Raw genomic sequence first — 57,671 nt, 5'->3', positions numbered from 1 at the left:
CGCAAGACCAGGAGGGTGAATCCTCCGAAGAGCAGGTGCTCGACGCCATCGTCGTCACCGGTTCGCGCATCCAGAGCCAGACCGTCACCTCTTCGGCTCCGGTGACCGAGATCCAGCGCGAGGAATTCGCGATCAACGGCGCGTCGCGCGTCGACGACCTCGTCAACCAGTACCCGCAGCTGACCCCGGCCTTCGACTCGCAGTCGAACAACCCGTCGACCGGCTACGCCACCGTCTCGCTGCGCAACCTGGGCGCCGAGCGCACCCTGACGCTCGTCAACGGCCGTCGCCTGCCGCCGGGCCCGACCGGTGAGCTGCGCGACATCAGCATCATCCCGGCCGCGCTGATCAACCGCGTCGACATCCTGACCGGCGGCGCCTCGGCCGTGTACGGTTCGGACGCCGTCGCCGGCGTCGTGAACTTCATGCTCGACACCGAGTTCGAAGGCTTCAGCGTGTCGGCGGGCTACTCGGCCTACCAGCACAACAACGACAACGCGTACATGCAGGAACTGCAGCGTCGTCGTGGCTTCTCGTTCGAGGACGGCAACTCGGGCTTCGACGGCGCCGCGCGCAACGTCGACCTCGCCTGGGGCGGCCGCTTCGCCGAGGGCATGGGCCACGCCATGGCGTGGGTCACCTACCGCGAGAACGATCCGCTGTTCCACGGCCAGCGCGACTATTCGTCCTGCGCCCTGAACGCCGCCGGCACCGCCTGCGGTGGCTCGGCCACCAATGCCACCGGCAACTTCTACTTCTACCAGGCCGGTCGCGGCGTCTCGGCGAGCTTCAACAGCGCCGGCCGTTGGCAGAACTCGTACGGCGCGCCGTACAACTACGCCCCGCCGAACTACTACCAGCGCCCGGATGAGCGCTTCACCTCGGGCGCCTCGGTGAGCTACGAAGTGAACGAGTACTTCGCTCCGTACTTCGAAGCGATGATGGTCAACCGCAAGGACAGCTCGCAGATCGCCGAGTCGGGCGCCTTCTTCACCCCGCTCCTGGGCGTCAGCTGCGCCAACCCGATCCTCGGCACGGCCTGTTCGGAGCTCGGCTTCAACCCGGCCGGCACCGTCGACGTGTACGTCGCCCGCCGTAACGTCGAAGGCGGCCCGCGCCGCAGCGACACCTCGGACCTGTCGTACCGCTTCGTGGTCGGCACCAAGGGCGCGCTGGCCGGTTCGTGGAACTACGACGCGTCGTTCCTGTTCGCTCGCACTCAGAACGACACGCAGGGTTTCAACGACTTCCTGACCTCGCGCATCCAGAACGCGCTGCTGAACTGCCCGACCGGTTCGTTCGCCGGCTGCCAGTTCTACAACGTGTGGCGTCCGGGTGGCGTCACCGCCGCCGCCGCCAACTCGCTGGCGGGCGTGAGCTTCAACAAGACCGACACCGAGATGCGCGTGTTCAACGCGTACGCCACGGGTGATGCCGGCTTCGCCTTCCCGACCGCCAGCGACAACATCTGGGCCGTCGTGGGCGTCGAGTCGCGCTACGAGGGCTACGCGACCGTCTCCGACAGCAACAGCGCCGCGGGCAACTTCGCCGGTGCCGGCGCTGCCGCGCCGCCGGTCGACGGCTTCACGAAGGTCAGCGAGCTGTTCGCCGAAGCTGCGATCCCGCTGTTCGCGGGTGACGGCCTGTTCAAGTCGCTGGACGCCGACATCGGCTACCGCTACTCGGACTACGAGCGTTCGGGCGGCGCGAGCACCTACAAGATCGGCCTGACCGGCGAGATCGGCATGGTGCGTCCGCGCTTCAGCTACAACCGCGCCATCCGCGCCCCGGGCATCAACGACCTGTTCGCGCAGCAGCGCGTGACCCTGTTCGGCGGCGCGGATCCCTGCGCCGGCGCCACGCCGACCTTCACCCAGGCCCAGTGTGCCAACACCGGCGTCTCGGCCGCGCAGTACGGCCGCGTCCCGAGCAACCCGGCGCAGCAGAACAACCAGTTCTCGGGCGGCAACCCGAACCTGGTGCCGGAAGAAGCCGACACCTACACCATCGGCTTCGCGATCCAGCCGATCGAGAACCTCTCGGTCGCCGTCGACTACTACGACATCAAGATCGACGACACCATCGCAGCGATCGGTGCCAGCACGATCCTGAACTTCTGCGCCACCACCGGCGACCCGTTCCTCTGCAGCCGCATCCAGCGCAACCCGGTCTCGGGTGACATCTGGCGCGGTGAGGGCCAGTTCGTCCGCAACACGCTGGACAACTTCGGTGAGCTGCGCGCGCGTGGTATCGACCTGCAGTCGAGCTACACGTTCGAAGCCCTGGGCGGCCGCTTCTTCACGAACTTCGTGGGTAACTTCATCCTCGAGGAAACGTCCAACCCGCTGCCGGGCGTGAACGACGCTGCCAAGTTCGACTGCGCCGGCCGCATCAACCCGAGCTGCTCCACGCCGGAATGGCGCCACATCGCCAGCCTCCGCTACAGCCGCGACGCTTGGTCGGTCAACCTGCGCTGGCGCCACTTCGGCGAGCTCGACTACATCGGCACCAACGGCGCCCGCCTGACCGCCGACACGCTGGTTGCTGCCCGTGGCGGTATCGATGCGCAGAACTACATCGACCTCTCGGGCTCGTACGCGATCGCCGACAACATCGAGCTGAACTTCGGTGTGAACAACATCGCGGACAAGGAACCGCCGCTGGTGGGCGTGAACAACGCGCTGAACGCCAACGCTCCGGGTGGTTACGACCAGACGGGCCGCTACATCTTCTCGAGCATCAACGTGAAGTTCTAAGCGGTACGCGTAACGGCTGAAACGACACGGCGGGCGAAAGCCCGCCGTGTTTTTTTGTGCCTCGCGTTACGGAAGTGCGTGCCGGGGTCGCACGGCCCCGGAGACTCAGCGACCGTTGCCGTCCGCGTCGATCCAGCCGGCCTCGAAGAGCCGCGCGCGCAGCGGGGCCAGGCCCTCGGCCACCGAGCGCCAGCGCCCGACGGAGGCGGCGTGCACCGGCTGCCGCACCTGGGCCGCGCTGGCCGTGGTGGACGGGCGGGCGTTGTCCTCGGGGCGAAGCACGGCGTCGTCCCAAGGCAGGCCGCAGAAGTCGAGCACGCGCCGGGCTTGCGCTTCGGTGTCGCTGACGAGGTCTTCGTAGCGCACGTCGAGGATCGCGCCGGGCGCCACCGCCTGCCAATGCGCCATCAGGCGACGGTAGCGGTCGTAGTAGGCGGCCAGCTCGCCCTGGTCGTACGAGAAGAAATAGGCCTGCGCGAACAGCGTCTTGAACACCGCGTGGCAGGCGTCCATCGGTTCGCGGCGCAGGTGGAGGATGCGCGCCTTCGGCAGGGCCGCGTGGATCAGCCCGCAGTAGAGGAAGTTCACCGGCATCTTGTCGATGAAGACCGGGCTGCCGCCAGCTGCCTCGCGGGCACCGCGCAGGTAATCGCGACCCAGCGCCGCCGCATCGATCGCCAGCGAGGCCTCGATCGGCGACAGGCCGGGGCGTTCGCGCTGCACGGCCGCGACGGCCGCGCCCAGCGCCTGCTTGAAATCCATCAGTTCGCCGGCCGAACGCACGCCGGGCACGCGATCGAGCATGCGTTCCAGCAGCGTGGTGCCGGTGCGCGGCAGGCCGACGATGAAGATCGGCCCGGGCTCGTCGTGGCCCGCGCCGAGACGGGCGAGCGCTGGGGCGTCGAAGGCCTCGCGCAGCGCATCGATGCTGGCGAGTTCGGCGGCCGGGTCGTAGCGAAGGGTGCGACGCCACAGCGCAGCGCCTTCAGCCAGTGCCGCGAAGGCTCCCGGGGCGTCGCCGAGGTCCTCCCGCTCCTTGCCCAGCGCGTAGAGCACCGAGGCCCGATAGGACGGATCGGTGGCGGGCTCGGCCACTCGTGCTTCGAGGTCGGCGAGATGGTTGGCAGCGGCGGTCTGGCGACGCAGGGTCGAGCGCAGGTGTACCGCCTCGCCGACGCGCGGCGCCTGCTGCAGCACGCGCGCCAGCGTGGTCTCGGCCGCGTCGAACTCGCCGGCGAAGAACTGCGTGGCGGCGAGGTTCAGACGCAGGCCCGGATGGTCGAAGCCGGCCGAGAGGGCGCGCTCGAACAGCGGCCGCGCCGAACGCGGGTCGTCGTTGCCGGTGTGCGCGCGGCCGATCTCCCACAGGGCTTGCGGGTCGTTGCCAGCGAGGCGCGCGGCTTCGTCGGCGGCGGCACGGAAGTCGTCGCGGCGGCGCAGCGCGAGGAGCAGCCTCGCCTTCTTCAGCACCAACGGCCACTGGCCCGGGGCAAGCGCGATGGCCGCCTCGATGTGGGCCAGGGCGTCCTCGAGCTCGCCGGTGAAGGCGCCCACCTCGGCGGCGTAGAAGCGCACCTCCGCGTCGTCGCGGTGGGTGGCGAGCCACTGGTCGCGCAGCGCGGCGGCGGTGTCGAGGCGGTTCTCGCGGAGTGCGGCGAAGCCCTCGGCGAGCCGGGGGCGCGGCGCACCGGCAATGGGCGGATTCTGGTTCAAGCGATTACTCCTGAAGGTGGAAGTCGCGCGTGGCGGCGCTGATCGCGCGCACCATTTCGCGCTCGTCGGGCGAGAGCAGCGGGTTCCAGACGTCGAAGATCAGCACCACGCGCAGTTCGTCGCTGTCGTTGCGTGCTTCGTGCTCGATGCTGTCGTCGAAGATCAACAGTTCGCCCACCGTCCATGGCGTGGTGTCGGCACCGACGCGATAGCGACAGTTCGGCGGAACGATCAGCGGCAGGTGCACCACCAAGCGGGCGTTGGTCTCGCCGTGGTGCGGCGGGATGTGCGTGTGCGGGGCCAGTGCCGAGAACATCGCGTTCGGGCACAGGCCGGCGATCTCGGCCATCTCGACTTCGGCCAGCGCGGCGGTGGTCGCCGGGCAGTCGCGCTGGTGCTCGGCCATCGGCGCGCCGTTCCGCCAGAGGAAATAGCTGCTCCAGCGCCGCGAGTGGTTCAAGGCTTCCCACTGGTTGACCGGGGTGCCGGGCGCGTACTGCACATAGGGGCGGAACTCGGCGTTGTCGCGGGCGTGGACGGCGCGGAACTCCTCGGTGATCGCCGGCGTCGCCGCCTCGATGGCGCGGGCCCACGGGAAACGCGCGCGGTCGAAGAACGTCAGCGCCGCGAGGCGCGGCACCTGCAGGCGGTTCGCCACCGACGGATAGGGCTTGGCACGCCCGGCCACCAGCGCGCCGGCCTCGTGCCAGCGCGCGGCCTCCTCGGGCTTGAGCCTCGATGCAGGCATCGACAGGCGGTCCTCGAGGAAGGTCTGCATCGCCTCGGCATAGCGGGCGACGACGCCCTTGCCGTGCGCGAGCGCGCCCTGCAGACCTGGCGGCCACTGCGGCTCGGGCGGGGCGGCCGCAATGGCGTTGCGATACAGCGGCGCCGACGCGCGCCACCCGGCGTTCCGCTCGGCGATCGCGGCCTTGGCCAGCAGTGCCGGCAGGAAGTACGGATCGATGGCCAGCGCCGCTTCGATGGCGCGCCCCTCGCCTTCCCTGTCGCCGGTCTCGCGTAGGGCATGGGCCACGCGCATCAGGATGCCGGGGTCGCGCGGTGCGGCACGGTGGGCCTGCTGCAGCAGGGCCAGCGCCTCGGACCAACGGCCCTGGCTGGCGGCGGCGTTCGCGGCCTGCAGGAGGGAATTCAGAGGCGGATTCACGCGGGTTCCGACGAGGGAAAACAGGGCGGGAAGCATAGCCTGCGCGGGCCGGGGCGCCTCGGCGGAGGAGCGCGCCTTTATACTCGCGCGTCGATCTTCGGAGCCTTTCGCCTTGAGCCTGGAACAGTGGGAAACCTATTACCGCGGTGGTGCCATCGCGACCGGCCCGGCCGGCCCTGACGGCCTCTACGACCAGGACGTCCGGCGCGCCTGGGTGGGTTTCTTCTCGACCTTGCCGATGGACGCCCGCCTGCTCGACATCGCGACGGGCAATGGCGTGGTGCCGCTGATCGCGCTCGATGTCGCGCGCTCGCGCGGCGCGCAGTGGGCCATCGAGGCCACCGACCTGGCCCGCATCGACCCGGTGCACCAGGTGCCGAACGGCGCCGAGCGATTCGCCGGCATCCGCTTCCACCCCGGCGTGGCGACCGAGAAACTGCCCTTCGAGGACGCCCGCTTCGACGCCGTCACCGGCCACTACGCCCTCGAATACAGCGACACCGCCGCCGCGCTCGCGCAGATCCACCGCGTGCTGAAGCCGGGCGGCGACGCGCAGTTCATCCTCCACCACGCGTCGTCGGAGTTGCTGCTCACCGCGCGCCGCTCGCTCGCCGACTGCGACCTCGTGCTGAAGCAGGTGCGCCTGTACCGCCGCGTGCATCGCCTCATCACGATGGAGAACGTCCCGGAAGCCCAGCTCAAGGCCGCCAGCGACGACCTCGTGGCAGGCATCCGCACCGTGCGCGAAGCCCACGCGACGGCGGAAACGCGGCAGCCGGGATCCGGGCGAGTGTTCGCGGTCGCCATCGACGCGGCGCAGAAGCTGCTGGCCTCGCGACGCACCCAGAAGCCGGCGCTGGTCGGGCTCGAGGTGGATCGCGCCGAAGAGGAACTGCGCGCCTCGTGGCGCCGCCTCAACGACCTCGTGGAACACGCGCTCGACGAAGCGGCGATCGCCCGCCTCGAACAGCAGGCGGCGACGCTGGGCTTCACCCTGATCGAGCGCCATCCGCTGCACCACGCCGGCAACCATCTCGTCGGCTGGCAGCTGGCGATGCATCGCCCGTGACGAACGGCGCGCCGGATCCGGGCGCCCTGCTGGCGCAGGCCGGCGCGGAACACCGGGCCGGACGCCGCAGCGCCGCGCGCGCCCTGATCGAGCAAGCCCTCGCCGTCGCACCGCGCTTCGGCGAGGCCTGGCGCGCGCTGGCCACGGTGCATGCCGAGGACGGCCGGCCTGAGGCGGCGGCGGCGGCCCTCGGCACCGCCCTCTCTTGCGGCGTCGCCCGCCCGCACGAGGCGCACCTGCAGCGCGCGGTGTGGTTCGCCGACGACCTCCGCCGCGACGGCGAGGCGCAGGCCGAACTCGAGGCGGCGCTGGCCTTGAAGCCGGACTACCTGCCGGCCCTGATGAACCTCGGCAACCTGCACGAGCAGCGCGGCGAGCGCGACGCCGCCCTCGCCTGCTATGCCCGGGCGCTGGACGATCCGCGCTTCGCCACGGTGCCGGAGGCCGCGCTGCGCCACGTGGCGCTGGCGCGCACCGCGGTGATGCGCCCGCCCACCACGCCCGACGACCCGCTGCTCGCGGCGCTGCGCACCGCCATCGAGACGACCGCACCGGATGCGCTCGAACGCGTGCACCTGCAATTCGCGCTGGGCCACGGCCTCGACCGGCTCGGCGAGGTCGACGCCGCCTTCGACGCCTTCGCCCGCGGCAACCGCAGCCTGCTGCGGCGCGAAGGCCGACGCTACGAGCCGCGGCGCGAGGCCGCGATGGTGGACGCGGTGGTCGCGGCCTTTCCGAAACCGACCGCGACGCCAGACGATGGCAGCGACGACAGCCGCCCCGTGCCGGTCTTCATCTGCGGCATGTTCCGCTCCGGCTCGACGTTGCTCGAGCAGGTGCTGTCCGGGCATCCCGACGTGGTGGCCGGCGGCGAGATCGACTGGCTGCCGCGGCTCGCTTTCGAACGGCTGGCGCCCTTCCCCGTCCGTGCGATCGGCCTCGACGAAGCGGACCTGCAGCGCCTCGCCGCGGAGTACCGCGCGCACGTGGAGGCGCTGTTCCCCGCTTCGCGCGGCGCGAGCGTGCTCACCGACAAGCGCCCCGACAACCACCTGCTGGTCGGGTTGATCAAGCGCCTGTTCCCGCGCGCGAAGATCCTGCACACCGTCCGCCATCCGATGGACAACGGCCTGTCGGTGTACATGCAGCACATGAACCTCGAGGTGACGCCGTATGCGAACGACCTCGGCGACATCGGGCACTACTACGGCCAGTACCGCCGGCTGATGGCGCACTGGGAGGCCTGCTTCCCCGGCGACCTGCTCGCGGTGCCCTACGAGGCGCTGGTGCGCGATGCCGAGACGACGGTGCGCGGCGTGCTGGGCTTCCTGGGCTTGGAATGGGACGCGCGCTGCCTCGCGTTCCACGAACGCCGCAACACGGTGAAGACCGCCAGCTACTGGCAGGTGCGGCGCCCGCTCTACGGCGACGCCGCGGGGCGTTGGCGCCGCTACCGGAAGCACCTCGGCGCGCTGGAGGCGGCGCTGCGCCAGGCCGGCGTGGACCTGCCCGACGAAGCCTGAGCCGCCTCGCCCCGATCAGGCCTTCGGCAGCATGTCGAAGGCAACCGTGATCCGCGGCGCCACGTCGTCAAACGGCACGGTGCCGTGCCACAGGTAGGACGGGAACAGCGCGAGATGACCCTCGCGCGGGTGGATGATGCGCCGCGGTGGCAGGTCGAGGCCGAGTTCCACCGGCGGCTGCCCCAGTTGCAGGGCGCCGGCGTCGCCGCCCGCCGCGACCGACGGCGGTAGCGCGACGTAGAAGGCCGAACTCATCCAGCCCTCGCTGTGGAAGTGGTTGGCATGCCGCCCCGACTGCCAGAGCTTCACCGACCACGAGCCGGTGTAGCGCACGCTGCGCGCGGCGCGCCGCAGGTACGGGTGCGTGTCGTCCTTCGGCAGCCGCGCGATGAAGCGCTCGATGGTCGCGGTGAGCGCGGCTTCCAAAGCGACGATGCGCGCGTCGGCGCGGCCGAACAGGCGACCGGGCGTCTGCGAGCCGCCACGCACGCTTTGCCGGACAGGCTCGTTGCGCGCCTGGTGCAGCACATCAAGGGCCTCGCGCAGCTCGGCGATGAAGGCCGGCATCGAAGCGAAGCCGCGCGGCACGTCCACCGGCATCAGCTCGACGAAGCGGTCGAAGCCGCACAGCCAGTCCTCGCGGGGGTCCTGCGTCAGCCGCCATGCCGTGGCGAGGTAGGCCCAGGTTTCCTGATGCTCCGGAGCGACCGCCAGCGCGGCCTCGGCGCGGCGAGCGGCCGCGGCCCATTCGCCGGCCGTGAGCAGGTGGCGCACGTAGGCGTTGGCGAAGTGCACATCGGTGCCGCCCAGCGCACGATCCGCTTCGGCATAAGCGCTCGCCGCCTCGTCGTATCGTCCGAGGGCCTGCAGTGCATTCGCCTGCATCGCCACCAGGGTGGGGTCGTCGGCCTCGCGGCGCAGGCGCTGGAGGCGCTCCAGGGCCTCGCCAGGCTGGCGGGTCTCGAGCAGCAGGCTGACCAGCGACAGCGCCAGTTCGCGCGTCTCGGGGCGTCGCGCGACGGCCTCGCGAAAGGGCGCCAAGGCGGAATCACGGCCGGCGTCCGGCCCGTACTCCCAGCGCAGCTCGGCGAGCGTGGTGTGGCCGCCGAAATGCTCGGGGTGATCGGCCACCAGCGATTCGGCGCGCTCGAAGGCGAGATCGAAGCGCAGCGCATCGATCAGGGCGCCCACTTCGGCCTCTCGCACGATGGGATCATTGGCACCGCAGGCCCGCGCCTGGGCATAGGCCTCGATCGCCGCGTCACTTCGTCCGCGCAGGCGCAGCACCCCGCCGAGATTGGCCCACAGCGCCGCGTTGCCCGGATCCAGCGCGATGGCATGGTGGAAAACCTCGTCGGCCTCGGCCAAGGCATCGGCCTCGCGCAGCGCATTGCCCAGCGCATGCCAAGCCCGAACGCTTTGCGGCGCGAGGCGCGTGGCCTCACGCAGGTGCGCGACGGCGGCGGTGGCATCGCCGGCCTCGAGCACGGCGAGCCCGGCTTCGAGACGCGCCGTGGCGTCACCGGGCAGCGCCCTTGCCATCCGTCGCCACACCGCGCCGGCCTCGGCGCGGCGACCGTATCGGCGGAGGCCGCGCCCGTAGTTGGCGAAGATGGCGGGCTGCGCGGGCGCCAAGGCCAGTGCCGCCTCGAAGGCCACGACCGCGGCGTCGATCTCGCCCGTGGCCAGCAAGGCCAAGGCGAGAAGGTGCTGAGCATCGGGAGTGTCCGCGGCGACACCGACCAGCGAACGGGCGATGCCGAGGGCGGCGACCGGCCGCCCTTCCGAGAGATGTTGGAAAGCGATGGTGGCCTGCTGCGCTTGCGCGCGGTCCAGCGCCCTCATCCGGCGATCAGCGGCCGCAGCGGCTCACGCCGTCCTGGCCGGGAATGCACATGTTGCGCTGGACTTCGCCGGCCATGCGGCTCGCCGCGCGGGCGCGGGATTCGCGCTCGGCGACGGTCAGGCACTCCACCGCGGCCACGCGCGAGCCGGTGACGGCCACGCGCTTGCAGATCTTCCGGTTCTTGTCATCGCTGCCGACGATGGCGGTGATCTTCTGCTGGGCGTTGAACAGCTCGATGCGATCCTCGTTCTCGAGGTCTTCCGGAGCGTCGTGGCCTTCCAGCAGGCGATGCATCGTGGCGTGCGCCGCCTCCAGCTCGCGGAGGTCGCGGCGCTTGATCGAACCGTATTCACCGCGACGGGCGAGCTGCAGCGAGAGATCGGCTTCTTCGAGGATCTCGCCGGCGCGCGTGGCGGGGGTTGCCGCAGCGTCCGACGCCAGCACGGGCGAGGACAGGAACACGGGGATCAGAAGCGCGGCCAGGGAGAGGGGGAGCAGACGCATGGGGGAGGTTCCGAGGAAAATCGAGCGTGGAGTGCAGCAGGTGTGAAGGCTCCGGGCAAGTGCCTCGAACCATTGCCGCGTGCGCTGCGTTGCCGCCACTCTTCACGGATGGATGCCCAGACCCAACGACAGCGCCATGAGGCGCGCCAGCTCAGCGATGCGGGGCGACTTGCCGAAGCCATCGCCGCCTTTCGCCATCTGCTGGCCCGCACGCCGCAGTGGCCGGAGGGCTGGTACGAGCTGGGTTGGCTGCTGCGGCGGCAGGGCGCGGCGGACGAGGCCCTCGCGGCCTACGCCGAGGCGCTGGCACAGGGTGTCGAGGCCCCGGAGGAAGTGCACCTCAACCGCGCGGTCATCCAGACCGACCTGCTGCACGACCATGCCGCGGCCGAAGCCTCGCTGCGGCAGGCCTTGGCGCTGGCGCCCGGCTACGCGCCGGCACGCCTCAATCTCGGGAACCTGCTCGAGGACCTCGGCCGAAATGACGAGGCCGAAGCGCAGTACCGGGCGCTGCTCGCACCGCCCGTCGCCAGCGGCGCTGCGGCGGACGCGCGGACGGAGGCCCTGGCCCGGCTGCTGACCCTGCCCGCGCTTCGCGCCACCGACGAGGCCCTGCTGGGCGAAGCCGCGGCGGCCGCGCGCTCAGGCGCGCCCATCGGACCGCTGACGCGGGCCAACCTGTGGTTCGCGATCGGCCGCGCGAAGGAAGCACGGCGCCACTACGACGACGCCTTCGAGGCCTTCGCCGAGGCCAACCGATTCGCCGCGGCCTCCGGGCCACCCTATTCGCCGGAAGGCATGGCGCGCGCGGTGGATGCGCTGGTCGCCAGCCTCGAGGCCCGGCCATCGTCCCAAGCCCCCGCACCGGCTGGGCCGCTGGAGCCGCTCTTCATCTGCGGCATGTTCCGCTCCGGCTCGACCCTCATCGAGCAGGTGCTGGCGGCGCATCCGCAGGTCGTGGCCGGCGGCGAGCGGCCGTTCTTCCCGCAGTTGGCCTCGCGACTGCCGGGGATGTACCCAGCGGCGTTGGCGGCGCTCGACCCCACCACGCTGCAGGCACTGGCCGCCGATTACCGGGCCCACGTCGCCCGGCTGGTGCCAGCATCGCGTGCGCAGGCCCGGTGGTTCACGGACAAGCGTCCCGACAACGTGCTGTTGCTCGACCTCGTGACGCGCGTGTTCCCCGGAGCGCGCATCGTGTTGACGCGCCGCAATCCGATCGATAACGGCCTCTCGGTGTTCCAGCAGCATCTCGACCAGCGGCAGGCGCCCTACGGCAGCGACCTGCGCGCCATTGGCCACTACAGCGCGCAGCTGCGGCGCTGGGAACACCATCTCGAAGCTGCCTTGGGCGACCGCCTGCGCGTGTTCGACTACGACGCCTTCGTGAACGACCCGGAGGGCGTGCTTCGACCGCTGCTCGCTTGGCTCGGTCTCGACTGGGAGCCGCGCTGCCTCGCTTTCCACGCGCAGCCTTCAAGCGTGAAGACGGCGAGCGTGCACCAGGTGCGCCGTCCGCTGTACGCCGACGCCTCCGGGCGCTGGCGGCCCTACGCGGCGCACCTGCGGCCTTTGATCGATGCGCTGCGCGAGGCCGGGATGGTCGATGCCAGCGGCCTCCCGTCGTCCTGACGAGGCCTAGGCGCCGAGGACGGCGCGCTCAGCCTCGCCGAGCATCCGCCATTCGCCCTCGGCGAGGCCCAGTGCGTCGAGCGTGAGCCCGCCGATCGCCTCGCGATGCAAGGTGGCCACGGCATTGCCGGTGGCCGCGAACATCCGCCGCACCTGGTGGTAGCGGCCCTCGTGCAGCGTGAGCCGCGCCTCGCGCGGGCCCAGCACTTCGAACTCCGCCGGCAGCAGCGGCTTGTGTTCGCCCTCCAGCATCAGGGTGCCAGCAGCGAACAGCGCGGCCTCGTTGCCGCGCAGGTCTTCGGCCAATGTGGCGCGATACACCTTGGGCTGGTGGTACTTCGGGCTGGTGAGGCGATGCAGCAACTGGCCGTCGTCGGTGAACAGCAGCAGTCCCGAGGTGTCCTTGTCGAGCCGGCCGACCGGCGAAACGATCGGATCGCGCGCCTTCCAGCGCGGCGGCAACAGGTCGTAGACGAGGCGGCCGGGGTCCTTCGTCGAACAGGTGACACCGACCGGCTTGTGCAGCACGGCGAGAAGGCCCGGCGGTGCATCCAGCGCGTCGCCATCGAAGCGGATGGCCGCGTGCGGCAGCCGATGCCCGCCGCGCGACGGCGCGCCTTCGCCGACTTCGTCATCCACGTACAGCGTTTCGCCTTCCGCACCGGTGACGCGACCTTCGGCGATCAGCGCTTCCACCTCGCGGCGCGTGCCGTAGCCGAGCGACTGCAGGTACTGCCGCAGCTTCACCGCCTTGCCGCTCACGGCTTGGGCTCCCACGCGCGGTAGACCTTGAAGCCGCCCTGTTCCGCAAGCAGCTCGCCGCGGCCGAACAGCGCGCGCAGCTCGTCCTCATAGGGCAGGTGGCGATTGGCGACCATAAGGAACTGGCCGTCGCGCTTCAGCGCGCGGGCGGCGGCGGCAATGAAGGCGCGGCCAAGCGCCGGCACGCTGCGTGCGCCGACGTGGAAGGGCGGATTGCTCACCACGGCGTCGAAGCGGCCGGGCACGCCCGCTGCCACGTCGTGCCAGTGGAAGTGCACCGGAACGCGCGCCTCGGCCAGATTCCGGCGAGCGAGTTCGAGCGCGCGGTCTTCGGCTTCGAACAAGTCGATCGACTGAACGCCTGGGCAGTGATCCAGCACCGCCATCGACAGCAGGCCAGTACCCGCGCCGAGGTCAGCCACGGCGCCGCGAAGCGTCGGCGGCAGGTGGTCGATGAGCAGCGCGGAGCCGCCATCGAGCCGCCCTTCGTTGAACACGCCCGGCCGCTGCCAGAGGCCCGTCGTGGCATCGCGACGCGGCGCATCGGCCGTCAGCCAGCGCTCGATGAACCCCTGCGTCGCTTCGGGCAGCACGGCCGGGCGCGGCACCGTCCAAAACGCCCGCCCATGCGCCTTGCTGATCTGCCCGGCCAGGGGCAGCAGCGTGGCAAGGTCCTTTTCGGCGCTGCGTGCACCTTCGTCATTGAGCGCGGCACCGGCGACCACGCCACCCACCGCCACGTCGCGCAGGGCGCGCGCCAGCAGGGCGCGGCCCTCCTCGCGCGAGCGCGGCAGCAGCACGATCACGGCCTCCGGTGGCGATGAGCCCTCCGGCGCTGTGTCCAAGCCTTCGGCCTGCAGCGCGGCACGTAGGGGCTGGAAGCTCTGTTCGACCCGCCAATGCAAGGTCGACGCGGTGCCCTGCGCCACGCCGGGAAGCGCACGCAGCACGTCGATACGCGCGGTGGGAGCGCAGGCCGCGAGCAGGCGCGGCAGGGCCGCGCGGAGCACGGCAAGAGGAGTCGATTCGGCCATAACGCCAGTGTAGCGGCGGGCTCAGGCCAGCACCGCGCGGCCCGCCTCGCTGTCCTTCGCGTGATAGAGGGCCGCTTCCGCCAAGCTGAAAAGCGTCCCGGGATCGGCATCGGAACGACCGAACGCGACGCCGACGTTCACGACGACCGCACGATCCGGCAAACGCGCCGCATCCGCCACGATGCGCTGGCCGGCCGCCTCAGCCCAACGAAGGGCTTCGTCACGGTCCCCGCAGGGCATCAGCACCGCCAACTCGCTGCCACCGATGCACGCCACGACGCTACCGGGAGGGGCTAGGCGGGCAAGGCTTTCAGCCATCTCGTGCAGCGCGATGTCGACGCCGGCGGACCGCGAGGCCCCTCGCGCGCCGAGCACGTCATCGAGGCCAACAAGGGCAAGCGCCACAGTCGTCGCCGAGCCTCGGGAGGCCGTGGCCGCCTCCATGAGCCGCCGCTGGAATTCTTGGCGATTGGGCAGGCCGGTCAGGGGGTCGTGCGTCGAGGCGTCGTTGATCCGCTGCCTCACACGACTCGCCGCGAGAAGGATCAGGCCCACGGTCATCAGCGTCAGCCCGGAGAGCAATCCAGCCTGGAATACCCAAATCACCGGAGCGGCGCCGTCGCCAGCCATGAACAGCAGGCCCGTGCCCTCCAGCAGCCCTTCCAAGGCCCGATAGCCGGTAGCCAGGAGTCCGAGCAACGCGCCGACACCGACGAACACCGGCCCAAGGACCCGCTCGGCGGCCGGCCGGTGGCGGACGGAAAGCGCGGTCGAGGCGAAGCAGGCGGCGGCGAACAGCGAGAGAAGGGCGATCCTCGCGGCATCGAAGCGCGGTGAGCCCACCAAGGCGAGCGAGCCCAGGTACACCCCGACGGCGGCCACTACGAAGGCTACGGGCAGCGTGCGCCCCTTTCCGAAGCGCGAGAACGCCGCGGCCATCGCGAGCATGAAGCCGACCCAGAAGAGGTTCTGCAGGGCGAAGCCCACGGCCGCGCCTTCCCAAGCGATGCGCGCAGAGGCAAGCGCCACGCAGGCCATGGCCAGCGACCACAGGCCGAAGCCCCGCGCGTCCTCGCCGAAGCCGCGGCGCAAAGCGATCGCCACCAGCGCGAGCAGCCCCGGCATCACCACCATGACTACGAAGAGGGTACGTTCGTCGAGCATCCCGGCCTCAAGCCAACACGACGCGATTCTTGCCGGAATCCTTGGCGTGGTAGAGCGCGGCATCGGCGAGGCGATACAGCGATTCGAGCGGAGTGCCCGCAGGGACCGCCGCCACGCCGATGCTGGCCGTCACCGCGATTCCGTCGGCCGCACGCAGTTCGGCTTCGATCACGGCGCGGAGTTGCTCCGCCCAAGCCTTCGCGCCCCCGGCGCCGGTCGCCGGCAAGAGCACCACGAACTCTTCGCCGCCGAGCCGGGCAACGACGTCGTTGGCTCGGGCTTGCCCCCCGATCAACCGGGCCAGCTGCACCAGGGCCTCGTCACCGGTTGCATGACCCAGCCGATCATTGAGGCGCTTGAAGGCATCGAGGTCGAGGAGCGCGAGCGCATGCGCCTCCGACTCCCCCGCCGGCAGCGCGAGCAGGTCGGGCGCACGCTCCTGGAAACCGCGGCGGTTCAGCACGCCGGTCAAGGCATCGGTGCTCGCCAGGCGGCCGAGCCGCACCCTGACGCGATCCGCGGCACCCATGATCAGGCCCAGCGAAACCAGCGTCAGGCAAATGAGCATGCCGAGCAGGAAGATCGAGGCGATGCTCGTCCCGTCCATGAGGAAGGCGGACTGCACGTCGAGGATGGGCATGGCGATCGCCCGGAAGAGCGAGACCAGGATTCCAAGCGCAAAGCCGAGCGCGATGAGCGGGGTCCCACGAGGCCGCGCCGGCGCCGGGAGCCTGGCCAGCGCGCGGATGCCGCCGGCCGCACAAGCGATGAAGAGAGCGCTCACCAGCAGGATGCGCCAGACGTCCGCCCGTGGGCTGCCCTGCAGGGTGATGGCGACGAGGAACACCGGAGCTGCAGCCGCCAGCCAGAGCCAGGATCGCGAGCCTGCCGAGGCGAAGTGACGAACAGCCATCGTCATGATCGCCATCGATGCGAACCAGCACGCAAGACCGAAAGCGACGGACCACACCTGCCCGAAAATCGAGACGACGGCAGACGCGATCGCGAGCAGGGCGAGGGACAGCGCCTGGTGTCCGAGGCCCCGGGCGTCCTCGCCGAGTCCCGTGCGAAGGCTTCCGCAGACCAGCGCGAGCAGCCCCGGGATCAAGGCGAGCACGAAGAAGAGGGTCCGTTCGTCGAGCAAACCAATCTCCGGATCAGGGACGCGACCAAAGTGCCAAGGTATCGCTTCCGCCGACGCATGCCATGCTGCGCCGCATCGATTCAGCAGGAAACGCAGTTCTTGCCGCTGGCCTTCGCCCGGTAGAGCGCTTCATCGGCACGACGGTAAAGCGCGGGGAATTCGGCCGGACCGCGCGCGACCACCAAACCGATGCTCGCCGTCAGTCCGCTTGGCGCGGAGGCGAGACCGGCCAGCTCGGCCGCGATGGCGAGACGCAGGCGTTCGGCGAACCGCCTCGCCCCATCGGCGTCGGTGAGTGGCATCAGCACCACGAGTTCTTCGCCGCCGAAACGGGCCACCACGTCCTCGGCCCGCGACTCCGCGAGCAGACGGGCCCCGACCCGGGCGATGGCGTGGTCGCCCAAGGTGTGTCCGCCTTCGTCGTTGAGCCGGCGGAAGTCATCGAGGTCGATCACGGCCAGCGCGACCGGGGCGTCGCGCCGCGCCGACAGCGCAAGCAGCGGGTCGGCGAGTTCGTGGAAGCCGCGACGGTTCAGCAGCCCGCTGAGCGGATCGCGCGAGGCCATGCTGTGGAGGTCGCGACGCACTCGCTCGGTGGAAAGCAGGATGAAGGCGACGGTGATGCACGTCAGCGCCAGCATGGTGGAGACCAGAAGCACCGGTACGACCAGCCCGCCGACGAGGAAGCGCACGGCGTCTGCCCCTTCGAACAGCACGGTCGCCGCGCGCCAGCTCTGCACCAGGGCGAGCATCGCCAGTCCCACCGCCATCAGCAGGGGGCCAAGACCGGCCAAGCGCGGATGCGCCCGCAACAAGGCGTGCAGGCCCACGACCAAGCAGGCCACGTGCAACGACGCGAGGACCACCAGCCGAAACTCCGCCCATCCGGCCAGCACGGTGGCCATCGCGGCAAGGGCATAGGTGCAGAGCGCGATGGCGGCGAACGCCCGCTCCCGGCCCGGAAAGCCAAAGAAGCGTCGGATGGCGATGGCGGTGAGCACCATCGACGGGACCCACAGCGCGTTCTGCACGAGGATGGCTTCCGTGCTCTGCGAGAAGCCCGCGGCCAGCAGGGCGGCCGGGGCGGCCACGCAGACCAGCGAGGCCGTCCAAGTGCCGAGGCCGCGCGCCTTGTCGCCAAGACCGAGGCGCAGCGACAGCGCCACCACGGCGAGCAGGCCCTGCAACAGGGCCAGCACGAACAGCAGGGTCGGCTGGTCGAGCATCGGCCTTCCCCCTCGCCTTCGACCGTCAGACGCCGATCGGGTTGGCCTTCTCGGCGTCGATGTTGAACACCTTGATCGCGCGGGCCACGTCCTTGGCGTTCATCTTGCCCTCGGCCGCGAGCGCGGCGACGGCGGCGTGCGCGATGTAGTAGCGGTCGACCTCGAAGTGGCGACGCAGGTTGGCGCGCGTATCCGAGCGGCCGAAGCCGTCGGTGCCGAGCACCGTGTACTTCATCGGCACGAAGGCGCGGATCTGGTCGGCGAACTGGCGCACGTAGTCAGTGGCGGCGATGGCCGGGCCCTGGCGGCCTTCCAGCAACTCGGTGACGTAGGCCTTGCGCGGCGTCTTCGCTTCCGGGTGCAGGCGGTTCCAACGTTCGGCGTCGAAGCCGTCGCGACGCAGCTCGGTGAAGCTCGGGCAGCTCCAGATGTCGGACGACACGCCGAACTCCTTGTCGAGCAGCTCCGCCGCGAAGATCGCTTCGCGCAGGATCGTGCCCGAGCCCATCAGCTGCACGCGCAGCTCGCCCTTCTTCGGCTTGCCGGCATCCTTCAGCAGGTACATGCCCTTGATGATCCCTTCCGCGGCGCCTTCCGGCATCTCCGGGTGGGTGTAGTTCTCGTTCATCAGGGTCAGGTAGTAATACTCGTCCACCTGCTCCGCCATCATCCGCTGCATGCCGTACTGCAGCACCACGGCCACTTCGTAGGCGAAGGTCGGGTCGTAGGGGCGGCAGTTCGGGATGTTGCCGGCCAGCAGCTGCGAGTGGCCGTCTTCGTGCTGCAGGCCTTCGCCGTTCAGCGTGGTACGGCCGGCGGTGGCGCCAAGCAGGAAGCCGCGGGCGCGCATGTCGGCGGCCTGCCAGGCCGAGTCACCGATGCGCTGGAAGCCGAACATCGAGTAGAAGATGTAGAACGGCAGCATCGGCACGTTGTTGGTGCTGTAGCTGGTGGCCGCGGCCATCCAGCTCGAGAAGCTGCCCGCCTCGTTGATGCCTTCCTGCAGTACCTGGCCGGCGGTGTCCTCGCGATAGAACATCAGCTGGTCGGCGTCGACCGGCTTGTACTTCTGGCCGAACGGCGAGTAGATGCCGATCTGGCGGAACAGGCCTTCCATGCCGAAGGTGCGCGCCTCGTCGCAGATGATCGGCACCGTGCGCGGGCCGATCGCCTTGTCGCGCAGGATTACGTTCAGCGCCTGCACGAAGGCCATCGTCGTGCTGATCTCGCGGTCGCCGCTGTCCTTCAGCAGGCGGTCGAACACCGCCAGCTCCGGCACCGGCAGCGATTCGCTGGCCTTGGCGCGGCGCTGCGGCAGCGAGCCGCCGAGCGCGGCGCGACGCTCCTTCAGGTACTTCACTTCCGGCGCGTCGGGGCCCGGGTGGTAGAAGGGCACCGACGGCAGCTGCTCGTCGCTGACCGGGATGTTGAAGCGGTCGCGGAAGGCCTTCACCGCCGCGTCGTCCAGCTTCTTCTGCTGGTGGGTGATGTTGATCGACTCACCGGCCTTGCCCATGCCGTAGCCCTTCACCGTCTTGGCGAGGATCACGGTGGGCTGGCCCTTGTGCGCCGTGGCGGTGGCATAGGCGGCATAGACCTTGTGCGGGTCGTGGCCGCCGCGATTGAGGCGCCAGATGTCCTCGTCGGAGAGCGAGGCGACCATCTGCTTGGTCTCCTCGTACTTGCCGAAGAAATGCTCGCGCGTGTACGCGCCGCCGAAGGCCTTGCAGTTCTGGTACTCGCCGTCGACCGTTTCCATCATCAGCTTCTTGAGGACGCCGTTGGTGTCCTTGGCGAGGAGCGGATCCCAGTAGCTGCCCCAGACCACCTTGAGCGCATTCCAGCCGGCGCCACGGAAGACGCCTTCCAGCTCCTGGATGATCTTGCCGTTGCCGCGCACCGGGCCGTCGAGACGCTGCAGGTTGCAGTTGATGACGAACACGAGGTTGTCGAGGCCCTCGCGGCCGGCCAGCGAGATCGCACCGAGGCTCTCGGGCTCGTCGCACTCGCCATCGCCCATGAAGCACCACACCTTGCGGTCGCTCACCGGCATCAGGCCGCGGGCTTCGAGGTACTTCCAGAAGCGCGCCTGATAAATCGCCGCGATCGGGCCGAGGCCCATCGAGACGGTGGGCGTCTGCCAGAAATCGGGCATCAGCCACGGGTGCGGGTAGCTCGAGATGCCCTTGCCGTCGACTTCCATGCGGAAGTTGTTGAGCTGGTCTTCCGTCAGGCGGTCCTCGAGGAAGGCGCGGGCGTAGACGCCCGGCGAGCTGTGGCCCTGGATGAACAGCAGGTCGCCCGGATGCGATTCGTTCGGCGCGCGCCAGAAATGGTTGAAGCCGACGTCGTAGAGCGTGGCGGCCGAGGCGAAGCTGGCGATGTGGCCGCCGAGCTCGCCGGGCTTACGGTTGGCGCGCACGACCATCGCCAGCGCGTTCCAGCGAATCAGCGAACGGAGCTTCCACTCCATCTGCGCATCGCCGGGCATCTTGGCTTCGAGATGCGCCGGGATGGTGTTGATGTATTCCGTCGTCGGCACGAAAGGCAGGTGCGCACCGGCGCGGCGCGTCAACTCCACCATCCGCTCGAGGATGTGGTGCGCGCGCTCCGGACCATCCGCATCGATGACCGCCTTGATCGACTCCAGCCACTCCTGGGTCTCGGTGGGGTCGATGTCGTTCGCCAAAACGTCCTGCAGCCAGTTCATGCCTTCCCGCTCCGCGTGGAAACTAGAGCTGGAAGTCTAACAGTGGCCGGCGCGACGCCGGCGGGGCTGCATACGAATACGCGGGCGTACGGCAGGCGTCAGCGCACCACGAGCACGGGCGTGCGGCAGCCCGCGAGCACCTTGCTGACCGTGCTGCCGAGCAGCAGGCCGGCCAGAGCGCCGTGGCCGTGCGATCCCATCACGACCGCGTCGTATCCGCCGGCTTCCGCCTCCTCGGCCACCAGGCTTCCCGGATGCCCCACCTTCACGACTTCCCGAGCCGTGCGCCCCGCCGCCGCCAGTCGCCCGCGCGCTTCACGGAGCGCGTCGTCATGTTCATGGGCGTACTGCGCCGCCACGATCTCGGCACCCACGGCGGCCGCGGCGCGCGGCGGCAGCGGCTGTGCAACATGGATCAGCGTGAGCGCCGCCTGCCCGAACATGGCGGGCCGGGCGAGCACGTAGTCGAGGGCTTTGGTGCCAAAGGCGCTGCCGTCGACAGCGATCAGGACGTTCATGGGGGGCTCCTCGTCATTCGAATCGGTGGGCGCCAGCGTGCACCCGGGCGAAGGGCGGCCCTTTGCCTTCGATCAATTCCGGAGCGGCGTGCCGGGAAAGTCGTGCCCGTGGGGTTTTCCCCGAGGCTGGACGGCGTGCGCGACGGGGGCGTTCCGGCGATCATGGCCGCACCCCAGCCGCTCCCCGCCCATCCACGTGCCCTCCCCGCTCGTTTCCGTCGCGCTGTGCACCTGCAACGGCGAGGCCTACATCGAAGCCCAGCTGGCCTCGGTACTCGCGCAGACCCACCGCGCGCTGGAGCTGGTGGTAGTCGACGACGCCTCTACCGATCGCACGGTGGAGATCCTGGCGGAGGCCGCACGACGCGATGAACGCATCCGCGTCCACCGGAACCCGCAAAGACTGGGCGTCAATGCCAATTTCGAGCGGGCGTTCTCCCTGTGTCGCGGTGACTTCATCGCCCCCTGCGACCAGGACGACGTGTGGTCCGCGAAGAAGCTGGAATCACTGCTCGCGGCCATCGGCGACGCCGATCTCGCCTATGGCGATTCCGCCGTCGTCGATTCGACGGGCCGCCCCACCGGAAACACTCTCGGCGGGCAGCGGCGCATGGTGCGGGGCCGCGGCAATGTCGCCCTCGCTTTCGAGAACAGCGTGTCCGGCCATGCCGCGCTGTTCCGGAACACCCTCCTTCCGCAGGCCCTGCCCTTCCCCGAAGGCGTCTGGTACGACGGCTGGCTGGCCTTCGCCGCATCACAGCGCGCGGGCGTGGTCTACGTCGACGAAGTGATGGTGGATTTCCGCCGCCACGCCGACGCCCAGACCCGCATCGGCCATGCCCCGCGCGGCGGCGCTCCGGACCGACACCAGCGTCGCGCCCGCGAGGCCCAGCAATGGCTGTCCACCTGCTCGGCGGCACTCGACGCCGCAGCGGCGCGTCCATGGCCCTGCCGGGAGGCGGCCGGCGCGCTGTCGAGCGCCTTGGCCAACACCACCAGCGGGCGGAGGGCCACTCCGCTATGGCGAGCCCTGCTGCGTTACCGGCAGGCGCTTTATGGCGACGGGCCGATGGCCGCGCTGCGCGCCCTGCGGCTCAGCGCCCGGATCCTCAGCCGCATCCGACGGGCCCGTTCGCAGACCTGAGCGTCAGAGCTTCAGGAATCGTCGGGGCACGGCGAGCTTCAGCAGGCGCTCGAAGGATTTCCGTCGCAAGCCGGGATGGCGGAATCCCGCCACGATGTGCGGCCACCAGTCGCGCTTCCGGCCCTCCAGCATCGCGCGGCGGGCATTGGCCTCGATGCGGTACATCGCGGCGAGCTGCAGCCCCAGTGCGCGCCGAGGCTCCGGCACGGCCGCCGTGCGGGCGCAGCGCTCGGCGTCGTCGGCGATCTCGGCGTACATCCGCAGCGTGCGCTCGTAGCGCTGGCGCTTGGCGTCAGGCCCACCCCCGTGGGCGAACACCCAGCCATGCAGGTTCCCGGCGTGGATGCGGTAATCGAGCCAGGGCTCGTCGAGGCAGTGCACATCGCCGAACAAGGCCGCGCGCAGCGTGATCATGTTGTCCTCGACCATGCCTTGCAGCGGCGGCAGGTCATCGAGGACGAAGCGGCGCATCGCCATCGACGCCCCGAGCAGGCAGACGAAACTGCCGCGTTCGAGCAGCCAACGCTGGTCGGCACGGCGGAACCCGGGGTCGCGGGTCCGGCGCGCGATGACCGCACCTGCGGCATCGATCTCGTCGACCGTGGTGCCGACGAGGGCGACGTCGGGATGGGCGTCGAAGAAGGCCAGCGCGCGGGCGACACGATCGGGATGGGAGCGGTCGTCGCCGGCCTGGAACAGCAGGATGGCCCCGGTGGCCTCGGCCGCAACCACGTTGATGTGGGCGCAAAGGCCTAGGTTGGTCGCGTTGCGGCGGACCACGAGACGATGCGGTCCGCGGTACTCGCGGGCATAGGCCTCGGCGATGGCGAAACCGTCATCCGGCGCCGGCGAGGCATCGTCGGAGACGATGATCTCGCAGGGCACCGTCTGGGCCACCGCGCTGTCGAGCGCCTCGCGGATCGTCGCGCCCATCCGGTAGGCCAGCAGCAGGATGGTCGCCCGTGGCGACGTTGCGACGGGCGCGACCACGGTGACGCCTTCCCCACCCACGCCGGGCGTGCTCAGACCGCGCGTTCGGCGCGGATCAGCGCGTCCACCGCCGCCACCGCCGTCATGTTGACGATGCGGCGGATGGTGGCCGAGGGCGTCAGCACGTGGGCCGACTTCGAGAGCCCCATCAGGATCGGGCCGAGGCCGACACCGTCGGTCATCGCGCGGGTGATGTTGTAGGCCGCGTTCGCCGCGTCGATGTTGGCGAACACCAGCAGGTTGGCCCGGCCCTTCAGGCGCGAATTCGGGAACACGCGCTCGCGGAGCTCCTCGTTGAAGGCGAGGTCGGCGTGCATCTCGCCTTCCACTTCGAGCTTGGGCTCGCGCTCGTGGAGGAGCGCCAGCGCATCGCGCAGCTTCTGCGCGCTCGGCGCCTCGGAGCTGCCGAAGTTCGAGTGCCCCACCAGCGCCACCTTGGGCGCCACGCCGAACAGGCGCAGGCGGAAGGCCGCCTGCTGCACGCAGTCGGCGATCTGCTCGGCGCTCGGATCGACCTGCACATGCGTATCGGCGAAGAAGAACACGCCCTTGTCGTTGAGCACGGCCGAGAGCGCGGAGAGGCCCTTGCTGCCGTCATCGAGGCCCAGCACTTCGCGCACGTAGCGCAGCTTCCGCGCGTAGCGGCCGACGATGCCGCAGAGCATCGCGTCGGCCTCGCCTCGGCGGACCATCAGCGCAGCGATCACCGTGTCGCGGCCGCGCACGATGGCCTTGGCCGCCGAGGGCGTGACGCCCTTGCGCTGCATGATCTGGTGGTACAGCTGCCAGTACTCGTTGAAGCGCGGGTCGTCGTCGATGTTGGTGATCTGCACGTCGACGCCGGGGCGGATGCGCAGGCCAAGGCGCTGGATGCGGCGCTCGATGACGGCCGGACGGCCGACGAGGATCGGGAAGGCCAGGCCTTCGTCGACCACCGTCTGCACGGCGCGCAGCACGTTCTCCTCCTCGCCTTCCGCGTACACGACGCGTTGGCGGTTCACGCGGGCGCGGTCGAACACCGGCTTCATCATCAGGCCGGTGCGGAACACCCACTGGCTCAGGCGGTCGCGGTACTGGGCGATGTCGACCGGGCGCGTCGCCACGCCGGAGCGCATCGCCGCCTCGGCCACGGCCGGGGCCAGCGAGACCAGCAGGCGCGGGTCGAAGGGCCGCGGGATCAGCGATTCGGCGCCGAACTGCACCGGCTCCCCGCCGTAGGCGCTGCCGAGGTCGGTGGCCTCGCGGCGGGCCAGCTCGGCGATAGCGATGACGCAGGCCCGCTTCATCTCCTCGTTGATCGTCGTGGCGCCAACGTCGAGCGCGCCACGGAAGATGTACGGGAAGCAGAGCGCGTTGTTGACCTGGTTCGGGTAGTCGCTGCGGCCGGTGGCGATGATCGCGTCCGGGCGCGCGGCCTTGGCGTCGGCCGGATGGATCTCGGGATTGGGGTTGGCCAGCGCGAAGATGATCGGGCGCGGCCCCATCGTGGCCACCATCTCCGGCTTCAGCACGCCGCCGGCCGAGAGGCCGAGGAAGATGTCGGCGCCGTTGACGATCTCGGCAAGGCTGCGGAACGGCGTCTCGCGCGCGTACCGCACCGTGCCCTCGTTGAGGTCGGTGCGGCCGGTGTGGAGAACGCCGTCCTTGTCGACGACGAGGATGTTCTCGCGGCGCATGCCGAGGGAGACGAGCATGTCGAGGCAGGCGATGCCGGCCGCACCCGCGCCGCTGACCGCCAGCTTCACTTCGTGGATCTGCTTGCCGACGACGTGCAGGGCGTTGGTCATCGCCGCGCCGACGATGATCGCCGTGCCGTGCTGGTCGTCGTGGAAGACCGGGATGTTCATCCGCTCGCGGAGCTTGCGCTCGACGATGAAGCACTCCGGCGCTTTGATGTCCTCGAGGTTGATGCCGCCGAAGGTGGGCTCCAGCGAGGCGATGATTTCGACGAGCTTGTCGGGGTCCTTCTCGGCCACTTCGAGGTCGAAGACGTCGATGCCGGCGAACTTCTGGAACAGCACGCCCTTGCCTTCCATCACCGGCTTGCCGGCCAGCGGGCCGATGTCGCCCAGGCCCAGCACGGCCGTGCCATTGGAGATCACGCCGACGAGATTGCCGCGCGCCGTGTAGTCGCTGGCCGTGGCCGGGTCGGCGACGATCGCCTCGCAGGCCGCGGCGACGCCGGGCGAATAGGCGAGGGAAAGATCGCGCTGGGTGACCAGCGCCTTGGTCGGCATGACCTTGATCTTCCCGGCCGGGGCCTGGCGGTGGTAGTCGAGGGCGGCCTGTTTGAACGCATCGTGTTCGGACATCACTGGGGTCTTTCGAAGGCGAATCCGCATTCTAGCCACGCCTTCGTGACGGCAGCGGACGGCGGCGTATGGGCCTTGGCGGCTCATCGCAAGGCCAGCACCGGTGCCGCGGTTCGCGGCTGGCCCGCCCCGTCACCGGCATGGCAAGCGTGCCGGCGGTCCGGCCGAAGGGGGCTTCCTGCCCCTCGGCCGGATCGCGCATCCCTGCGCGACCCTCCGGGCTTTCGCCTCAATCACGCGCCGGGGCTCCTTATCCGCCGCGAACCGCGGCACCGGTGCTGGCTTTCGTTGGCCGCGGCGAGTCGGCGTTGCGCATCACCGAAGCGATGCGGCGATACCCGCCAATGCGACGGAGTGGCGACCTGCGATATGGCTGCGCCACGGCCGGGGGCGGGAGAGCGAGGCGAATAAGGAGCCCCGGCCGGATCACCAGGCGAAAGCCCGGAGGGCGGTGCAGGGATGCGCCGCCGCTCGAGGTACATGGACGTACCCTTCGAGCGGGCCGCCGGGCAGATCGTGCAGAAGGTGATGGGGCGGGCCAGCCTCGCTCACCCGCCCCACGGCGATGGCGCGCTTTGGTACGCGCCCTACCGCCCCGCCTCCCGCGGCTCCGATTCCGCCACGCCGAACAGCCGAGGCACCGCGTCGAGGTTCTCGATGTCCACCTTGTCGAGCCGGATCGTGTTCGCGAACAGCGAGAACGCGAGGATCCCGGCCAGCCCGTTTGCGCGCTTCGCCCAGGGCGGCAGGTAGTGCGGCGGGGCGATGGCCCCACTCTCGAAGGCCGGCGCGAGGTCGAAGACGTCCTCGAGGGTCATTTTCCCAGCGAACAGCCGGTGCGTGAGGGCCAGCTTCTTTTGCCGCAGGCACCAGCGGAAGAAGGTGTGCACGCGCACCAGGCCGGCGAGGTAGACGCCGTCCTTGGTGAAGGCCGCGCCGCCCGTCACCGGCACGCCGCGGAAGACGCGGGCCGCGGACGAGAAACTCTCCGGTTCGCGCTGGCCGGCGTCGAGGAAGAAGCGGAACACGTCGATGAAGTCGGCGCCGCGCAGGGCCATGTCGATGGCGAGGATGCGCAGGCTGATGCGCTTCATGCGCTCGATGTCGATATGCCCGGTGATCAGCTCGGCGAAGGTCGCCAGGCCTTCCTGCGTGGCGATGATGCGCGGCGAGGTGCGCGAGAGCGAGGCGAAATGCGGCTGCTCCCGGCCGTTGAGGGCCGTGAGGGTGTGCACGAAGGCCTCGTGCTCGCGGAGCTGGTGGATGTCGTACTCGCTGAAGGCCGCCCCGGTGCGCAGGCGGATGCGCGTCGGGCCGGCGGCGGCCTTGGCGATCAGGTCGGCATCCAGCTCGACGCTGACCTTGCCGGGGCCGAAGAAGCCATCCATGTCCTGCTGCAGGCGCTCGCGCACGACGGGCGCTTCCACGGCGTCGTCGTTGGTGTCGACGGCCCGCAACTCGGCATCGAGTTCGTCGGCGATGCGGATGAAGTGCATGGCCGCGTCGACGCCGGAAACGGTGCCACCCGGCAGCGCGTCACCCGGACGGCCAAATAGGCGGATGGAATGGTCGGTGACCGCCGCGGTGCCGACGGATTCGAGCAGCAGGGCGGCGGTGTGCCAGCTGTCGGCCGTGCGGCGGATGTACAGCCCCAAGGGCTGATGCGGGTCGCAGGCCTGGGCAATCGCGCGCAGCTCGGCCCGGACCTCGGCGTGGTCCTCGGGCACGTAGTCGGGCTCGGGAAGGCGGTGTACGCCGCGGCGCCAGCGGTCGAGGAACTCGCGCTGTACCCGCTGTTTCCAGCTCACCGCCTGCAACAGGCGCAGGCGGCGCGTCGCCCGCACCATCCGGGCGTCCAGTTCGGCCAGGCTCTGCAGCGCGGTGCCGTCGGGCATCGGCAGCCCTCCTCGGAAGTGCGACGGTCAGCATACCCCCGGCATCCCCCCCCGTTGACCGCCACCGCCGCGCGCCGCAGCCTTGGCCCATGGCCGCCTCCGCCCTCGCTTCGTCCGCCCGCCCCTCCTGGCGCCACAGCCTGCGGACGCGCATCGCGCTGTGGTTCGGCCTGCTGGCCGCCGCCGTCGCGACCGCCGGTGGGCTGGCCATCCATGCGGTCGCCGAGCGTCGCGCCCTCGAAGACGCCGAGGCCTCCGCGCTTCGCGAGCTGCGTCGCGCCTCGGCGGAACTGCAGGCCCTACTGCAGGCGGTCGAAGTCAGCGCGGGCACGCTGGCACGCAGCGAGACCGCGGCCGGCGGTGATGCCACGCGCCTGCGCGCCCTGCTCGATGCCACCGTGATGAGCGAACCGAACACCGCGGGCGGCCTGGTGGCGCTGGCGCCGGCGGCCTCGCCCACGCCGGGCACGGTCTGGGCCCGCTACGTCGGCAAGCAGGGCCGGGGGCTGGCGGAAACCGACCTCACGGCGCGCGGCCTCGACGTGGAAGCGCAGCCCTGGTTCCGCGACACGCTGGCGGCGGACCGGGCGCGCTGGTCGGCGCCCTACTTCAACGACACCGCCGGCGGGCGTTGGATGATCACGCTGAACCAGCCCCTGCCGCGCGGCCCCGCCGACGAGCGCCGCGGCATGGTCAGCCTCGACGTGCCCATCGACCGCTTCAACCAGGCGCTGGCGCCGTTCCGCAACGACTCGCGGTTCCGCGCGGTGCTGCACAAGGGCCCGCTGTGGATCGGGGATTCCGACTGGCTCTCCATCGGCACCCCGCCACCCGCCTCCACCGCGCTCGACGACCATCGCAGGGCCCTCCAAAGCTTGGGAGGGGGCGAGGGCCTCGCCCTGCGCCCGCTCGGCCCCGGGCTCCGCGGCGTCCATGAGGCGCTCGGCGACGGCTGGGGCCTGATGGTGCTGATGGACGAGGACGCGGTGCTGGCGCCCCTGCGCGAGACGGCATGGCGCTTCGTCGGCGCGACGATGGTGGTGATCGCGCTGCTCGCCTTGCTCAGCAATGCGCTGGCCCGCAGCGTCACCCGGCCGATGGTGCAGCTGGGCCACGCGGCGCAGCGGTTGGCGCAGGACGGTTTCGAGATGCCGACGCCGCTGCTGGTGAGGAAGGACGAGGTGGGCCAGCTGGCCCGCGTGCTGGACAGCGCCGATTCGGCACTGCGCCAGCAGATGGCGCACTCGCAGCGGATGGCGCAGGAGCAGCAGAAGCTCGACAGCGAGCTGCGACTGGCCCATGACCTGCAGCAGTCGATGCTGCCGCCGGCCACCGCGGTCGACGTGCACGAGGGCCATCTCGATATCCACGCCCTGCTGAAGCCGGCGAAGAGCGTGGGCGGCGACTTCTATGCCTTCCACCCGCGCGACGACGGGATGCTCTGGTTCGCCATCGGCGACATCAGCGACAAGGGCGTTCCGGCCGCGCTGTTCATGGCCCGCACGGTCGCCGTGCTCGAAGCCACGGCGCGCAGCACCGATTCGCCGGCGCTCATGCTGGCGCGCGCCGCGCCGCGACTGGCCGAAGGCAACGAGAGCTGCATGTTCGCCACCGCGCTGTGCGGCCTGATCGACCCGCACACCGGCCTGTTCGAGCTGGCGAGTTCCGGCCACGAGCTGCCCTTCATCGTCCGCGCCGACGGCCGCATCGAGCTTTTCGAGATGGAAACCGGCGCGCCGCTCGGCATCGACCCCGACGCCTACGGCGAGGGCTTTGCCGGCATGCTAGCGCCGGGCGACGTGCTGTTCTGCTTCACCGACGGTGTCACCGAGGCGCGCAGCCGCAGTGGCGAGCTCTTCGGCGAAGCACGACTGCGCGACGCGCTGAAGCCGGGCCGCGGCGCCGAGCAGATCGTCGCCGACGTCATCGCGGCGGTCGACGCGTTCTCGGCCGGCGCCGAGCCCGCCGACGACATCACCGTGCTGGCGGTCAGCCTCGTGGCGCCCGAGAAACCCGCCAACGACCCCCTGCACTTCTCGATCTGGCCCTCCGGCCTCCGGGCGATGAACCGCGCCATCGACGAATGCCTCGGCAGCCACGGCATCGACGCCGAGGGGCAGTCGGATGTCCGCCTGGTGCTGGAAGAACTCGTCGCAAATGCCATCGACCATGGCGGCGCCGTCGAATGCACGGTCGACCTGTCGTTCACCGAGCGCACGATGACGCTCCGGATCATCGACGATGGCAGCGCCTTCAATCCGCTCGACGCCCCGGACCTCGAGCTGGACCCGGACGACCTCGACCGCCCGATCGGCGGCCTCGGCCTGCACCTGATCAAGACCATGAGCCTCGACGCGATCTACGCGCGCGAGGATGACCGCAACCGACTCACCCTCGTCCTGCCAAGGAATCCGCCGAAATGACCGACGACCTCCGCATCTCCATCGAAGGCAGCGGCCCGAAGCGCACTTGCCGCCTCGCCGGCCACCTGGACACCCACACCTACCAGAGCGCCGACAGCGAACTGGAACCGGTGCTGGCCGACCCCTCGGTGAACCTGCTGGTCCTCGACCTTTCGGACCTCGAGTACATCAGCTCCGCGGGCCTGCGCACGGTGTTCCGCGCCCGCAAGAGCCTCGGCAGCCGCGGCGGCAAGGTGCTGGTGGCGAACCCCCAGCCGCAGATCCGCAAGGTGTTCGACCTGGTGAAGGCCGTGCCGTTCTCGGAGATCTTCAGCTCCACCGCCGAGGCCGACGCCTACCTCGACGCGATGCAGAAGCGCGTGCTCTCCGGCGACGACGACTGAGGCACGGGCGGCCTTCGGGCCGAGGTCCTGCACTGGCCGAGGCCGTGTGCGCGGCGTGAGCAAAGACGCCAGGGTGGCCGCCGGGGACTTGTCGCAGGCGCCGGCGCCGCGCATCTTCCGTCACGGAACTTCCATATTCCCGATGGGAATCCCGCACTGTCTTGCCGCGCCGAACCGCCAGCCCAAGGATGTCGCCATGAACCGACCCGCCCTGCTTGCTCTTGCCATCGCCTCGGCCCTGTCCGCCGGCGCCACTCATGCCCAGTCGAGCGCCGCCGTCAGCACCGAGGCCGCCGACGACACCCAGACCCTCGACGCCATCGTCGTCACCGGTACGCGCGTCGCGGGCCGCTCCCGCAACGACACCGCCGCGCCGGTCGATGCCATCTCGGCCCAGCAGCTTGAACGCACCGGCTCGCCGGAGATCAACCAGTCCCTTTCGGTCGCGCTGCCTTCCTTCAATTTCCCGCGCCCGGGCCTCACCGACGGCACCGACACCGTTCGGCCGGCGCAGCTGCGCGGCCTCGCGCCCGACCAGACCCTCGTGCTGGTGAACAGCAAGCGCCGCCATTCGGCCTCGCTGGTGAACGTCAACGGTTCCGCCGGCCGCGGTTCGGCGGCGGTCGACCTCAACACCATCCCCACCGCCGCCGTGCGCACGGTCGAAGTGCTGCGTGACGGCGCTTCCGCACAGTACGGCTCCGATGCCATCGCCGGCGTCATCAACGTGCTGCTGCGCGAGGACGACACCGGCGGCGGCGTGACCATCAACTACGGCCGGCGCGAATCGACTTACGAAGTGCTGACCGGCGCTCCCCCGGCCGGCGCCACCTGGTCGGCACCCGCGAGCATCTCGCGCGACGTTTCGGACGGCGAGACCACCACGGTCTCGGCGTGGAAGGGCCTGTCGCTCGGCGGCTCCGGCTTCCTCACCATCGCGGCCGAACTGAAGGACCAGGAGCGCACCGAGCGCGGCGGCTACGACTTCCGCCAGCAGTACCCCCGCGTGGGCACCGCGTTCGACCCGCGCGAAACGACGATCAACCGTTTCAACGCCTGGTACGGCGAGCCGGAGCTTGAGCAGAAGACGCTGTTCGCCAACGCGGGCATCGACTTCGAGAACGGTGCGCGCCTGTATGGCTGGGCGAGTTGGCAGGATCGCGATGCCCGCTCCGCGGGCTTCTACCGCCGTGCCGTGGACGATCGCAATGTGATCTCGATCTATCCGGACGGCTTCCTGCCGATCATCGCCCCCACCGTCATCGACAGCAGCGTGGCCGGCGGCGTGAAGTGGAACTGGGGCGAGTGGTCCATGGACAGCTCCGTGGTCTGGGGCCGCAACGAGATGGATTTCACCATCGAGAACACCCTGAACCGTTCGATCGGCCCCTCCAGCCAGCGGACCTTCCAGGCCGGCGGCTTCGACTACACGCAGACCGTGTTCAACTTCGGCGGCACGCGCAGCTACGCGCTCGACGCCTTCGCCTCGGATCTCTACCTCAGCGCCGGCCTCGAAGCCCGCACCGAGCGTTACCGGATCTTCGCCGGCGAACCGAACTCGTACATCAATGGCGGCGTGCTTCTGAATGGTGCACCGACGCCGGCGGGATCGCAGGTGTTCCCGGGCTTCCGCCCCAGCAATGAAGTGGACGAGGACCGCAATGCCGTCGGTTTGTACATCGACCTCGAAGCCAATCTGACCGACAAGCTGCTCGGCTCGGTGGCGATCCGCGGCGAGGACTACTCCGACTTCGGCAGCAACCTCATCGGCAAGGTCGCGGCACGCTACGACTTCAGCGAGGCCTTCGCGCTGCGCGGCTCGCTGCAGAACGGTTTCCGCGCGCCGTCGATGCAGCAGCAGTTCTTCACCGCCACGTCGACCAACAACCTGCCCGGCGGCGGCCTTGTCGAGGTCGGCACCTTCCCGGCGACCAGCGGGGTCGCGGCGGCGCTGGGGGCGAAGCCCTTGGAAGCCGAGGAATCCATCAACCTCTCGCTCGGCGCCGTGGTGAACCTGGGCAGCTCGACGTTGACCATCGATGCCTACCGGATCGATATCGACAATCGCATCGTGCTCTCGGAGAACCTCAACCAGGCCAACGTCGTCGCCTTCCTGGCCTCGCAAGGCTTCACCGGTGTCGGCGCCGCCCGCTTCTTCATCAATGGCGTCGATACGGAAACGCAGGGCATCGACATCGTCCTGACCACGCCGTGGGAGACCGAGGCTGCGGGGCGCTTCGACTTCACGCTGCTCGCGAACTGGAACGACACCGAGGTCACGCGCCTTCCCACGACGAACGTGCTGTCCTCGCTCAATCCGGCGCCCGTGCTGTTCGGGCGGATCAACGAACTGGGCTTCGAGGAGGGTTCTCCGAAGGACAAGTTCGGCGCGTCGGTCAATTGGTCGATGGACCGCTGGGGCGCGACGCTTCGCGCGACGCGTTACGGCGAGGTGCTCGATGCCGGCGCCAACGCGTCGCAGGACGTCCGGCTGTCGCCCGCGGTGCTCGTCGACCTCGAGGGTCGCGTCGAGCTCTTCGAGGGCCTGTCCCTCGCGGTGGGTGCCGAGAACCTGACGGACGAGTATTCCGAGCCGTTCACCCCGGTGCGCAACGGCACCGGTAACACGCCGTTCTCGAACTTCTCGCCGTTCGGCCGCTCGGGCCGATTCGTCTACGGCCGCCTCAGCTACAACTTCTAAGCTTCGACCGGCCCTAGTCGAACCCGCCTCAGTCGAAAAGACTGCCCTGCGTCGCCTCGTGCGGCGCAGGGCTTTTTTTCGCCCGGCCTTCCAGTCGCGGCCTCGTCTGCTTCATCCGGCTGCCGTGCTTCAGCAGCACGCCGCGCGCCAACTCGCGCATGCCCGGGTGGTCGCGCCACCACGCGGTGAGCTTCGCCTTCGCTTCGCGCGCAGCCTGTTCGTGGTCGCGGATCGGTTCGGGGTAGTCGCGGCCGAGCACCACGCCGTGCTTCGCGAGCTGGGCGGGCGGCAGCTGCCACGGCAGGTGGATCCATGGCGCCGGCAAGGCCGCAAGCTCGGGGACCCAGCGGCGCACGAAGCTACCGTCGGGGTCCTGGTCGAGGCCCTGCTTCACCGGGTTGTAGATGCGCGGGATGTTGATGCCGGTGACACCGCTCTGCATCTGCACCTGCGGCCAGTGGATGCCGGGCTCGTAGTCGGTGAACTGCCGCGCAAGGTGCAGGCCGGTGTCGCGCCAGTGCAGCCACAGGTGGTAACTCGCGACCGCGACGAGCATGGCGCGCATGCGGAAGTTGATCCATCCGGTGCCGGCCAGCATGCGCAGGCACGCGTCCACGAAGGGCCAGCCGGTGGTGCCGGTGCGCCAGGCCTCGAAGGCCGCGCGGTCGAAATCGCCTTCGCGCAGGCCGTCGAAACCGCGGTGCGTGTTGCGGAACTCGATCGCCGGTTCACTTTCGAGCTTCTGCATGAAGTGGCCCTGCCAATGCAGGCGCGATTCGAAGCTCTGCAGCGCCCGCGCCGGCGTGCCGCGGCCGGCCCACTGCGCGGCGCGTGACGCGGCCACGGCTTCGCGGATCGAGACCGTGCCGCTGGCAAAATGCACCGAGAGTCGCGAACACACTTTCGGCGCGCTCAAGGGGCTGCTCATGCCCCGCGAGTACGTCGCACCGCGGCCGTCGACGAAGCTGCCCAACAGGCGCAACGCCGAGGCGCGACCGCCCGGCTGGCGGCCCGGTCAGGGGTCGTTGGGGAGGCCGAGGTCGCGGGCGTCGGGCAGCGCCTCGCAGCGGAGATCGGCGAGTGCACGACCGGACGCGTGATCGATCCCGTTCACCGGGCGAGCCGGCATCAGCGCGACGGGCGCCGGCAGCGGCGCCTCGCCGTTGTGGCCTTCCCAGTGCCGCGCCCAGCCATCGCGGCGGCGCAATCGGCGCACCGTGCTGCCGTTCGAGTGCTCGATGAAGGGGATGCCGGCCTCGCGCAGCCAAGCGCCCACCCGGCGGTCGCGGGCGAAGGTCCAGGCGTTGCCGGTTTCCTCGTGGGCGTGCACTTCGGCGAGGCCGAAGGCACGATGCAGCGCCGCGAAGGCCTCGACCCCATCGCCATGGAGCACCTGCAGCGGGGCACCGAGCGCGGCGAGGGCATCACGCAGTTCGAGCAACGATTCGCGGAGCACCGCCCACTGCCGCGCGCTGGCGTCGTCCTGCTGCCACAGGGCCGGCTCGATCACGTACACCGGCAGCACCGGGCGCCCGCTGGCCGCGGCGGCGAGCAGTGGCGCGTGGTCGACGGTGCGCAGGTCGCGCTTGAACCAGACGAGGGCGTGGGGCATGGCGCGATGCTGCCGAAGCCGCGCTGCAGCCCGGGTGAAACGGCCGGAGGATGGCGCGCTCGGCTAGTCTGGCGGCCTCCCTGTCCAACGCGGCCCTTCGCCGCGGAGCCCCCGATGAGCGACACCCCTTCCCTCCTGCTCGACGCGACCGAAGCCCGCGTGCTCGGCTGCCTCGTCGAGAAAGAAGCCACCACGCCCGAGCAGTACCCGCTCACCGAGAATGCCGCGCTGCAGGCCGCGAACCAGAAGACCAGCCGTGAACCGGTGATGGCGCTCGAAACCGGCGAGGTGGCGCGCGCGCTGCGCGGCCTGGAGGCCAAATCCCTTGCGCGACGTGTCGACGGCGCCCGCGCCCTGCGCTTCGAGCACACTGCCGCACGCACCTTGGAGCTCACGCGCGGGCAGCTCGTCGCGCTGGCCCTGCTGATGCTGCGCGGCCCCCAGACCGCGGCCGAACTGCTCTCGCGCAGCGAGCGCCTGCATCGCTACACGGACGCCGACGACCTCGCGCACGCGCTGGAGCGCCTCGCCGCGCGGAGCTTCGCGGTCGCCGTGCCCCGCGCACCGGGCCAACGCGAAGGCCGCTGGGCGCACCTGCTCTGCGGTCCCGTGGACTTCAGCGCGATGGCACTCGACACCGGCGCTGCGCCGGCGCGTGAATCCGCACCGCGGAGCGACGATGCGCTGCTCGCGCGCATCGAGGCGCTCGAGGCCCGGCTGGGCGCCTTGGAAGTCCGGCTCGCCGCCGGCGAGCGCGCCGCAGGCTGAAGGCCATGGCGCCGGCACGACCGACCCCGGCGATGCTTGCGCCCCACAGCGCCAACGACGGCCAGACCCCGGCGTCCCCCTGCATCCGCCAGTGCTGCCTCGACGACGCCGACGAGTGCCTCGGCTGCGGACGGACACTCGAGGAGATCAAGGCCTGGCACGGGGCGGACGCCGCAGGACGGGCCGGGATCCTCGACGCCGCTGCCGCCCGGCGCGAGGCCCGCGCCCGGCGCTTCCCCCCGGCCCGCTGAGCGAACCCTGCGCTTCGGCACAGGCCGGGCAAGGCCACTGCCGCTACGCTCGGGGGCTCGCCCCAGGGGAATCCACGCATGCGCCACACCCGCCTCGCGATCGCCGCCGCGCTCGCCCTCGCCGCCTCCGCCCCGTTCGCCGCCGACGCCCCCGCCTGGGACGTCAACGCCGAACACGGCCCGACGAAGACGGTGCGATTCACGACCGACGAAGGCACGTGGCTCGACCTCGACGTCGCGCCCGATGGCCGCACGCTGGTGTTCTCGATGCTCGGCGACCTGTATCGACTGCCGATCGCCGGCGGCCGCGCGACGCGCCTCACCTCCGGACCGGCCTGGGACGTGCAGCCGCGCTTCTCGCCGGATGGCCGCGAGATCGCCTACACCTCGGATCGCGACGGCGGCAACAACCTGTGGCGAATGCAGGCCGAGGGCAGCCGCCCGGTGCAGGTGACGAAGGAGCGCTTCCGCCTGCTCAACAACCCCGCGTGGACGCCGGACGGCCAGTACCTCATCGGCCGCAAGCACTTCACCGGCCAGCGTTCGCTCGGCGCCGGTGAGCTGTGGCTTTACCACCGCGACGGCGGCGACGGCCTGCAACTCACGACGCAGAAGAACGACCAGCAGGACCTCGGCGAACCGGCCGTGTCGCCGGACGGCCGCTACGTCTACTTCAGCGAGGACGTCAGCGAAGGTCCGTTCTTCCAGTACAACAAGGACCCGCACGGCTTGGTCTACGCGATCAAGCGCCTCGACCGCGAGACCGGCGAGATCGAGACGCTGGTGAGCAGCCCCGGCGGCGCCGTGCGCCCGCAGCCGTCGCCGGACGGCAAGACCCTCGCCTTCGTGAAGCGCGTCCGCGAGAAGAGCGTGCTGCACCTGATGGACCTCGACTCCGGCCAGGTGCGGCCGCTGTGGGACGGCCTCGAGCGCGACCAGCAGGAAGGCTGGGCGATCTTCGGGCCCTACGCCAATTTCGACTGGACGCCCGACGGCGCCGCGCTGGTGGTCTGGGGCAAGGAAGGCCAGTTCTGGCGCGTCGATGCGGCCAGCGGCGAGGCCACCAACATCCCGTTCACCGCCGAGGTCGAGCAGCGCGTCACCGAGGCACCGCGGCAGGCCAGGACGCTGCCCAGCGGCACTTTCGTACCGCAGATGATCCGCGACGTCGCCACCTCGACCAACGGCCGTCGCGTGGCCTTCCACGCGGTCGGCCGACTGTGGCTGCGCGAGGGTAACGGCGCGGCGCGCGCGATCGGCGATCGCACCGACCGCTTCGAGTACCAGCCGGCCTTTTCGCCGGACGGCACCAAGCTGCTGTTCACCACCTGGAACGACGAGACGCGCGGCCAGGTCGTCGAGCGCGACCTCGCCAGCGGCACCGAGCGCGTGCTCACGACCGTGCGCGGCATCTACTACGGCCCGCGCTACTCGCCGGACGGCGGAAGCATCGTGTTCGTCCGCGACAGCGGCAATTCGATGGTCGGCAGCGCCTGGGGCCGCGACGCCGGCCTGTACGTGATGCCGGCCGGCGGCGGCGAACCGCGCAAGGTCGCCGATGACGGCCGCGAACCGCAGTTCAGCGCCGACGGCAGCCGCGTGCTGTACCTCACGGGCGGCGGGCTTTCGAAGAAGCTGATGTCGGTGGGCCTGCACGGCGAGCAGCCGCGCGAAGTGCTCGACCTCAAGTACGTCGATGCCGTGAGCGTCTCGCCGGACGGCAAGCAGGTGGCCTTTACCGAGTTGTTCAACGCCTACGTGGCCCCGCTGCCGGCCACCGGCGCGGCGATCGCGCTCTCGAAGGACACCAAGGCCGTGCCGGTGACGGCGCTGACCACGCAGGTCGGCGCCTACCTGCACTGGTCGGACGCCGATTCGCTGCACTGGATGGCCGGCGGGAAGTACGTGAGCCGCGACCTCGGCGCCACGCGCGACGACGGCGGCGCAACACTCGCGCCGGCCGTCGCCGTCGACACGCCGACGGAGACGGTGGCGATCACCGGCGGCCGCATCATCACCATGCGCGATGCGGAATCCACGCAAGAAGTGATCGAGGACGGCGTGGTGCTGGTGCGCGGCGACCGCATCGTCGCCGTCGGCCGCCGCGGCGAGGTGGCGATCCCCGAAGGCGCGCGCGTCGTCGACGCCGCGGGCAAGACGGTGGTGCCGGGCTTCGTCGATGCCCATGCGCACTCCAGCCATTTCTTCAGCGGCGTGATTCCGCAGGCCAACTGGACCTACTACGCCAACCTCGCCTTCGGCATCACCACGATGTTCGACCCCTCGGCGACCACCGAGACGGTGTTCTCCCAGGCCGAGCTCGTTCAGGCCGGCCGCCTCGTGGGCCCGCGCGTCTACTCCACCGGCACGATCCTCTACGGGGCCGACGGTGATTTCAAAGCCGTGGTGAACTCGATCGACGACGCCCGCAACCACCTCGGCCGCCTGCAGGCGAACGGCGCCTTCGCGGTGAAGAGCTACAACCAGCCGCGCCGCGACCAGCGCCAGCAGATCAACCAGGCCGCGCGCGAGCTGGGGATGATGACCGTCGAGGAAGGCGGCAGCACCCTGCAGCACAACCTGACGATGATCGTGGACGGCAGCAGCAACATCGAGCACAACCTGCCGGTGGCGCCGCTGCGTCGCGACGTGGTCGAGCTGTGGCGCCAGACCGACGTGCGCAACACGCCCACCCTCGTGGTGAGCTTCGGTGGCCTCTCGGGCGAGTACTGGTGGTACGCCCGCGAGAACGTCTGGGAGAACGAGCGCCTGCTGCGCTTCTTCCCGCGCGAGACGCTCGATTCGCGAAGCATCCGCCGCGAGGTCGGGCCGGACTGGGACTACTGGCACATCACCGTCGCCGAATCGCTGAAGACCCTGCGGGATGCCGGCGTCGGCGTGCAGGTGGGCGGCCATGGCCAGCTGCAGGGCCTCGCCCCGCACTGGGAGATGTGGATGCTCGGCCAGGGCGGCTTCACCAACTTCGAGGCCCTGCGCGCCTTCACCATCGACGGTGCCGACCACCTCGGCTTCGCCAAGGATCTGGGTTCGCTCGAGGCTGGCAAGAAGGCCGACCTCGTGATCCTCGACGGCAATCCGCTCGAAGACCTCAAGGCCAGCACCCGGACCACCCACGTGATGGCAAACGGTCGGCTGTTCGACGCCACCACCATGGCCGAGATCGGCGGGCGTGAAACCCCGGCCCCGACCTTCTACTGGCAGCGCCTCGGCAACGGCCTGATGCGCGGCGCCGAGTGGGGCCCCACCGCGCCGTGCCACTGCCCGAAGGGCCATCGCGCGCCGATGCCCTGGGAGTACGGCGGGTCCTGGGCTGGCCGCGTGAACGCCAGCCGGGTGGAGGACGCTGGCAGGAATTGACGGATCCCGTAGCGCAAAAACGCCACGGAACTCGATAGTCTCGCGGCCATGCGACGACTCCTGCTGATCCTCGCGATGCTTCCGGGCGTGGTCCTGCCACGCCCGGTCGCCCCGTTGGACGTGCCGGCCGACGAACCGCCCCGCACCCTCGTGCTGTGCTTCGAGGACAGCGACGTGCTCCCGTGGCGCACGCGGGACAAGGTCGGGCTCAACTTCACGATGCTCGACGCCGTCGCCGACCGCACCGGCCTGCGCTTCGAATACCAGGGGCGGCCGTGGCGCCGCTGCCACGATGAGCTCCGCGTCGGCCGCGTCGACGGCACCTTCGGCATCAGCGTCACGCCGGAGCGGCAGGGCTTCGCGGCGTTCCCCGGCGGCGAGGCGCCCGACGCGACCCAGCGCATGTTCGAGGGCGGCTACGTGCTGGTGCGCCGCCGCGGCAACGCCGTGGATTACGACGGGGAACGCATCACCGGGCTGGTCGGCGCCATCGGGGCCGAGCCCGCCACCTCGATCGCGCAGGACCTGCGCCGACGCGGCTACGCGGTGGACGATGCGGCGCCGAGCCCGCAAGCCCTCCTGCGCAAACTCGCGGCCGGACGGATCGGCGCCGCGGCCGTGGGCACCGACCAGATGCTCCAGCTCCGACAGCAGCGACACCCGTGGCTGCTGGAGTTGGAGGTGGTGGAGCGCCCGCTGGTGGAAAAGCCTTACTTCCTGGCGTTGTCCAAACCCCTGGTGGCTCAGCACCCGGAGCTCGCCCGCCGCATTTGGCAGGCCGTCGCCGAGGTGCGCGAGAGCGAGGCCTACCAGGCCGAGCTGGCCCGGATGCGAGGCCAGCGGGACGGCGGAGCCCACCTGTGAAGCCCGCCGGAGCCTGCGCCGTCGCTGGCTTCGCCATCGCGGCCTGGTTCGCAGCGGAAGGCGTCGTGGCCTCGCCCGTAGGTCCGGCTGCCGCTACCGAGCCGACAACGCTCGATCTCTGCTTCGAGGAAACCCCGGCCGTGCCGTGGCGCAGCCGGCAGAAGCAGGGGCTGTATTTCGAGCTGCTCGATGAAGTGGCGCGACGCCTCGGTCTGCGCTTCGAGTACCACCCGCAACCCTGGCCCTTCTGCCTCGCCGAAGTGGGCGCTGGCCGGATGGACGGCGCCTTCGCGGTCGCGTTCTCCCCGGAGCGGCGGCCGGTGTTCGCCTTTCCGCCGGGCGCACCCGATGTCGACGCCGATGCCCTGCGCGAGGACGCCATCGTCCTCGTCCGCCGTCGCGGCACCCCCGTCGACGTCGTCGATGGCCAGCTGGTGGGCTCCACGCGGCCGGTGGGCGTGCAGCCGGGCTATGCCATCGCGGACGACCTGAAGCGGGCCGGATGGGCCGTGGAGATGTCGTCGCGGGACCACCTGGTCCAACTGTCGCGGCTGTCCCGCGGCGAGCTCGACGCCATCGCGCTCAGCGCCTTCCGCTGGGCGCAGTTGCGGGCGGCCGGCGGGGTCGCGCTGGATGACCTCGAAGCCCTGCCACGCCCCATCCTCACCAAGCGCTATTTCCTCGGCCTCTCGCATGCCTTCGTCGCGGCCCAGCCGGCGCTGGCGCAGCGGATCTGGGCCATCACGCGCGAGGTCCGCACCAGCGCCACCTTCCGCCGCCGCGTGGAGGCGGCGACCGCCGAGGCCCTCGCGCCACGCGGCTCGCCCTAGGCGCGCCGACGCGGCCTGACACAGCCGGCGACGTTTCGCCAGCCTGTCCCGAGCCGTCGACCGGGGGGACAATCGCCGGCCGTTCCACCTGCCGTCGAGTCCCGATGTCCGCTCCTGCTGCACCCGCCCCTGAAGCCGCCGGCATCGCCGCGCCCGTCCGTCCCGCCGCCGCCATCGCGGCCACCATCGCCCAGCGCATCGCCGCCGACATCGCCGCGCAGCCCGCGCAGGTGCGTGCGGCCGTCGAACTGCTGGACGAAGGCTCGACCGTCCCCTTTATCGCCCGCTACCGCAAGGAAGTGACCGGCGGCCTCGACGACACCCAACTGCGCAACCTGGAGCAGCAGCTCGGCTACCTGCGCGAGATGGAAGAGCGTCGCGACGCCATCCTCGCCTCCATCGCCGAGCAGGGGAAGCTGACGAAGCCGCTGCTCGGCGACCTGTTGGCCGCCGACAGCAAGTCGCGCCTCGAAGACCTCTACCTGCCCTACAAGCCCAAGCGCCGCACCAAGGCGCAGATCGCCCGCGAGGCCGGGCTGGAACCGCTGGCCGACGCGATCCTCGCGGATCCGAACGTCGCACCCGAGGAACGCGCCGCCGCCTTTCTCGATGCGGAGAAAGGCGTGGCCGACGCAGCAGCCGCGCTCGACGGCGCGCGCGCCATCCTGATCGAGCGCATCGGCGAAGACGCCGGATTGGTTGGCGAACTGCGCGAGTGGCTGCAGGCCAAGGGCGTGCTGCGCTCGAAGGTGATGCCGGGCAAGGAGACCGAGGGCGCGAAGTACCGCGACTACTTCGAGCACGTCGAACCGATCAGCGCCATTCCCTCGCATCGCATGCTCGCCCTGCTGCGCGGCCGCCGCGAGGAGATGCTCAGCGTCGACCTCGAGCCCACCGCCGATATCGAGGCCGGCCACGCCTATGCCGAAGGCCGCGTGGCACTCGCGGCCGGCATCGCGCCGAAGGGCCGCCCGGCCGACGCTTGGCTGCTGATGACCGCCCGCCTCGCCTGGCGCGCGCGCCTGCTGATGCACCTGTCGGTCGACCTCGTCGGCGCCGCGCGCGAGAAGGCCGAGACCGAGGCCATCACGGTGTTCGGCGACAACCTCAAGGACCTGCTGCTGGCCGCGCCCGCCGGCATGCGCGCGGTGCTGGGGCTCGATCCCGGCCTGCGCACCGGCGTGAAGGTGGCCGTGGTCGACGCCACCGGCAAGCTGGTCGCGTACGACACGATCTACCCGCACGAACCGAAGCGGCAGTGGGATTCGTCCATCGCGCGCCTCAAGCAACTCTGCGCGGCGCACGGCGTCGAGCTCATCGCCATCGGCAACGGCACGGCCAGCCGCGAGACCGACAAGCTGGCCGGCGAGCTGATGGCCAAGCACCCCGAGTTGAAGCTCACCAAGATCGTCGTCAGCGAGGCGGGCGCTTCGGTTTATTCGGCATCCGAGCTCGCCGCGCGCGAATTCCCCGACCTCGACGTCAGCATCCGCGGCGCCGTCTCCATTGCCCGCCGCCTGCAGGACCCGCTGGCCGAACTGGTGAAGATCGAACCCAAGGCGATCGGCGTGGGCCAGTACCAGCACGACGTGAACCAGTTCGCGATGGCGCGCGCCCTCGACGCCCGCGTCGAGGACTGCGTGAACGCCGTCGGCGTCTACGTGAACACCGCCTCCGCGCCGCTGCTGGCGCGCGTGTCAGGCCTGACGACCACGGTGGCGGAGAACATTGTTCGTTATCGCGATGAACACGGCGCCTTCAAGTCGCGCCGCGAGCTGCTGAAGGTGCCGCGCCTCGGCGAGAAGACCTTCGAGCAGTGCGCCGGCTTCCTGCGCATCGCCGGTGGCGACGAGCCGCTCGACGCGTCGGCCGTGCACCCCGAGGCCTACCCGGTGGTGGAGAAGATCGTGAAGGCCTGCGGCCGGGCGATCGGCCAGCTGATCGGCGACGCCGCCAGCCTGCGCGGCCTGAAGCTCGAGCCGTTCACCGACGAGCGTTTCGGCCTGCCGACGGTGAAGGACATCGTCAAGGAACTCGAGAAACCCGGCCGCGATCCGCGCCCGGAGTTCAAGGCCGCGCGCTTCGCCGACGGCGTCGAAGACCTGAAGGACCTGCGCCCCGGCATGGTGCTCGAAGGCGTGGTCACCAACGTCGCGGCCTTCGGCGCCTTCGTCGACATCGGCGTTCACCAGGACGGCTTGGTCCACATCAGCGCGCTGTCGGACAAGTTCGTGAAGGACCCGCGCGAAGTCGTGAAAGTCGGCGACGTGGTCAAGGTGAAGGTGCTCGAGGTCGACGTGCTGCGGAAGCGCATCGCCCTCACCCGACGCCTCGACGACGTGCCGGGCGAGGCGCGTGGCGGCAAGCGCGACGAACGCCCCACCTCGAACGAGCGGAGCAGCCGGGAGGTGCGCGGCCCCCGTCCGGAGGGCGGACGCCCCGCCGGCCGCGGCACCCCGGGCACCGGCCCCGCCCCGGCCAACAGCGCCATGGCGGACGCCCTGAGGGCCCTGAAACGCTGAGCCGGGGCGACTCCGACAGGAATTGACGCGTCGCGCATTGCCGGGAGCCGGGAGTGACGCACAATGCGGTTGGCCTATCCCCGGACGGATCACGACCATCGCCACGGCGCGCGCACTGCTGTTCTGGCTGTTGGTGTCCGTCTCCATGCCGGTCGCCGCCGGCCCGTGGTGGCTGTTTGGCCCGGCCGCGGACAACGCCGGCGCCGAACTGACGGTGTATGAAGCCGCCGAGGTGGTCTGGTGGCCCACCAGCCAGACCCAGGTGGACCGCTGGTCGACGAGCCAGCAGCGCCTGCGCCACGTCGATTTCCGGGGCGGGACCTTCTGGCTGCGCCACCGGTTCCGCAGCACGGGCGAAGGCGGTCGGTACGTGGTGATCCCCGGGAACACCTTCTTCCACACCGCGGAAGTCCGTGTGTACGGGCCCGACGGCGTGCAGGCCGGCACGGTCGGCATCGGCCAGCCCTCCCCGCACGTCATGCACCAGGGCGTGGCCGTCGTGCTGCGGCCCGACACCGACTACGACGTGCTGGTGCGGATGGAGACCCCGCTCTTCACCTCGTTGCCGCGGGTCGACATCTACGGCGCGGAGGCCTTCACCGAACGCGTCCGCAACGAGACCCTGCTGTTTGGACTGGCGCTCGGCGGCCTGCTCGCCCTCGGCATCTACAACCTGCTGATCGGCGCGTGGACCCGCTCGTCGGCCTACGTCTATTACGGCGGGCAGTCCCTGGCCCTCGTGCTGGGCTGGGGCTACTACTTCGGCCTGCCCTACCAGTGGTTCGGTTGGAGCGACCTCACCATCAACTACTCGGTGTTCTTCATCGCGCTGACGGCGCTACACGCGGGCTTCTGCCGGAGCTTCCTGCAACTCCCCAAGCTCGACCCGAAACTGGCCCACATGGCGGACGGACTGATGGTGCTGTCGGCCATCGGCCTGCTCGGCGCGCTGACGATGCCGGGCACCGCGCACCTGTGGGCCACCGTCCTCGTCGGCCTCGCGATCGCGTTCGCGGTGGGCTCCAGCATTTGGGCACTGGTCAACGGCGTGACCCAGGCGCGCTTCATGCTCGCCGGCTACCTCGCCATCCTGATTCCCGGCGTGATCATCCTCCCGGCCAACCTCGGGATGATGGAAGACATCATCGACAACGCCGACCTGCTGGTGCTGATCGGTAACGCCGTCGAAGCGATGCTGCTCGCCGTCGCTTTGGCGGACCGCGTGAAATCGGTGGAAGCCTCCCGCGAAACCTTCCGCGTGGGCATGCAGGCCGCGCTGCGGCAGGCCAGTACCGATCCTCTGACGGGCCTGCAGAACCGCTACGCGTTCAACCTGCGATTCGAAGAGATCCTCGACTCCGACAAAGCCCTGCTGGCGAACGGCATCCTCGTCGCGATGATCGACCTCGACGGGCTGAAGACCATCAACGACCTGGAAGGCCACGCCCGCGGCGATGCCCTGCTCTGCGCCGTCGCGCAGGGGCTGCGCGACATCGCGACGCCGAACGCCGAGGTCTACCGGCTCGGTGGCGACGAGTACGCCGTGTTGCTGCTGGCCGGCGACCAGCTCTCCACGCAGCGCCTTAGCCGCGAACTGCAACGCGTCGAGATGGAAGTGCGGGCGACGGGGTTCCCGCAGGCCGGCCTGAGCTTCGGCATCGCCACCTCCGACCGCGCCCTGCCGACCAGCCGGCATCTGGCCCAGCTGCTCGAAGTCGCGGACCAGCGGATGTACGAGAACAAGGCCACGCGCAAGGCGATCCGCACCGGCCACCGCTCGGCCTAGTCCGGCGCACCACCACACGCACCACCCACAGGGGAATTCCATGGCGACATCGGCGACATCGGCGACATCGGCGACATCGCGGCCCGGCAGCTGTGCGACACGAACCCTCGTCGGCGCCATCGCCGCCGGCCTGTGCAGCGCGGCCTTCGGCAGTGGATTCACCGTGCAGTCGCAGAGCGCGGCCGCGATCGCGAACGGACACGGTGGCGTGGCGCGGGCCGACGACGCCTCGGTGGCCCTGTTGAATCCCGCCCTCGCCACGCGCTTCGACACGCCGCAGACCAGTCTCGCACTGGGAGGCATCGCGCTCACGGCGGACTTCGACAACCGCCAGAGCCTCTCCGCCGTCGGCACGCCGGCCCTCGGCCCGGCCAGCTCCAGCGCCGACGGCGCGGCGCCGCTGCTCAGCGTGTTCCACACGCGGCCGCTGACGGCGCGCAGCGCGTTCACCGTCGCGCTGTACACGCCCTTCGGCCTGTCCACCGACTACGACCCCGACTGGGTCGGGCGCTACCAGGTGCAGACCGCCCAGCTGAAGACGCTGGCGGTGAGCCCAGCGCTGGCCTTCGAACTCGGTGAGCGCTGGTCGGCCAGCGTCGGCCTCACGGCCGTCCGCGGCCAGACCAAGCTCATCAGCGCGGTGGACTTCGGCACCGTCTGCTTCGCCGCGATCGGCCCCGCGGCCTGCGTGCCGGCCAACATCCTGCCGCAGGGGCGCGATGGCACGGCGCGCATCGACGCGGAGGGCAACGGCTTCGGCTGGACGGCCTCGCTGGCGTGGCAGGCCTCGGAGCACCTGCGCTTCGGTGCCCACCTGCGTTCGAAGATCGATCTCGACGTCGACGGCGAGACCTCGTTCCGCAACCCGGTGCTGCCGGGGCCCTTCGCCGCGCTGACGCAGACGCCCGCCACGTCCAATGGCGGCGTCGAATCCACCCTCGTGCTGCCGGAGATCGCTAGCGTCGGCCTCGCCTACGACCTCGGGGACAGCACGCAGCTGGTCGCCGACGTGACCTGGACGCGCTGGAGCCGGCTTCAGGACATCCGCCTGCGTTTCGACAACGGTGCGGCCGACAGCGTCATCCCCTTCGCTTGGCAGAACACCCGCAAGTTCGGCCTCGGGCTCAACCACCGCAGCAGCGCGCGCTGGCAATGGAAGGGCGGCGTGGAGTGGGAATCGAGCGCGGTCAGCGACGCGAACCGCAACGCCATCGTCCCGGACAGTGATCGCGTCTTCGTCGGTGGCGGCGTGCGTTATTCGTTCAACGACGCGCGTAGCCTCGATGTCGCGCTCGGCATGATCCGCTTCGCCCGCAGCACCATCGACCGGGACATCGTCGGCGCCGGCCGCCTGCGCGGCGACTACGCCCTCGATTCGCTGCACCTCGGCGTGCAGTACAACTGGCACTGAGGCCTTGAGGGCGCGGCGTCGCGGTGGCCTCGCGACGCCCGCTTGAGCCAGAGGGGCGCGAACGACGACACTCCGGGGCTCCTCGACCCGGATCGCGCCATGCCCAATCCCACGCAGCGCCCGCCGTTCCTCTATCCCCCCGGCTCGGTGCTGATGCACTCGCCGCTCGAACTGAAGAACGCCCAGATGTTCGGCTTCTGGGTGGAGGGCACGCTGGCCGCGCTGCAGGCCAGCGTCGACCAGACGCTCAACGTCTGCACGCAGGGCAAGATGCAGTTCAAGGTGCTGACGCCCTTCGTCATGCTCACCTTCACCAACGTGGCGCATGCGAACAGCCAGTTCCCCGCCGACGCGGCGAAGGGCTGGGGGCAGGAGACCGACATCATCACCTGGGTGATGGTGGGCCAGGTGCCGGCCGGCAGCACCGAGATCGAGCACGTCTACTTCTACCCGATGCACATCTGGGTGAACGACGCGATGGCGTTGATCAACGGGCGCGAGCTGTTCGGCTACCCGAAGTACGAGTGCACGTACACGATGCCCGCGGCGGTCGGCGACCCGCTGGCCTTCACGCTGGCGGCCAAGGGCTTCCAGCCCTTCGCGCCTGGCACCGAACTGGCGCTGCATCCGCTGCTCGAGGTGAACGGCACGGCCGCACCGCGGCCGATCGCCGGCTGGGTGCAGTGGCTCACCGAGATGCTCACCTTCCTGCGCTCGCTGCCGGGCTTCTGGCAGTTCGGCGAAGGCGCTTGGGCGCAGCTGCTCGGCATGCTCACCTCGCCGCGCGTCGACCAGCTGTTCCTGAAGCAGTTCCCCGATTCCGCCGGCGAACGCGCGGTGTACCAGGCCATCGTCACCGCGCCGGCCGCCGTGCAGAAGGTGCACAGCGTGCACCTGTTCGACGACTCGGCCACGCTGAACCTGCACGCGTTCGACAGCTTCCCGCTGAACCAGTCGCTGGGCTGGACACTCGGCACGCAGCCGGCGCTGATGCCCTTCGCCGTGAACTTCGATTTCGTGGTGAGCGCGGGTGAGGAACTCGTCGACAACTCGGTGGTGCAGAAGAAGAAGATCGCCATCCTCGGCGGCGGCGTCGGCGCGATGACGGCGGCGTTCTGGCTGACGAACCAGCCGGACTGGACCAACCGCTTCGAGATCGACGTCTACCAGATGGGTTGGCGCCTCGGCGGCAAGGGCGCGAGCGGTCGCAATGCCGAGGTGGGCGAACGCATCGAGGAGCACGGCCTGCACATCTGGTTCGGCTTCTACGACAACGCCTTCGACGTGATGCAGCAGACCTATGCCGCGCTGGGCCGACCGGCCGGCACGCCGCTGGCCACGTGGCAGGACGCGTTCAAGCCGCAGCAGTTCATCAGCCTCGCCGAATCGCTCGGCCCGCCGGGCCCGGACACGCGCAGCGGCCCGTGGTCGATGTGGAACATCGACGTGCCGCTGAAACCGGGGCAGCCGGGCCACCATTCGGAGGCCATCAGCCTGTGGTCGGCGCTCAGCACGCTGCTGGCGTGGATCCGCCAGGGCCTGTCGGACATTCGCGCGCAGCACGTGGCCGACGCCAACCAGCACGGCTTCACCGCCGACGCCAACGGCGCCCACGCCTCGTGGCTGCATCGGCTTGCCGGCGCGGTGGAGGCCGACGTGGAACACCTCGCGGCCGACGTGCACCACGCGCTCGCCGCGTTCGAGCAGTTCATCGCCGCGCTGCCCGAGGCCATCGAGCAACACGACGCCGACGACCATGCGCTGCTGCGCGACGCCCTGCGCGGCCTGCGCGCGTGGCTGGGCGGCCTGGTTTCGGAGGCGATGGCGACGAACGACACGCTGCGTCGCCTCTTCATCATGGTCGACCTCGGCGCCACCTGCACGATTGGCATGCTCGAGGACGGCGTGCTGAAGCACGGCTTCGAGGCGGTCAACGACATCGACTTCTACGCCTGGCTGACCAAGCACGGGGCGAATGCGCGCTGGACCGTCTACAGCGCGCCGGTGCGCGGCTTCTACGACCTCGTGTTCGCCTACGAGAACGGTGATTTCAGCCGGCCCAACATCGAGGCCGGCACCATGCTGCGCGGCATGATGAAGGTGGCGATGTGCTACCACGGCGGCATCATGTTCAAGATGCAGGCCGGCATGGGCGACACCGTGTTCGGGCCGATCTACGAGGTGCTCAAGCGTCGCGGCGTGCGCTTCCACTTCTTCCACAAGGTGCTCAGCCTGACGCCGGGCACGGCCGATGGCGCGAAGGTCGTGGACCGGATCGAACTGCAGCAGCAGGTCACCGGCACGGAGGGCTACGCGCCCCTGCGCCCGGTGCAGGGCCTCGACTGCTGGCCGTCGACGCCGCGCTACGAGCTCCTCGATCCGGCGCAAGCCGCGCTGCTGCAGGCGAACCACATCAATCTCGAAAGCCACTGGTCGCCGTGGCCGCAGGTGTACGAAGCCCACTTCGGCCAGCCGCTCCCGCAGCGCACGCTGCAGCGCGGCGTCGATTTCGACCTCGTCGTGTACGGGCTGTCGGTCGCCAGCCTCGTCGACGTCGCCGCGCCGCTGCTGCCTCTCAGTGCCGGCCTCGCAGCCTGCAGCAATGCGGTGCAGGCCGTCGCCACGCAGGCCTACCAAGTGTGGTGCAACAAGGACATCGCGCAGCTCGGCTGGACGACGCTCTCGCCCAGCGGGCAGGAGCCAGTGCTCTCGGCCTTCAGCGAGCCGTATGACACCTGGGCGCCGATGGACCAGCTGCTCGTCCGCGAGCAATGGCCCGCCGGCCAGCAGCCACGCAACGTCTCGTACTTCTGCTCGGCCTTGCCGGTCGCTTCGTACCCGCCAAGCAGCGAGGCCGGCTTCCCCGCCGCCATCGCGGCGCAGGCGAAACAGAACGCCATCGCCCAGCTCGAGCAGCGCATCGGCACCCTGTGGCCGAATGCGGCGACGCCCATCGGCTTCGACTGGTCGGTGCTCGTAGATCTCCAGAACGGCACAGGCGCCGCGCGCTTCGACGGCCAGTACTGGCGCGGCAACGTCGACCCTTCCGAGCGCTACGTGCTCAGCGTGGTGAACAGCAGCCAGTACCGCCTGCGCGCCGACCAGTCCGGCTTCGGCAACCTGTTCCTCGCCGGCGACTGGCTGAAGACCGGCCTCGACGCGGGCTGCGTGGAGGCGGCGACGATGGGCGGCATGCAGGCAGCGCGCGCGATCTGCGGCTACCCCGCGGTGATCCGCGGCGAAGGCGGGTTTTAGGTGCTGCTGACCGCGCTCGCCGGCGCCTGTACCGCCTTCGCCGCATTGCTGGCGGCAGCCCTCGTGGCCGCCCCTGCGCGGCTGGTGATGCCTTGGAGCGCACGCGTGGGTGGCGCGGTGATGCTGGCCGGCCTGACGCTGACGGCCTGGCAGCACGTCGGCCTCGCTACTCTCGGCGCGACCGACGCCCCGCCCTGGTCCTATGGGGCGGGGCTGTTCGCGCAAAGCTGGGGCTTCTATGCGCTGCTGTCCGGCGTGCTGCAGCCGGCCGATCGGCGGCGCGGGCTGGTGATCGCGGGCGGGGCACTCAGCGCCGCCCTGGCCGTGCTGGTACCACCCACCTGGGCCATCCCGGTGTCCCTCACCCTCGGCACCGCCTACGCGCTGCACCTGGGGGCCTTGGTCTACCGGCTGCGCGCCACCCGGCGCTGGTTCCGCGTCGAGCTGCCGGTGGTGCTCGCCTTCGCGGTGATGGGCCTCGGGGTCGGCGTGGCCGGCGCCCTCACCCCGCGAGCCATCCCCTGGGACGGGTTCGCCCTCGCCTACTCGGTGCAGATGGCCGCCGGCTTCCTGCTGGTCTCGGCCCTGCTGCTGCTCGTGCCCGACCTCGCCACCAAGACGCAGGAGGCCGTGAGCACCAGCTACGCGCAAAGCTCGCTGGGCCGGGTGGACGTGGCGCAGGCGGCGGAGCGCCTGCGGCGGCTGTTCGAGGACGAACACCTCTACCGCGACGAGGACCTCGGCCTCGCCAAGCTGGCCCGTCGGGTCGAGCTCAGCCCGCACCAGCTTTCCGAGCTGCTCAACGTCCGCTTCGGCGAGGGCTTCTCGAAGTTTGTCCGCCGGCATCGGGTGGCGGCGGCGCAGCGGATGCTCCTCGACGAGCCTCGGGCCTCGGTGCTGTCGGTGGGACTGTCCGTCGGTTTCGGCTCGCAGAGCACCTTCTACGCCGCCTTCAAGGAGGAAACCGGCCTCGTGCCGGGCGAGTTCCGGCGCCGGAATCTCCCGTCCGATCATTCCGGAAACGTGCAAGTGGTTGATTGAAAAGGAGCGGAGCAGCGACCTGTTCCGTAGCGATCATTCCGGAAGCGGGCCTCGCGGGCCGACGCCATCGTGGCGTCGAACCCACTGCGGAGACCCGCCATGTACGCCCCCCCCCCCGTCCCGACCGCCGAAGACGTGCTGCTCGTCCACGCCGTCTACGCCATCTACCTGCTGATCTCGATCGCGCTCACCGTCTGGGTGGCGCGGGTGCTCTCGGGCACCGGCGAGACCTTCCTCGTGCGCTGCTTCGGCCACGACGAGGACCTCGCCCGCTCGACCAACCGCCTGCTCGTCATCGGCTTCTACCTGGTCAACCTCGGCTTCATCTGCCTGCGCCTCGGGAACTGGACGCCGGCCGTGGACCACCTCGTCGGCGAACTCGGCGTGCGCATCGGCGTGACCCTGCTGGTGCTCGGCGGCATGCACTTCTTCAACATGCTGATGATCGCGCGCATGGGCCGGACGATCCGCGACTGGATCGCCGACTACGGCCCCGAAGCGAACGAGCCGCCGGCGATTCCGCGCTGAAGGGGCGAGCCATGAAGGTCACTCTGGCAACGCTCGCCGCGATCGCCGTGCAGCCGCTGTGGCTGCTCCTGTGGCTCGTCGTGCCAAACCTGTTCGGGGGCGGCTCCGCGCCGCCCCTCTCCGACTTCGCCGGGATCGCCCTGTTGACCGCCCTCGTCGCGACACCCTTCGTTCTGCTGATCGGGCTTCCGTCGGGCCTGATCCTTCAAAACGCCCGTCGACGCGGACTCTGGCTGGCGATGATCGGCTTCATTGCCGCAGCCTTGCCGGCCAGCGGCGACGTGCTGTGGAGCGGCGGGCAGTCGCTGCGCGAACCCGAGGCCCTGCTGCCGATGCTTGTCCTGGGATCGCATGGCCTCGCCGGGGCGCTGGTCTTCAACGCCGTGCTGCGCGGGTTCGAGCGTGACGCGGCGAGCGTCCACCAAGCCGCGATCCGAAACCATGTCCCAACCTCGCGACGGGCACGAGGTCAGGAACGCGGCATCGACAGCCGCGTCAGTCCTCCGCGGTGATCAGCGGCATCATCATCGCGTCGTACATCTGATGCATCATGTCCAGCACGCGCTCATCGGTCGCGGCCGGCGAACCCGCGCGGATCGGCGGTTCCGGCCAATAGTCCATTCTCTCGACCATGCGCGCCGCGGCGAGATCGCCACGCAGTTCGCGCCCCAAGGCCACCGACAGGTCGAGGCCCGCCGAGACGCCCGCCGAGGTCCACAGCTTCCCGTCGCGCACGTGGCGTTCGGGCACGAAGGTCGCGCCGTAGCGCGCCATCATGTCGGAGGCGCGGTACCAGTTGCTGGTGGCGCGACGGCCCTGCAACAGGCCGGCTTCGCCGAGCACCCAGGAGCCCGTGCACACGCTGGCCGTGATGCGGCTGCCGTCGTCGATGCGCCGGATCCACGCCAAGGCCTCGTCGTCCTGTCCCAGCGTCCACGTGCCATCGGCACCGCCCGGAACGATGAGCACATCGAGCGCGGCGACGTCGTTGATCGCCGTCGCCACCTGCAGACGGGTGCGGCCGCTGCGGACCACCGGCGACTCGCCGCGGCGGATGAGTTCGACCGATACGCCGTCGAGCTGCGACAGCATCGCCAGCGGCCCGATCGCGTCGAGGGTGAAGAAGCCGTCGTACACGAGGATGCCGATGCGAACCGGCGGGGCCTCAGGCGGCGGCAAAGGGCCTGCGGCTTCCAGCGAGGCCAGGGTGCCGCGGGGAAACGCCGTGGGGGCGGGGTCGTACTCGAGATCGAGCATCGCCGCCTGCAGGTGCGCGTTGCCGGCGATCGCGCCGACCATGGCCAAGGCGGCATCGAGGGCCGCCGTGCCGCGGCCCGCGGTCCAGCGCTTGCCGTCCTGCACGTAACGCACGTCCACCGGCGTGCCGCCCAGCAGGGAGGCACCGGCACCGGTCACCAGCGTGAGGCGGCTGGACGCGTCGATGCGCGACAGCCAAGCCGCCACGCGCGGGTCGGCCCGCAGGGCCTGCACCGCTTCCGGCGAGCCCCCCGGTACCACCAGCACATCGGCGGACTCGATGTCCTCCAACGTCTTCTCAACGACGAGATCGACTTGCGAGGTGCGCACGGTGCCGGCCGCGGGCGCGACGTAGTCGATCTGCACCGACATGAGCTCCGAGAACGCCGCCATGGGGGCGACGACCTCGATGGTTTCTGCGCCGGGGTACGCGAGGATCGCGATGCGCTCGACCGGGATCAGCGGCTCGCCAAGGATCTCGCCCATGACGCGCTCGTGGTTGAGCAGCGTCAGCGGCTCGAGGCGCTCGCGATCCGGGCGTCCGTAGTCGTAGGCCGGCCAGTCGCGAGCCACGACGTAGTGGCGATGCGGGTACAGGGCGATCCCGCCCGCCACGAGGCCGAGGCCCAGCAGCACGCCGATCCAACGCCAGAGGCGCCTCATGCCCCGGCCCGCACGCGGCGCGCGATCGCCGTGGTCGACTCGCGCAGACCGGCGAACATGCCTTCAAGGAATTCGCGGGCCTCGGCGGGTGCCGTCTCCGGGCGTCCGGCGTCGTAGGGCGGTGCCGGGGCGTACTCGAGGTAGAGCTGGATGGCCTGCGCGTACAACGGGCTGGTGAGGTCGGCGGCGATCTTCAGGCCGAAGTCGATGCCCGCGGTGACACCCCCACCAGTGATGCGGTTGCGGTCGACGCAGACGCGCTCGTCCGAGGGGATCGCACCGAGCTCCGACAGCAGATCGGCCACCGCCCAGTAGCTCGCCGCACGGTAGCCCTCAAGCAGACCGGCGGCGCCGAGAATGAAGGAGCCGGTGCAGACACTGGTGACGTAACGACTGTTCGGCGCCATGCGCTTCAGGAAGGCCATCATGTCGGGGTCTTCCATCATCGCCAGCGTGCCGGGCACGCCCCCCGGCACGAACAGCACGTCGAGGCGTTCCGGGCAGGCATCGAAGGTCGTCGTCGGCGTCACCGGCAGCAGGGTCGGCGTGCCCGGCTGCGCGTTGTCGACCGGCGTGCGGTCCTTCCAGAGCAGATGGATCTCGCGGTTCAACAGGGCCTCGAAGACCGTCAGCGGCCCGACGAGGTCCTGCACGAACATCCCCGGGTAGACGACGAGGCCGATGGTCGCCTTGGGAAAGGCCGTGAACGCCTCATGGCGCCCGATCGCGTCGAGGTGGGCCTGCGTCGACGACGCGATGTCGCGCTGGTTGCGCGTGGCCGCCGCCGTGCCACCGGCCCCGTGCCCCGGCGCGTGGTGCGCCGAGGCCTGGCGCGCCAGCAGACCACCGAAGATCGCGGCGACCGAGAGACGGTGGAAGTCACGACGCTGCATGGCGAGGGTTCCCGGATCAGAAGCGATAGACGAGGTTGACGTAGCCGGAACGCGGGTCACCCGGGATCACCACGGACTGCGCGAGGTACTGGTAGGGCTCGAAGTAGCGCTTGTTGGTGAGGTTGACCAGCGACAGCGCGAGCTCGGCATTCGTCCACGCATAGGACACCTGCGCATCGAACACGGTGGCGCCCGGCACGCGGTCGAGGTTCGGCAGGGTCAGCTCGCGCGGCGACGTGGCGCGCACGCCCAAGCCGAAGCCGAGGCCGGCCAGCGCGCCATCGACCACGCGGTAGCGGACGGCGGCGCGGCCGCTGTGCTTGGGCACGCGCGCGAAGGCGCCGCCGAGACGCGGCACCACGTCACGCGTCACTTCGGTGTCGGTGTAGGCGTAGGCGACCAGTGCCGACCAGGCCGGCGAGGGCTCGAACACGAGGTCGACGTCGACGCCCTGCGCGCGCTGTTCACCACTTTGTGACTGCAGGAACGGGTTGCCGAGGTCGCCCGCCGAGATCACCACGTTGCGGCGGTCGAGGCGGAAGGCCGCGACGCTGCCGGAGAGGCCGCCGGCCGCGGCGAACTTGGCGCCGATTTCGTACTGGCGCGAGGTCTCCGGCACAGGCGGCGCGAGGCCGAAGAAGTTGCTCACGCCGCGGAAGCCTTCCGAGTAGCCGGCGAACAGCGAGACGCGCTCGTTCAGCAGAACGCTCGTGCCGAGGCGCGGCGTGACTTCGTTGTAGGTCTCGTCGGTGCCGCTGGAGGGCTGGCGGAAGTGCAGGCGCGTGCCGCGCAGGCCGGCCTGCAGCGTCCAGCGCTCGCCGATGCGCAGATGGTCCTCCACGTACACCGAGGCGGTGCGGAAGCGATCGTCCTGCGTCATCCCCAAGGCGGGCACGCTGCCGAAGGCCGGCGCGCCGCGACGGTTGCGGTAGTCGATCTGGCCGATGCCGAAGAAGTTGAAGCCGATGCGCGCGAAGTAGTCGGTCTTGTCGAGATCGGCGCCGATGACGAGGTCATGCTGCACGTTGCCCTGGTCGATGCGCCAGTTGAGGCGCGGCGCCAGCGTGTACTGACGGACGTCGGTCGGCAGGTAGGCGCTGAGCAGGGTGAAGACCGTGGGCTGCGCCGGATTGTCCGGGCCGCCGAAGAAGAACGTGCCGTATTCGTCGAAGCGGCTGTCGTAACCGCGTGCGTCGACGGTGAGCTTCAGGTCGTCGTTGAACCCATGTTCGAGCGAACCGGTGACCACGCGGTTGGTGATCGTCGTCAGCGGCGCATCCGTGGAGCCGGAGAAGCGGAACGGGTCGACGCCGAAATTAGCGTTCACCGTGATCGCGGCCGGCAGGCCCGAGTACTCGAGGTTCTCGTTGCGCGTGAACTGCCCCTTCAGCAGCAGGCGCGTCGCGTCCCCCAACTGGATCGCCAGCGAGGGATTGACCGACGCCTTGCGCTGCAGGGCGTTGTCGATGGCGGTGTCGGTCTGGCCGTACTCGCCATTGACGCGGAAGGCGACCGTCTCGCCGACCGGCAGGTTGAGGTCGAAGTACGGGTTCGAGGTGCCGAAGCTGCCGAAGCGATAGCCGATGCTGCCGAAGGCGGTGGCTTCGGGCGCCTTGGTGACGACATTGATGAGGCCGCCGAGCGCCGAGCCGAAGCCGCTGCCGAACAGCGTGCCGGCGGGGCCCTTCAACACTTCGACGCGCTCGACGTTGACCAGGGACGACGGGTCGACGACCGAGGTCGCGCCGTAGGCGGCGAGGCCATCGATGAACACCTCGGCGTCGAAGCCACGGAGGATCGGGTTCACCAGCACCATCTCGTTCTCGCGGATCGGCACGGCGCCAGCGACGTTCTCCAGCGCATCGGACAGCGACTGCAGCTGCTGCTCGTCGATGATGGCGCGGTTGATCACCGCCACCGACCGCGCCTGCTGGAGCAGCGGGACGTCGGAGCGGGTGACGCTCGGGGCGAGCCCTTCAGCATAGGGCGCGCCCTCCGCGGTGACTTCCACGGCGTCCAGCACCGTCCAGGCCTTGTCCTTGTCGCGGTCCGGGGCGCCCTCCGCGTCGGCGGCGTGAACGGGGCTGGCCGCGAGCGCGGCGAGGATGGCCAAGGTGAGCGGACGACGCATGGGAACCCAAAAAAAGAAAGCGCCGGCAAGCGGCGCTGGAAGAGAAGAAGAGCCAACGAAAGCTTAGCCATGCCCGCCCAAGGGGCCCATGCGACCGAATGTCGCAGTCAGGGACGCAGTCGACGCACCTGCACGGTGCCGACGCGAGCGTCGGGCCCTTCCGTGCCTTTGGGTTCGGTCCAGACGACGATGGCTTCGCGGCCGAGGCTGGCCACACGCGGCATGCCGGTGCCGCGGCCGGGCGGCAGCAGGGCGAGGTCGCGCGTCACGGTGGGCTGCAGGTCGGCGTCGAGCACGGCCGCGCGCAGCGCCGTGGCCCGCTCGGCGCCAGCCCCCAACCAGACCGTCAACCAGGCCGTGTCGCCCCACGCGGCGAGGTCGGGGCGGCCGAGCACGCCCTCGCCGCCCTCGAGCACGCGCGCACCGAGCGCGCCGCTGATCGCCGCCGCTTTCACTTCCAAGGGGCCGCTGGCCATCGTCGGCCAGACCGAGACCACCGCCTCGCCGCGCGCGGCGAGTGCCGGACCGTTGACCGGGCAGGCCTCGATGCGCCAACCGTCGGTGCGGACCGCGCCCTCGAGGCGCCAGCGACCGTCGCGATAGCTCGCCGCATGCACGTCGCGGATCTCGTCCTCGCTGCGATCGCGATACACCAGCAGGGCCTCGTCATCGCGGCGCACGAGGTCGGTCGGGCAGCAGGAACAGACCCGCCCATCGACCTCCTGTTCATGGCGCAGCACGAAATCCCGGCCGATCTCGGCCGAGCGCAGGCTCATCGGGCCTTCCGCGTGGGCGTGGCCGCCGCTCGCGGCGCCATGCGCGTCGTGCCCTGCCGCCGGCGCCGGCGGCAGGGTGTTGCGCCCGTCGAGCCATGCCAGCAACACACGGTCGCCACCCATCGGCACCATCGAGACGAAGCCGTGCTCGGTGGGCGTGCGGTCGTCGTGCGGGGTGATGGGGGCGCTCCACGTACGGCCTTCGTCCTCGGAGCGGACGAGCCGGATGTCGTAGGCGTAGGTCGATGCGCCGCTCTTCTGCAGGTAGTAGGTCCACCAGTCGCCGTTGTCGGCGATCACGACGGAGGGGAAATCCGCCCAGTTGACGAACCAGTCGCAGCCTCGTGCGACGTCGCGCACTTCACCGATTTCGCCGCCCGCGGGCAGCACGGCCGTGCGCAGCACCGCACAGCCCTCGGCATCGCGCTCCTGCCAGCTCAGCACGAAGCGCGCCTTCGCGGCATCGGCCACAACGCTCGGCTGCGCCGCAGGACGATCCAGCGCGAAGGCCAAACGCTGCACGTCGAGCGTCGGCGCGGCCACGGCGTCCGCCGCGGGCGATGCCGACGGCTCGCCGGGCGCGGCGCCACAGCCGGCCAATGCCGCCAGCGACGCGAACACCATCAGGCCGCTCGCGTGACGTGGACGCCTGGCCCGGCTCAGAAGCGACGCTGCCACACCACCTCGAACCATCGCGGCTCTCCGACCATCACCTGGTTGCCGGCATTGTAGGCGGTGGTGGCGTAGGCCTTGTCGGCCACGTTGCGCACGCGCAGGCCGACATCGCCCCAGCCCGTGCGCCAGTTCGCGTTGAGGTCCAGCGTGGCGTAGCCGGCGAGCCACTGCGTGTTGGCGGTGTTCGCCGGGCGGCGGCCGACGGCACGCAAGCCGGCGGCCAGGCTGAAGGCGTCCGTCGCCTGCCAGCGCAGCCACGTGGTGGCGAGGCGCTCCGGCACGTTCACCGGCACGTTGCCGCGACGGCTGATCAGGGCCGTGCCCACGCGCTCGTCGAAGCGTCCGAAGGCGGCATCGAGCACGGCGGCGCTGCCTTCCAGGGTCCAGGCCTCGGCGAGCGGCAGGCGCACCGA

General features: G+C 70.3%; 41 protein-coding genes (2 of these 41 only partly in view). 20 read left to right on the top strand and 21 right to left on the bottom strand.

Annotated features, from left to right (window positions below; all coding sequences use genetic code 11):
• Window positions 1–2,756: the 3' portion of a TonB-dependent receptor domain-containing protein gene (locus ACIQ6S_RS02505; RefSeq protein WP_397606974.1), read on the top strand. 85 nt of this gene lie to the left of the window's left edge; only the last 2,756 of its 2,841 coding nucleotides appear in the window; its start codon lies off the left edge, out of view; it ends in the stop codon at window positions 2,754–2,756.
• A gap of 105 nt (window positions 2,757–2,861) precedes the next feature.
• Here the strand turns inward: ACIQ6S_RS02505 and ACIQ6S_RS02500 are convergent, their stop codons facing one another.
• Complete coding sequence (locus ACIQ6S_RS02500; protein ID WP_397606973.1) at window positions 2,862–4,469, bottom strand: tetratricopeptide repeat-containing sulfotransferase family protein; 1,608 nt, start codon at window positions 4,467–4,469, stop codon at window positions 2,862–2,864.
• 4 nt (window positions 4,470–4,473) lie between these two features.
• Window positions 4,474–5,637, bottom strand: coding sequence for an aspartyl/asparaginyl beta-hydroxylase domain-containing protein (locus ACIQ6S_RS02495; protein WP_397606972.1), 1,164 nt, complete (start codon window positions 5,635–5,637; stop codon window positions 4,474–4,476).
• Window positions 5,638–5,749: 112 nt separating this feature from the next.
• Here ACIQ6S_RS02495 and ACIQ6S_RS02490 point away from each other — a divergent pair, with 112 nt between their 5' ends.
• Window positions 5,750–6,706, top strand: a complete 957-nt coding sequence (locus ACIQ6S_RS02490; protein ID WP_397606971.1) for a class I SAM-dependent methyltransferase — start codon at window positions 5,750–5,752, stop codon at window positions 6,704–6,706.
• The gene (locus tag ACIQ6S_RS02485; RefSeq protein ID WP_397606970.1) at window positions 6,703–8,229 is read left to right on the top strand and encodes a sulfotransferase; all 1,527 of its coding nucleotides are present in this window, start codon (window positions 6,703–6,705) and stop codon (window positions 8,227–8,229) included. Before ACIQ6S_RS02490 ends, ACIQ6S_RS02485 begins: the two co-directional genes overlap by 4 nt.
• Before the next feature lie 15 nt (window positions 8,230–8,244).
• On the opposite strand, the gene ACIQ6S_RS02480 is transcribed toward ACIQ6S_RS02485, so the two are convergent.
• Together ACIQ6S_RS02480 and ACIQ6S_RS02475 are read right to left on the bottom strand one after the other, a co-directional pair.
• On the bottom strand, window positions 8,245–10,074 hold the full coding sequence (locus ACIQ6S_RS02480) for a putative 2OG-Fe(II) oxygenase (RefSeq protein ID WP_397606969.1): 1,830 nt from the start codon (window positions 10,072–10,074) through the stop codon (window positions 8,245–8,247).
• Between the two features lie 7 nt (window positions 10,075–10,081).
• Window positions 10,082–10,579 (bottom strand): hypothetical protein, encoded by a 498-nt coding sequence (locus tag ACIQ6S_RS02475; protein WP_397606968.1) that lies wholly within the window; start codon window positions 10,577–10,579, stop codon window positions 10,082–10,084.
• 108 nt (window positions 10,580–10,687) lie between these two features.
• On the opposite strand from ACIQ6S_RS02475, the gene ACIQ6S_RS02470 reads away from it, so the two are divergent.
• Window positions 10,688–12,211 carry a sulfotransferase gene (locus ACIQ6S_RS02470; RefSeq protein WP_397606967.1) on the top strand — a complete coding sequence of 508 codons (1,524 nt, stop codon included), beginning with the start codon at window positions 10,688–10,690 and terminating at the stop codon, window positions 12,209–12,211.
• Window positions 12,212–12,217: 6 nt separating this feature from the next.
• On the opposite strand, the gene ACIQ6S_RS02465 is transcribed toward ACIQ6S_RS02470, so the two are convergent.
• The 7 genes from ACIQ6S_RS02465 to ACIQ6S_RS02435 all read right to left on the bottom strand — a co-directional run bounded on the left by ACIQ6S_RS02465 (window position 12,218) and on the right by ACIQ6S_RS02435 (window position 20,769).
• Window positions 12,218–12,958 (bottom strand): pseudouridine synthase, encoded by a 741-nt coding sequence (locus ACIQ6S_RS02465; protein ID WP_397607047.1) that lies wholly within the window; start codon window positions 12,956–12,958, stop codon window positions 12,218–12,220.
• A gap of 11 nt (window positions 12,959–12,969) precedes the next feature.
• The gene (locus ACIQ6S_RS02460; RefSeq protein ID WP_397606966.1) at window positions 12,970–14,007 is read right to left on the bottom strand and encodes a class I SAM-dependent methyltransferase; all 1,038 of its coding nucleotides are present in this window, start codon (window positions 14,005–14,007) and stop codon (window positions 12,970–12,972) included.
• Window positions 14,008–14,028: 21 nt separating this feature from the next.
• A complete protein-coding gene (locus ACIQ6S_RS02455) occupies window positions 14,029–15,171 on the bottom strand; it encodes a GGDEF domain-containing protein (protein ID WP_397606965.1) in 1,143 nt (380 codons plus the stop codon).
• Between the two features lie 7 nt (window positions 15,172–15,178).
• Window positions 15,179–16,315 carry a diguanylate cyclase gene (locus tag ACIQ6S_RS02450; RefSeq protein ID WP_397606964.1) on the bottom strand — a complete coding sequence of 379 codons (1,137 nt, stop codon included), beginning with the start codon at window positions 16,313–16,315 and terminating at the stop codon, window positions 15,179–15,181.
• Window positions 16,316–16,395: 80 nt separating this feature from the next.
• Window positions 16,396–17,541, bottom strand: coding sequence for a GGDEF domain-containing protein (locus tag ACIQ6S_RS02445; protein WP_397606963.1), 1,146 nt, complete (start codon window positions 17,539–17,541; stop codon window positions 16,396–16,398).
• Between the two features lie 25 nt (window positions 17,542–17,566).
• Window positions 17,567–20,251 carry a pyruvate dehydrogenase (acetyl-transferring), homodimeric type gene (gene aceE, locus ACIQ6S_RS02440; RefSeq protein ID WP_397606962.1) on the bottom strand — a complete coding sequence of 895 codons (2,685 nt, stop codon included), beginning with the start codon at window positions 20,249–20,251 and terminating at the stop codon, window positions 17,567–17,569.
• Between the two features lie 98 nt (window positions 20,252–20,349).
• Window positions 20,350–20,769 carry a universal stress protein gene (locus tag ACIQ6S_RS02435; protein ID WP_397606961.1) on the bottom strand — a complete coding sequence of 140 codons (420 nt, stop codon included), beginning with the start codon at window positions 20,767–20,769 and terminating at the stop codon, window positions 20,350–20,352.
• Window positions 20,770–20,965: 196 nt separating this feature from the next.
• Between ACIQ6S_RS02435 and ACIQ6S_RS02430 the strand changes: the two genes are divergently transcribed.
• Entirely contained in the window at window positions 20,966–21,913 is a 948-nt protein-coding gene (locus ACIQ6S_RS02430; RefSeq protein WP_397606960.1) for a glycosyltransferase, read from the top strand.
• A 3-nt stretch (window positions 21,914–21,916) separates the two neighbouring features.
• Here ACIQ6S_RS02430 and ACIQ6S_RS02425 read toward each other — a convergent pair whose 3' ends face one another.
• From ACIQ6S_RS02425 to ACIQ6S_RS02415, 3 genes are all read right to left on the bottom strand, one after another.
• Entirely contained in the window at window positions 21,917–22,903 is a 987-nt protein-coding gene (locus ACIQ6S_RS02425) for a glycosyltransferase (protein ID WP_397606959.1), read from the bottom strand.
• Between the two features lie 32 nt (window positions 22,904–22,935).
• On the bottom strand, window positions 22,936–25,215 hold the full coding sequence (locus ACIQ6S_RS02420; protein ID WP_397606958.1) for an NADP-dependent malic enzyme: 2,280 nt from the start codon (window positions 25,213–25,215) through the stop codon (window positions 22,936–22,938).
• A gap of 587 nt (window positions 25,216–25,802) precedes the next feature.
• On the bottom strand, window positions 25,803–27,110 hold the full coding sequence (locus ACIQ6S_RS02415; RefSeq protein ID WP_397606957.1) for a flavohemoglobin expression-modulating QEGLA motif protein: 1,308 nt from the start codon (window positions 27,108–27,110) through the stop codon (window positions 25,803–25,805).
• 89 nt (window positions 27,111–27,199) lie between these two features.
• On the opposite strand from ACIQ6S_RS02415, the gene ACIQ6S_RS02410 reads away from it, so the two are divergent.
• The 3 genes from ACIQ6S_RS02410 to ACIQ6S_RS02400 all read left to right on the top strand — a co-directional run bounded on the left by ACIQ6S_RS02410 (window position 27,200) and on the right by ACIQ6S_RS02400 (window position 32,617).
• Window positions 27,200–29,533 carry a SpoIIE family protein phosphatase gene (locus ACIQ6S_RS02410; RefSeq protein ID WP_397606956.1) on the top strand — a complete coding sequence of 778 codons (2,334 nt, stop codon included), beginning with the start codon at window positions 27,200–27,202 and terminating at the stop codon, window positions 29,531–29,533.
• Window positions 29,530–29,916 (top strand): STAS domain-containing protein, encoded by a 387-nt coding sequence (locus tag ACIQ6S_RS02405; protein WP_397606955.1) that lies wholly within the window; start codon window positions 29,530–29,532, stop codon window positions 29,914–29,916. Before ACIQ6S_RS02410 ends, ACIQ6S_RS02405 begins: the two co-directional genes overlap by 4 nt.
• 196 nt (window positions 29,917–30,112) lie before the next feature.
• A complete protein-coding gene (locus ACIQ6S_RS02400) occupies window positions 30,113–32,617 on the top strand; it encodes a TonB-dependent receptor plug domain-containing protein (protein WP_397606954.1) in 2,505 nt (834 codons plus the stop codon).
• A gap of 28 nt (window positions 32,618–32,645) precedes the next feature.
• On the opposite strand, the gene ACIQ6S_RS02395 is transcribed toward ACIQ6S_RS02400, so the two are convergent.
• Together ACIQ6S_RS02395 and ACIQ6S_RS02390 are read right to left on the bottom strand one after the other, a co-directional pair.
• A complete protein-coding gene (locus ACIQ6S_RS02395) occupies window positions 32,646–33,545 on the bottom strand; it encodes an FAD-binding domain-containing protein (protein WP_397606953.1) in 900 nt (299 codons plus the stop codon).
• A gap of 87 nt (window positions 33,546–33,632) precedes the next feature.
• Window positions 33,633–34,229, bottom strand: coding sequence for a deoxyribodipyrimidine photo-lyase (locus ACIQ6S_RS02390; protein WP_397606952.1), 597 nt, complete (start codon window positions 34,227–34,229; stop codon window positions 33,633–33,635).
• 114 nt (window positions 34,230–34,343) lie between these two features.
• Between ACIQ6S_RS02390 and ACIQ6S_RS02385 the strand changes: the two genes are divergently transcribed.
• From ACIQ6S_RS02385 to ACIQ6S_RS02330, 12 genes are all read left to right on the top strand, one after another.
• A complete protein-coding gene (locus ACIQ6S_RS02385; protein WP_397606951.1) occupies window positions 34,344–34,997 on the top strand; it encodes a YceH family protein in 654 nt (217 codons plus the stop codon).
• 32 nt (window positions 34,998–35,029) lie between these two features.
• Window positions 35,030–35,248 (top strand): DUF1289 domain-containing protein, encoded by a 219-nt coding sequence (locus tag ACIQ6S_RS02380; protein ID WP_397606950.1) that lies wholly within the window; start codon window positions 35,030–35,032, stop codon window positions 35,246–35,248.
• A gap of 78 nt (window positions 35,249–35,326) precedes the next feature.
• The gene (locus tag ACIQ6S_RS02375) at window positions 35,327–38,626 is read left to right on the top strand and encodes an amidohydrolase family protein (RefSeq protein ID WP_397606949.1); all 3,300 of its coding nucleotides are present in this window, start codon (window positions 35,327–35,329) and stop codon (window positions 38,624–38,626) included.
• Between the two features lie 48 nt (window positions 38,627–38,674).
• On the top strand, window positions 38,675–39,490 hold the full coding sequence (locus ACIQ6S_RS02370; protein WP_397606948.1) for a substrate-binding periplasmic protein: 816 nt from the start codon (window positions 38,675–38,677) through the stop codon (window positions 39,488–39,490).
• Window positions 39,487–40,320 carry a substrate-binding periplasmic protein gene (locus ACIQ6S_RS02365; RefSeq protein WP_397606947.1) on the top strand — a complete coding sequence of 278 codons (834 nt, stop codon included), beginning with the start codon at window positions 39,487–39,489 and terminating at the stop codon, window positions 40,318–40,320. The genes ACIQ6S_RS02370 and ACIQ6S_RS02365 overlap by 4 nt, the downstream gene beginning before the upstream one ends.
• A 104-nt stretch (window positions 40,321–40,424) precedes the next feature.
• Window positions 40,425–42,842 (top strand): Tex family protein, encoded by a 2,418-nt coding sequence (locus ACIQ6S_RS02360; protein ID WP_397606946.1) that lies wholly within the window; start codon window positions 40,425–40,427, stop codon window positions 42,840–42,842.
• A gap of 145 nt (window positions 42,843–42,987) precedes the next feature.
• Complete coding sequence (locus ACIQ6S_RS02355; protein ID WP_397606945.1) at window positions 42,988–44,628, top strand: diguanylate cyclase; 1,641 nt, start codon at window positions 42,988–42,990, stop codon at window positions 44,626–44,628.
• 40 nt (window positions 44,629–44,668) lie between these two features.
• Window positions 44,669–46,039: an OmpP1/FadL family transporter gene (locus ACIQ6S_RS02350; RefSeq protein WP_397606944.1), complete on the top strand. Its 1,371-nt coding sequence runs from the start codon at window positions 44,669–44,671 to the stop codon at window positions 46,037–46,039.
• Between the two features lie 99 nt (window positions 46,040–46,138).
• Entirely contained in the window at window positions 46,139–49,294 is a 3,156-nt protein-coding gene (locus ACIQ6S_RS02345) for an NAD(P)-binding protein (RefSeq protein WP_397606943.1), read from the top strand.
• Window positions 49,295–50,335 carry a helix-turn-helix domain-containing protein gene (locus ACIQ6S_RS02340; RefSeq protein ID WP_397606942.1) on the top strand — a complete coding sequence of 347 codons (1,041 nt, stop codon included), beginning with the start codon at window positions 49,295–49,297 and terminating at the stop codon, window positions 50,333–50,335.
• Window positions 50,336–50,434: 99 nt separating this feature from the next.
• Window positions 50,435–50,863 carry a hypothetical protein gene (locus ACIQ6S_RS02335; protein ID WP_397606941.1) on the top strand — a complete coding sequence of 143 codons (429 nt, stop codon included), beginning with the start codon at window positions 50,435–50,437 and terminating at the stop codon, window positions 50,861–50,863.
• Between the two features lie 47 nt (window positions 50,864–50,910).
• Entirely contained in the window at window positions 50,911–51,375 is a 465-nt protein-coding gene (locus ACIQ6S_RS02330) for a hypothetical protein (RefSeq protein WP_397606940.1), read from the top strand.
• Here the strand turns inward: ACIQ6S_RS02330 and ACIQ6S_RS02325 are convergent.
• From ACIQ6S_RS02325 to ACIQ6S_RS02305, 5 genes are all read right to left on the bottom strand, one after another.
• Window positions 51,359–52,783 (bottom strand): DJ-1/PfpI family protein, encoded by a 1,425-nt coding sequence (locus ACIQ6S_RS02325; RefSeq protein ID WP_397606939.1) that lies wholly within the window; start codon window positions 52,781–52,783, stop codon window positions 51,359–51,361. The two genes, ACIQ6S_RS02330 and ACIQ6S_RS02325, sit on opposite strands and share 17 nt — an antisense overlap.
• A complete protein-coding gene (locus tag ACIQ6S_RS02320; protein ID WP_397606938.1) occupies window positions 52,780–53,676 on the bottom strand; it encodes a DJ-1/PfpI family protein in 897 nt (298 codons plus the stop codon). The genes ACIQ6S_RS02325 and ACIQ6S_RS02320 overlap by 4 nt, the downstream gene beginning before the upstream one ends.
• A gap of 16 nt (window positions 53,677–53,692) precedes the next feature.
• Window positions 53,693–55,807 (bottom strand): TonB-dependent siderophore receptor, encoded by a 2,115-nt coding sequence (locus ACIQ6S_RS02315; RefSeq protein WP_397606937.1) that lies wholly within the window; start codon window positions 55,805–55,807, stop codon window positions 53,693–53,695.
• 107 nt (window positions 55,808–55,914) lie between these two features.
• Entirely contained in the window at window positions 55,915–57,207 is a 1,293-nt protein-coding gene (locus ACIQ6S_RS02310; protein ID WP_397606936.1) for a sialidase family protein, read from the bottom strand.
• A gap of 35 nt (window positions 57,208–57,242) precedes the next feature.
• On the bottom strand, window positions 57,243–57,671 hold the final stretch of the coding sequence (locus tag ACIQ6S_RS02305; RefSeq protein ID WP_397606935.1) for a TonB-dependent receptor. It continues 1,695 nt past the right edge of the window; only the last 429 of its 2,124 coding nucleotides appear in the window; its start codon lies off the right edge, out of view — the gene reads right to left on this strand; it ends in the stop codon at window positions 57,243–57,245.

Source organism: Silanimonas sp., assembly GCF_044377035.1.
Classification (GTDB): Bacteria; Pseudomonadota; Gammaproteobacteria; order Xanthomonadales; family Xanthomonadaceae; genus Silanimonas.
Note: the sequence above shows the minus strand (reverse complement) of the source record. Positions and strands in the feature narration are given on the sequence as shown.

Bases quoted from the DNA above. Each gene is read 5' to 3' on its own strand.
- ACIQ6S_RS02385 (WP_397606951.1), top strand. From the start codon at position 34,344: ATGAGCGACACCCCTTCCCTCCTGCTCGACGCGACCGAAGCCCGCGTG.
- ACIQ6S_RS02390 (WP_397606952.1), bottom strand. From the start codon at position 34,229: ATGCCCCACGCCCTCGTCTGGTTCAAGCGCGACCTGCGCACCGTCGAC.
- ACIQ6S_RS02370 (WP_397606948.1), top strand. From the start codon at position 38,675: ATGCGACGACTCCTGCTGATCCTCGCGATGCTTCCGGGCGTGGTCCTG.
- ACIQ6S_RS02415 (WP_397606957.1), bottom strand. From the start codon at position 27,110: ATGCCCGACGGCACCGCGCTGCAGAGCCTGGCCGAACTGGACGCCCGG.
- ACIQ6S_RS02315 (WP_397606937.1), bottom strand. From the start codon at position 55,807: ATGCGTCGTCCGCTCACCTTGGCCATCCTCGCCGCGCTCGCGGCCAGC.
- ACIQ6S_RS02360 (WP_397606946.1), top strand. From the start codon at position 40,425: ATGTCCGCTCCTGCTGCACCCGCCCCTGAAGCCGCCGGCATCGCCGCG.
- ACIQ6S_RS02320 (WP_397606938.1), bottom strand. From the start codon at position 53,676: ATGCAGCGTCGTGACTTCCACCGTCTCTCGGTCGCCGCGATCTTCGGT.
- ACIQ6S_RS02375 (WP_397606949.1), top strand. From the start codon at position 35,327: ATGCGCCACACCCGCCTCGCGATCGCCGCCGCGCTCGCCCTCGCCGCC.
- ACIQ6S_RS02435 (WP_397606961.1), bottom strand. From the start codon at position 20,769: ATGAACGTCCTGATCGCTGTCGACGGCAGCGCCTTTGGCACCAAAGCC.
- ACIQ6S_RS02470 (WP_397606967.1), top strand. From the start codon at position 10,688: ATGGATGCCCAGACCCAACGACAGCGCCATGAGGCGCGCCAGCTCAGC.
- ACIQ6S_RS02325 (WP_397606939.1), bottom strand. From the start codon at position 52,783: ATGAGGCGCCTCTGGCGTTGGATCGGCGTGCTGCTGGGCCTCGGCCTC.
- ACIQ6S_RS02355 (WP_397606945.1), top strand. From the start codon at position 42,988: ATGCCGGTCGCCGCCGGCCCGTGGTGGCTGTTTGGCCCGGCCGCGGAC.
- ACIQ6S_RS02395 (WP_397606953.1), bottom strand. From the start codon at position 33,545: ATGAGCAGCCCCTTGAGCGCGCCGAAAGTGTGTTCGCGACTCTCGGTG.
- ACIQ6S_RS02480 (WP_397606969.1), bottom strand. From the start codon at position 10,074: ATGAGGGCGCTGGACCGCGCGCAAGCGCAGCAGGCCACCATCGCTTTC.
- ACIQ6S_RS02420 (WP_397606958.1), bottom strand. From the start codon at position 25,215: ATGTCCGAACACGATGCGTTCAAACAGGCCGCCCTCGACTACCACCGC.
- ACIQ6S_RS02380 (WP_397606950.1), top strand. From the start codon at position 35,030: ATGCTTGCGCCCCACAGCGCCAACGACGGCCAGACCCCGGCGTCCCCC.
- ACIQ6S_RS02460 (WP_397606966.1), bottom strand. From the start codon at position 14,007: ATGGCCGAATCGACTCCTCTTGCCGTGCTCCGCGCGGCCCTGCCGCGC.
- ACIQ6S_RS02410 (WP_397606956.1), top strand. From the start codon at position 27,200: ATGGCCGCCTCCGCCCTCGCTTCGTCCGCCCGCCCCTCCTGGCGCCAC.
- ACIQ6S_RS02445 (WP_397606963.1), bottom strand. From the start codon at position 17,541: ATGCTCGACCAGCCGACCCTGCTGTTCGTGCTGGCCCTGTTGCAGGGC.
- ACIQ6S_RS02405 (WP_397606955.1), top strand. From the start codon at position 29,530: ATGACCGACGACCTCCGCATCTCCATCGAAGGCAGCGGCCCGAAGCGC.
- ACIQ6S_RS02350 (WP_397606944.1), top strand. From the start codon at position 44,669: ATGGCGACATCGGCGACATCGGCGACATCGGCGACATCGCGGCCCGGC.
- ACIQ6S_RS02310 (WP_397606936.1), bottom strand. From the start codon at position 57,207: ATGGTGTTCGCGTCGCTGGCGGCATTGGCCGGCTGTGGCGCCGCGCCC.
- aceE (WP_397606962.1), bottom strand. From the start codon at position 20,251: ATGAACTGGCTGCAGGACGTTTTGGCGAACGACATCGACCCCACCGAG.
- ACIQ6S_RS02345 (WP_397606943.1), top strand. From the start codon at position 46,139: ATGCCCAATCCCACGCAGCGCCCGCCGTTCCTCTATCCCCCCGGCTCG.
- ACIQ6S_RS02400 (WP_397606954.1), top strand. From the start codon at position 30,113: ATGAACCGACCCGCCCTGCTTGCTCTTGCCATCGCCTCGGCCCTGTCC.
- ACIQ6S_RS02455 (WP_397606965.1), bottom strand. From the start codon at position 15,171: ATGCTCGACGAACGTACCCTCTTCGTAGTCATGGTGGTGATGCCGGGG.
- ACIQ6S_RS02475 (WP_397606968.1), bottom strand. From the start codon at position 10,579: ATGCGTCTGCTCCCCCTCTCCCTGGCCGCGCTTCTGATCCCCGTGTTC.
- ACIQ6S_RS02335 (WP_397606941.1), top strand. From the start codon at position 50,435: ATGTACGCCCCCCCCCCCGTCCCGACCGCCGAAGACGTGCTGCTCGTC.